At 67.0% G+C, this 55,546-nt stretch carries 59 protein-coding genes (1 of these 59 cut by a window edge); 24 read left to right on the top strand and 35 right to left on the bottom strand.

The genetic code is table 11. From position 1 onward, the window contains the following. The 3 genes from VH88_RS14675 to VH88_RS14665 all read right to left on the bottom strand — a co-directional run. Window positions 1-837, bottom strand: the 5' portion of a protein-coding gene (locus VH88_RS14675) for a hypothetical protein (RefSeq protein ID WP_045811903.1). It extends 54 nt beyond the left edge of the window; 837 of the gene's 891 nt are visible here — the first part of the coding sequence; it begins with the start codon at window positions 835-837; its stop codon lies off the left edge, out of view. An 84-nt stretch (window positions 838-921) separates the two neighbouring features. Then, entirely contained in the window at window positions 922-1,245 is a 324-nt protein-coding gene (locus VH88_RS14670) for an Mpo1-like protein (RefSeq protein ID WP_026108600.1), read from the bottom strand. Window positions 1,246-1,292: 47 nt separating this feature from the next. Then, window positions 1,293-3,191 (bottom strand): DEAD/DEAH box helicase, encoded by a 1,899-nt coding sequence (locus VH88_RS14665; RefSeq protein WP_045811902.1) that lies wholly within the window; start codon window positions 3,189-3,191, stop codon window positions 1,293-1,295. A 206-nt stretch (window positions 3,192-3,397) separates the two neighbouring features. On the opposite strand from VH88_RS14665, the gene VH88_RS14660 reads away from it, so the two are divergent. Continuing rightward, entirely contained in the window at window positions 3,398-3,607 is a 210-nt protein-coding gene (locus VH88_RS14660) for a flagellar basal body rod C-terminal domain-containing protein (protein WP_045811901.1), read from the top strand. A 4-nt stretch (window positions 3,608-3,611) separates the two neighbouring features. Here the strand turns inward: VH88_RS14660 and VH88_RS14655 are convergent, their stop codons facing one another. After that, window positions 3,612-4,295 carry a helix-turn-helix domain-containing protein gene (locus VH88_RS14655; protein WP_045811900.1) on the bottom strand — a complete coding sequence of 228 codons (684 nt, stop codon included), beginning with the start codon at window positions 4,293-4,295 and terminating at the stop codon, window positions 3,612-3,614. 58 nt (window positions 4,296-4,353) lie between these two features. Here VH88_RS14655 and VH88_RS14650 point away from each other — a divergent pair, with 58 nt between their 5' ends. The 5 genes from VH88_RS14650 to VH88_RS14630 all read left to right on the top strand — a co-directional run bounded on the left by VH88_RS14650 (window position 4,354) and on the right by VH88_RS14630 (window position 7,064). Continuing rightward, a complete protein-coding gene (locus VH88_RS14650; RefSeq protein WP_045811899.1) occupies window positions 4,354-4,797 on the top strand; it encodes a VOC family protein in 444 nt (147 codons plus the stop codon). Beyond that, complete coding sequence (locus VH88_RS14645) at window positions 4,797-5,258, top strand: SRPBCC family protein (RefSeq protein WP_082064532.1); 462 nt, start codon at window positions 4,797-4,799, stop codon at window positions 5,256-5,258. Before VH88_RS14650 ends, VH88_RS14645 begins: the two co-directional genes overlap by 1 nt. Beyond that, window positions 5,255-5,737: a VOC family protein gene (locus VH88_RS14640; RefSeq protein WP_045811897.1), complete on the top strand. Its 483-nt coding sequence runs from the start codon at window positions 5,255-5,257 to the stop codon at window positions 5,735-5,737. The genes VH88_RS14645 and VH88_RS14640 overlap by 4 nt, the downstream gene beginning before the upstream one ends. A gap of 22 nt (window positions 5,738-5,759) precedes the next feature. Then, on the top strand, window positions 5,760-6,113 hold the full coding sequence (locus tag VH88_RS14635; protein ID WP_045811896.1) for a DUF1428 domain-containing protein: 354 nt from the start codon (window positions 5,760-5,762) through the stop codon (window positions 6,111-6,113). Window positions 6,114-6,182: 69 nt separating this feature from the next. Further along, window positions 6,183-7,064, top strand: coding sequence for a Ku protein (locus VH88_RS14630; RefSeq protein ID WP_045811895.1), 882 nt, complete (start codon window positions 6,183-6,185; stop codon window positions 7,062-7,064). Here the strand turns inward: VH88_RS14630 and ligD are convergent. From ligD to VH88_RS14590, 9 genes are all read right to left on the bottom strand, one after another. Then, entirely contained in the window at window positions 7,061-9,622 is a 2,562-nt protein-coding gene (gene ligD, locus VH88_RS14625; RefSeq protein WP_045811894.1) for a DNA ligase D, read from the bottom strand. The genes VH88_RS14630 and ligD overlap by 4 nt on opposite strands. A 34-nt stretch (window positions 9,623-9,656) precedes the next feature. Continuing rightward, a complete protein-coding gene (locus VH88_RS14620) occupies window positions 9,657-10,400 on the bottom strand; it encodes an extensin family protein (protein WP_045811893.1) in 744 nt (247 codons plus the stop codon). Between the two features lie 56 nt (window positions 10,401-10,456). Further along, the gene (locus VH88_RS15840) at window positions 10,457-10,636 is read right to left on the bottom strand and encodes a DUF2256 domain-containing protein (protein ID WP_082064531.1); all 180 of its coding nucleotides are present in this window, start codon (window positions 10,634-10,636) and stop codon (window positions 10,457-10,459) included. Window positions 10,637-10,685: 49 nt separating this feature from the next. Beyond that, entirely contained in the window at window positions 10,686-12,632 is a 1,947-nt protein-coding gene (gene rpoD / locus VH88_RS14615; RefSeq protein WP_045811892.1) for an RNA polymerase sigma factor RpoD, read from the bottom strand. Window positions 12,633-12,706: 74 nt separating this feature from the next. Beyond that, complete coding sequence (locus VH88_RS14610; RefSeq protein ID WP_038293555.1) at window positions 12,707-13,033, bottom strand: hypothetical protein; 327 nt, start codon at window positions 13,031-13,033, stop codon at window positions 12,707-12,709. Then, window positions 13,030-13,278 (bottom strand): PIN domain-containing protein, encoded by a 249-nt coding sequence (locus VH88_RS16320; RefSeq protein WP_369796295.1) that lies wholly within the window; start codon window positions 13,276-13,278, stop codon window positions 13,030-13,032. Before VH88_RS16320 ends, VH88_RS14610 begins: the two co-directional genes overlap by 4 nt. A gap of 154 nt (window positions 13,279-13,432) precedes the next feature. Further along, entirely contained in the window at window positions 13,433-13,678 is a 246-nt protein-coding gene (locus VH88_RS14600) for a hypothetical protein (RefSeq protein ID WP_017504423.1), read from the bottom strand. A gap of 42 nt (window positions 13,679-13,720) precedes the next feature. Next, window positions 13,721-15,598, bottom strand: coding sequence for a DNA primase (gene dnaG, locus VH88_RS14595; protein ID WP_017504422.1), 1,878 nt, complete (start codon window positions 15,596-15,598; stop codon window positions 13,721-13,723). Window positions 15,599-15,863: 265 nt separating this feature from the next. Continuing rightward, window positions 15,864-16,700 (bottom strand): LD-carboxypeptidase, encoded by an 837-nt coding sequence (locus VH88_RS14590; protein WP_017504421.1) that lies wholly within the window; start codon window positions 16,698-16,700, stop codon window positions 15,864-15,866. Between the two features lie 69 nt (window positions 16,701-16,769). On the opposite strand from VH88_RS14590, the gene murC reads away from it, so the two are divergent. Beyond that, entirely contained in the window at window positions 16,770-18,179 is a 1,410-nt protein-coding gene (gene murC / locus VH88_RS14585; protein ID WP_045811891.1) for a UDP-N-acetylmuramate--L-alanine ligase, read from the top strand. 22 nt (window positions 18,180-18,201) lie between these two features. Here murC and VH88_RS14580 read toward each other — a convergent pair whose 3' ends face one another. The 12 genes from VH88_RS14580 to VH88_RS14525 all read right to left on the bottom strand — a co-directional run bounded on the left by VH88_RS14580 (window position 18,202) and on the right by VH88_RS14525 (window position 31,322). Beyond that, window positions 18,202-19,566: a sulfite reductase subunit alpha gene (locus tag VH88_RS14580; RefSeq protein WP_045811890.1), complete on the bottom strand. Its 1,365-nt coding sequence runs from the start codon at window positions 19,564-19,566 to the stop codon at window positions 18,202-18,204. Then, on the bottom strand, window positions 19,563-20,669 hold the full coding sequence (locus tag VH88_RS14575; protein WP_082064530.1) for an FAD:protein FMN transferase: 1,107 nt from the start codon (window positions 20,667-20,669) through the stop codon (window positions 19,563-19,565). Before VH88_RS14575 ends, VH88_RS14580 begins: the two co-directional genes overlap by 4 nt. A 10-nt stretch (window positions 20,670-20,679) precedes the next feature. Further along, window positions 20,680-21,480 carry a DUF4198 domain-containing protein gene (locus VH88_RS14570; protein ID WP_045811916.1) on the bottom strand — a complete coding sequence of 267 codons (801 nt, stop codon included), beginning with the start codon at window positions 21,478-21,480 and terminating at the stop codon, window positions 20,680-20,682. An 11-nt stretch (window positions 21,481-21,491) separates the two neighbouring features. Continuing rightward, window positions 21,492-22,001, bottom strand: a complete 510-nt coding sequence (locus VH88_RS14565; protein ID WP_045811889.1) for a DUF2271 domain-containing protein — start codon at window positions 21,999-22,001, stop codon at window positions 21,492-21,494. 11 nt (window positions 22,002-22,012) lie between these two features. Continuing rightward, window positions 22,013-22,690 carry a PepSY-associated TM helix domain-containing protein gene (locus VH88_RS14560; RefSeq protein ID WP_082064529.1) on the bottom strand — a complete coding sequence of 226 codons (678 nt, stop codon included), beginning with the start codon at window positions 22,688-22,690 and terminating at the stop codon, window positions 22,013-22,015. A 67-nt stretch (window positions 22,691-22,757) separates the two neighbouring features. Beyond that, a complete protein-coding gene (locus VH88_RS14555) occupies window positions 22,758-23,444 on the bottom strand; it encodes a Fe2+-dependent dioxygenase (protein ID WP_045811888.1) in 687 nt (228 codons plus the stop codon). 75 nt (window positions 23,445-23,519) lie between these two features. Then, window positions 23,520-25,886 (bottom strand): TonB-dependent siderophore receptor, encoded by a 2,367-nt coding sequence (locus tag VH88_RS14550; RefSeq protein WP_045811887.1) that lies wholly within the window; start codon window positions 25,884-25,886, stop codon window positions 23,520-23,522. Between the two features lie 95 nt (window positions 25,887-25,981). Further along, window positions 25,982-26,767: a peptidase gene (locus VH88_RS14545; RefSeq protein WP_045811886.1), complete on the bottom strand. Its 786-nt coding sequence runs from the start codon at window positions 26,765-26,767 to the stop codon at window positions 25,982-25,984. A 61-nt stretch (window positions 26,768-26,828) separates the two neighbouring features. Further along, window positions 26,829-27,671 (bottom strand): transglutaminase family protein, encoded by an 843-nt coding sequence (locus VH88_RS14540; RefSeq protein ID WP_045811885.1) that lies wholly within the window; start codon window positions 27,669-27,671, stop codon window positions 26,829-26,831. A 2-nt stretch (window positions 27,672-27,673) separates the two neighbouring features. Further along, complete coding sequence (locus VH88_RS14535; RefSeq protein WP_045811884.1) at window positions 27,674-28,612, bottom strand: alpha-E domain-containing protein; 939 nt, start codon at window positions 28,610-28,612, stop codon at window positions 27,674-27,676. Beyond that, the gene (locus VH88_RS14530) at window positions 28,612-30,033 is read right to left on the bottom strand and encodes a circularly permuted type 2 ATP-grasp protein (RefSeq protein ID WP_017504409.1); all 1,422 of its coding nucleotides are present in this window, start codon (window positions 30,031-30,033) and stop codon (window positions 28,612-28,614) included. Before VH88_RS14530 ends, VH88_RS14535 begins: the two co-directional genes overlap by 1 nt. Before the next feature lie 80 nt (window positions 30,034-30,113). After that, window positions 30,114-31,322, bottom strand: coding sequence for an NAD(P)/FAD-dependent oxidoreductase (locus VH88_RS14525; RefSeq protein ID WP_082064528.1), 1,209 nt, complete (start codon window positions 31,320-31,322; stop codon window positions 30,114-30,116). Window positions 31,323-31,471: 149 nt separating this feature from the next. On the opposite strand from VH88_RS14525, the gene VH88_RS14520 reads away from it, so the two are divergent. The 13 genes from VH88_RS14520 (at window position 31,472) to VH88_RS14460 (ending at window position 43,966) form a co-directional block, all read left to right on the top strand. Further along, complete coding sequence (locus tag VH88_RS14520; protein ID WP_045811882.1) at window positions 31,472-31,762, top strand: YerC/YecD family TrpR-related protein; 291 nt, start codon at window positions 31,472-31,474, stop codon at window positions 31,760-31,762. 10 nt (window positions 31,763-31,772) lie between these two features. After that, window positions 31,773-32,654, top strand: coding sequence for an ATP phosphoribosyltransferase (gene hisG, locus VH88_RS14515; protein ID WP_045811881.1), 882 nt, complete (start codon window positions 31,773-31,775; stop codon window positions 32,652-32,654). Next, window positions 32,654-33,961: a histidinol dehydrogenase gene (gene hisD / locus VH88_RS14510; RefSeq protein WP_045811880.1), complete on the top strand. Its 1,308-nt coding sequence runs from the start codon at window positions 32,654-32,656 to the stop codon at window positions 33,959-33,961. Before hisG ends, hisD begins: the two co-directional genes overlap by 1 nt. Before the next feature lie 136 nt (window positions 33,962-34,097). Further along, window positions 34,098-35,534 (top strand): imidazoleglycerol-phosphate dehydratase HisB, encoded by a 1,437-nt coding sequence (hisB, locus tag VH88_RS14505; protein ID WP_045811879.1) that lies wholly within the window; start codon window positions 34,098-34,100, stop codon window positions 35,532-35,534. Continuing rightward, a complete protein-coding gene (gene hisH / locus VH88_RS14500) occupies window positions 35,531-36,133 on the top strand; it encodes an imidazole glycerol phosphate synthase subunit HisH (protein ID WP_045811878.1) in 603 nt (200 codons plus the stop codon). Before hisB ends, hisH begins: the two co-directional genes overlap by 4 nt. After that, complete coding sequence (gene hisA, locus VH88_RS14495; protein ID WP_045811877.1) at window positions 36,127-36,864, top strand: 1-(5-phosphoribosyl)-5-[(5-phosphoribosylamino)methylideneamino]imidazole-4-carboxamide isomerase; 738 nt, start codon at window positions 36,127-36,129, stop codon at window positions 36,862-36,864. The genes hisH and hisA overlap by 7 nt, the downstream gene beginning before the upstream one ends. A gap of 31 nt (window positions 36,865-36,895) precedes the next feature. Beyond that, complete coding sequence (gene hisF / locus VH88_RS14490) at window positions 36,896-37,663, top strand: imidazole glycerol phosphate synthase subunit HisF (RefSeq protein WP_045811876.1); 768 nt, start codon at window positions 36,896-36,898, stop codon at window positions 37,661-37,663. A gap of 172 nt (window positions 37,664-37,835) precedes the next feature. Further along, a complete protein-coding gene (gene hisIE / locus VH88_RS14485; protein WP_045811875.1) occupies window positions 37,836-38,459 on the top strand; it encodes a bifunctional phosphoribosyl-AMP cyclohydrolase/phosphoribosyl-ATP diphosphatase HisIE in 624 nt (207 codons plus the stop codon). 48 nt (window positions 38,460-38,507) lie between these two features. Continuing rightward, a complete protein-coding gene (gene zwf / locus VH88_RS14480; RefSeq protein WP_045811874.1) occupies window positions 38,508-39,968 on the top strand; it encodes a glucose-6-phosphate dehydrogenase in 1,461 nt (486 codons plus the stop codon). Next, window positions 39,961-40,677: a 6-phosphogluconolactonase gene (gene pgl, locus VH88_RS14475; RefSeq protein ID WP_045811873.1), complete on the top strand. Its 717-nt coding sequence runs from the start codon at window positions 39,961-39,963 to the stop codon at window positions 40,675-40,677. Before zwf ends, pgl begins: the two co-directional genes overlap by 8 nt. Before the next feature lies 1 nt (window position 40,678). Then, window positions 40,679-42,568 carry a phosphogluconate dehydratase gene (gene edd / locus VH88_RS14470; RefSeq protein WP_045811872.1) on the top strand — a complete coding sequence of 630 codons (1,890 nt, stop codon included), beginning with the start codon at window positions 40,679-40,681 and terminating at the stop codon, window positions 42,566-42,568. A gap of 30 nt (window positions 42,569-42,598) precedes the next feature. After that, window positions 42,599-43,570 carry a glucokinase gene (gene glk, locus VH88_RS14465; protein ID WP_045811871.1) on the top strand — a complete coding sequence of 324 codons (972 nt, stop codon included), beginning with the start codon at window positions 42,599-42,601 and terminating at the stop codon, window positions 43,568-43,570. 90 nt (window positions 43,571-43,660) lie between these two features. Next, entirely contained in the window at window positions 43,661-43,966 is a 306-nt protein-coding gene (locus VH88_RS14460; protein WP_039244192.1) for a hypothetical protein, read from the top strand. A gap of 80 nt (window positions 43,967-44,046) precedes the next feature. On the opposite strand, the gene VH88_RS14455 is transcribed toward VH88_RS14460, so the two are convergent. Together VH88_RS14455 and hmgA are read right to left on the bottom strand one after the other, a co-directional pair. Next, the gene (locus VH88_RS14455) at window positions 44,047-44,409 is read right to left on the bottom strand and encodes a hypothetical protein (protein ID WP_045811870.1); all 363 of its coding nucleotides are present in this window, start codon (window positions 44,407-44,409) and stop codon (window positions 44,047-44,049) included. After that, window positions 44,406-45,701, bottom strand: a complete 1,296-nt coding sequence (hmgA, locus tag VH88_RS14450; RefSeq protein ID WP_197071103.1) for a homogentisate 1,2-dioxygenase — start codon at window positions 45,699-45,701, stop codon at window positions 44,406-44,408. Before hmgA ends, VH88_RS14455 begins: the two co-directional genes overlap by 4 nt. Before the next feature lie 114 nt (window positions 45,702-45,815). Here hmgA and VH88_RS14445 point away from each other — a divergent pair, with 114 nt between their 5' ends. Next, entirely contained in the window at window positions 45,816-46,319 is a 504-nt protein-coding gene (locus VH88_RS14445) for a hypothetical protein (protein ID WP_045811869.1), read from the top strand. Here VH88_RS14445 and VH88_RS14440 read toward each other — a convergent pair. Continuing rightward, complete coding sequence (locus VH88_RS14440) at window positions 46,316-46,573, bottom strand: Lrp/AsnC ligand binding domain-containing protein (RefSeq protein WP_045811868.1); 258 nt, start codon at window positions 46,571-46,573, stop codon at window positions 46,316-46,318. The genes VH88_RS14445 and VH88_RS14440 overlap by 4 nt on opposite strands. Between VH88_RS14440 and VH88_RS16550 the strand changes: the two genes are divergently transcribed. Next, window positions 46,572-46,799, top strand: a complete 228-nt coding sequence (locus VH88_RS16550; protein WP_231576706.1) for a hypothetical protein — start codon at window positions 46,572-46,574, stop codon at window positions 46,797-46,799. The two genes, VH88_RS14440 and VH88_RS16550, sit on opposite strands and share 2 nt — an antisense overlap. A 27-nt stretch (window positions 46,800-46,826) precedes the next feature. Beyond that, complete coding sequence (locus VH88_RS14435) at window positions 46,827-47,426, top strand: alpha/beta hydrolase (RefSeq protein ID WP_231576705.1); 600 nt, start codon at window positions 46,827-46,829, stop codon at window positions 47,424-47,426. 101 nt (window positions 47,427-47,527) lie between these two features. Here the strand turns inward: VH88_RS14435 and VH88_RS14430 are convergent, their stop codons facing one another. Beyond that, complete coding sequence (locus tag VH88_RS14430; protein WP_045811867.1) at window positions 47,528-47,884, bottom strand: hypothetical protein; 357 nt, start codon at window positions 47,882-47,884, stop codon at window positions 47,528-47,530. A 148-nt stretch (window positions 47,885-48,032) separates the two neighbouring features. On the opposite strand from VH88_RS14430, the gene VH88_RS14425 reads away from it, so the two are divergent. Then, window positions 48,033-48,713, top strand: a complete 681-nt coding sequence (locus VH88_RS14425) for a bifunctional 4-hydroxy-2-oxoglutarate aldolase/2-dehydro-3-deoxy-phosphogluconate aldolase (RefSeq protein ID WP_045811866.1) — start codon at window positions 48,033-48,035, stop codon at window positions 48,711-48,713. A gap of 14 nt (window positions 48,714-48,727) precedes the next feature. On the opposite strand, the gene VH88_RS14420 is transcribed toward VH88_RS14425, so the two are convergent. The 6 genes from VH88_RS14420 to VH88_RS14395 all read right to left on the bottom strand — a co-directional run bounded on the left by VH88_RS14420 (window position 48,728) and on the right by VH88_RS14395 (window position 55,452). After that, a complete protein-coding gene (locus tag VH88_RS14420) occupies window positions 48,728-49,240 on the bottom strand; it encodes a periplasmic heavy metal sensor (RefSeq protein WP_045811865.1) in 513 nt (170 codons plus the stop codon). After that, window positions 49,237-49,638, bottom strand: a complete 402-nt coding sequence (locus tag VH88_RS14415; RefSeq protein WP_045811864.1) for a hypothetical protein — start codon at window positions 49,636-49,638, stop codon at window positions 49,237-49,239. Before VH88_RS14415 ends, VH88_RS14420 begins: the two co-directional genes overlap by 4 nt. Continuing rightward, window positions 49,635-50,207, bottom strand: a complete 573-nt coding sequence (locus tag VH88_RS14410; RefSeq protein WP_045811863.1) for an RNA polymerase sigma factor — start codon at window positions 50,205-50,207, stop codon at window positions 49,635-49,637. Before VH88_RS14410 ends, VH88_RS14415 begins: the two co-directional genes overlap by 4 nt. A 65-nt stretch (window positions 50,208-50,272) precedes the next feature. Then, window positions 50,273-50,914, bottom strand: a complete 642-nt coding sequence (locus VH88_RS14405) for an EF-hand domain-containing protein (protein WP_197071102.1) — start codon at window positions 50,912-50,914, stop codon at window positions 50,273-50,275. A 47-nt stretch (window positions 50,915-50,961) separates the two neighbouring features. After that, on the bottom strand, window positions 50,962-53,892 hold the full coding sequence (locus VH88_RS14400) for a bifunctional [glutamine synthetase] adenylyltransferase/[glutamine synthetase]-adenylyl-L-tyrosine phosphorylase (protein WP_045811861.1): 2,931 nt from the start codon (window positions 53,890-53,892) through the stop codon (window positions 50,962-50,964). Between the two features lie 138 nt (window positions 53,893-54,030). Continuing rightward, complete coding sequence (locus VH88_RS14395; RefSeq protein WP_045811860.1) at window positions 54,031-55,452, bottom strand: ATP-binding protein; 1,422 nt, start codon at window positions 55,450-55,452, stop codon at window positions 54,031-54,033. Between the last annotated feature and the right edge of the window lie 94 nt (window positions 55,453-55,546).

Genomic DNA, 55,546 nt, shown 5'->3' with positions numbered 1-55,546 from the left:
GCCGACCCAGATGTCGTAGCGGCCGCTCTGCGGGTTGGTGATCGTCACCTTCGGATCGACGCCGCCCGCGCCGTCGTCGTCGCAGTAGAAGCGGCCGTTGGGCGTATTGATCAGCAGGGTCGTGTCTTCCGATGCGCGCACGCGGAACGTCAGGTCGGCGTCGCCTGGCTCGAAGAAGATCTGGATGTCCGGGGCCGAGCTGACCGAACCCTCGCAGCCCGCCTTGGCGGCCGAGGCGGGCGAGGAGCCGCCGGCCAGGATCGACTTGGTCCAGGGGTCGGGCGTGAAGCCGCCGCGCAGATTGGCCGTGCCGTAGTTGGGCTCAAGATCGATGTTGGGCGCCGCGCCCGCCGTCGTGTCCGTGCCGCCCAGTTCGCTGATCTGCAGCGTCGACTGGACCATGTTGTCGTTGTAGGTGCCCAGCCAGATGTCGTAGCGACCGCTCTCGGGGTTGGAGATGGTCACCATCGGATCCAGGTCGCCGCCGCTGTCGTCGTCGCAATACCAGCGGCCGCCAGGGCTGTTGACCAGCAGCGTGGTGTCCTCGCTGGCGACCGCCTTGATGGTCAGGTCCAGATCGCCGGCTTCGAAGTTCAGTTGCAGGTCGGGCGCGGCGCTGACCTTACCCTCGCAGCCCGACTGCGCGGCCGAGGCGGCGATCGAACCGCCCGCGAGGATGGACTTGGTCCAGGGATCGGGCGTGAAACCGGTCTCCAGCCGCACCGAACCGTAGTTGGGGTCCAGGGTGAAGTCGGGCTTGGCCCCGCTCTTCTGCGCCAGGCTGACGCCAGGGGCGAGCAGCACGGACGCAGCGGCGATGACGGCGATGGATTTCATGTTGCTCCCTCCAGCAGCAGCGGCGCCATGCCGCAGGCGGAGGTTAATCCGTTTCGCCGAACCGTGCAGCTTGAAATGCTGGCCTTAGAAGCGGCGCTTGCCCGTCACCGTCTCGAAGAACAGGCGGAAGTCGCCCATCAGGCTCCACAAAGGATATTTGAACGTCGCGGGCCGGTTCTTTTCGAAGAAGAAATGCCCGACCCAGGCAAAGCCGTAGCCCAGCAGCGGCATGGCCAGCAGCCACCAGGCGTTCCGCGTCGCCACGAAGGCGACGAAGGCCGAGATCACCAGAAAGGTGCCGACGACGTGGATGCGCCGACAGGTCCGGTTTGAATGCTCGTGGATGTAATAGGGATAGAAGGCCTCGAACGAGGCGTAACGGCCCTCAGGTGCGGACGGCGTGCTCATGGGCGGAGGGTGCGCCTCCGCCCGCGATCAGGCAAGTGCCCGCAAGATCAGCCCTTCGGCTTGCCCTTGAAGCCGTCCTTCTTAAAGCCCGGCTTGGCCTTGAAGGGTTTCTTAGCATAGGGCTTGTCGCCCGAGGCGTTCGAGCGCGGGTTGGCGCCCCCATCGTTCTTCGGCGCCCAGGGCTTCTTCTTAAACGGCGGGCGGGCGTCTTCCCCGCCGCCGTCGGCGCGCTTGTAGGGCGTCTTCTTGAAGGGACGGTCGCCATCCTCGCGCGGCTTGCCGGCGAAGCGGCTGGCCTTCATCGAGCCGGGCGTCGGGGCTTCCGACGGGGTGATCTTCACCTCGTCCTTGGAGGCGGCCACGGCTTCGCGGAAAGCCTTCTCGTGGGTCTTGGCCACCTCGAAGCGCGTCTCTTCGGGGAAGGTGCGGATGGCGCCGATCTGGGGCTTGGAAATGCCGCCGATGCGGCAGATCAGCGGGATCAGCCATTTCGGGTCGGCGTTCTTGTTGCGGCCCACGTCCAGACGGAACCAGACCACGTCGTCAGCGCCCAGGCGCTCGCCTGGCCAGGGTTGGGCCGCCGTGCCGTCATCGTTGCGGACCATGCGGTCGCGCTTGGCCGGACCGCGATCCGAACCCGGATCGGACAGTTCTTCCGGCGCAGGCTGTTCCTTGCGCAGCAGCCGCACCAGGGCGGCGGCGATCTCGTCGGGCGTGCGTTCGGCGATCATCCGCTTGGCGACGACCATGTCCTCGTCGGAGACGTCGGCCTCGAAGTGCGACGGAGACAGCAGACGGTCCTCGTCGGCCTTGCGGATCTCGTCGAAGGTCGGGGCGCCGGTCCAGACGGCGTCGATGCCGGCCTCGTCCATCAGCCGCTCGGCCTTGCGACGGCGCGAATGCGGAACCAGCATGACCGAGATGCCCTTCTTGCCCGCCCGGCCCGTGCGGCCCGAACGGTGCAGCAGGCCGGCGCGGTTCATCGGCAATTCGGCGTGAATGACCAGACCCAGGTCCGGCAGGTCCAGACCGCGCGCGGCGACGTCCGTGGCGACGCAGACGCGGGCGCGGCCGTCACGCAGCGACTGGAGCGCGTCGGTGCGCTCGCGCTGACCCATTTCGCCCGACAGACTGACGGAAGAGAAGCCGCGCTCCAGCAGCGACGACTGCAGGTGACGCACGCTGTCGCGGGTCGAGCAGAAGACCATGGCGCGCGGCGCCTCGAACCAGCGCAGGGTGTTGACCACCGCGTGCTCGATCTCGTTGGGCGCAATGCGGTAGGCGCGGTATTCGATGTCGGCGTGCTGGCGCGTCTTGTCGGTCGCGTCGATGCGGACCGCGTCCTTCTGATAGCGTTTGGCCAGGGTGGCGATGTCGCGCGCGATGGTCGCCGAGAACAGCAGGGTGCGGCGTTCGGCTGGCGCCTGGTCCAGGATATGCTCCAGGTCCTCGCGGAAGCCCATGTCCAGCATCTCGTCGGCCTCATCGAGGACGGCGACCTTCAGCTCGGACAGGTCCAGATTGCCCCGGTCGATGTGGTCCTTCAGGCGGCCGGGCGTGCCGACGACGATGTGGACGCCGAAGCCCAGCGCGCGGGCTTCGCGACGCGCATCCATGCCGCCGACGCAGGTGGCGATCTTGGCGCCGGCGTCGGCATACAGCCATTGCAGCTCGGCCGCGACCTGCATGGCCAGTTCCCGCGTGGGCGCGATGGCCAGACACAGGGGCGCGCCGCCCGGACCGAAGATCGGCTTGTCGCCGAGCAGGGTCGGCGCAGCGGCCAGACCAAAGGCGACGGTCTTGCCCGACCCCGTCTGGGCCGAAACCAGCAGGTCGCGATCCGCATGCTCCGCCTCCAGCACGGCGGCCTGAACCGGAGTGGGTTCGGCGTAGCCCTTGTTGATCAGGGCGCGATCGAGCGCGGGATGGACGGCGGGAAAGGGCATAGGAAACCTGGGACAACGGACAAGGGCGGTCGCCGAAACGACCGCGCCCGGCCGAGGTCAGACCTCAGGCCGGGCGAATGATGGCGCTCTATACATCAATAAGGGCGCAAGCGGGGCGGAAAACGCCGTTCACCCTGTTCCTTCAGGCGACGTTGACGGGAAAGACGCAGTCTGGCGATCGAACCCACCGCGTCCGGAGCTTCGCCATGCAAGCGCTATCTATCGCCGCCGCCGGAATGACGACCGCGCAGAACCGGTTCGACAACAGCGCGCGCCGCACCGCCAACGCGCCGCTGGACAATCTCGCCGAGGAAACCGTGGAGCGGATCCAGGCTAAGACCGCCTTCAGCGCCAACGCCGCCGTTCTGCGCACCGCCGACGACATGACCGGAACCCTGCTGGACATGCTGGCCTGAAACCTCAGACCGGCGCCTTCTCCGGCAGGTTGAAGAAGCCGACGAAGCGGTCGAACACGGCACGGTCGCCGGTCAGGGTCATCAGGCCGTCGGCCTCGAAGGCGGCGGGCGGGACCTTGCCGTAGACGCAGGCGGCGACCAGCGGCGGTTGGGTCGTCAGGACGACGTCGGCGGCGTCCGTGGGGCCGCGGCGGGTCGTGATCGTCCCCTTTTCGATCTGAACGACGAAAGGTTCTTCGCCGAAGACGAAACCGACGGTCATCGCGGCGTCTCCGGCCAGGGCCGGATCGAACATCGTCTCGAACGACTGCATGATCGACACCGCGCTGATCGGCAGGGTCGGGTCGTGGCTAGGCGAGCGCGCGGCCCAGCCGCCCAGCACCATGAAGACCGGCTTGATCTCGTATCCCCAGGGCGTCAGCTCATAAACCTGGACAGAGGCGGGCGGCGGCAGTTTGCGGCGGGTGACGATGCCCGAAGCCTCCAGCCCCTCCAGTCGCTGGGTCAGCACGTTCGCGGAAATGCCGTGCAGATCCTTTTTCAGATCACCGAACCGGCGCGGGCCCATCATCAGTTCGCGGATCACCAGCAGGGCCCAGCGCTCGCCAATCAGGTCCAGCCCGTGCGCGGCGCCGCAGGCGTCGTGATATCGACGACCAGCCCTATCGGTTATCTTTTCTAACTTCATAGTTGACTATCGTAATCATCGGAGTCAGGTTTCGCAAATAACAAGGAGAGGAAACGCCGTGGCTCAGCTGATTTTCATCAACCTGCCGGTCGCCGACCTGCCCCGATCGATCGCCTTCTATGAGGCCGTCGGCGCGACCAGGAACCCCATGTTCAGCGACGACACGGCCGCCTGCATGGTGGTGTCGGACGTGATCCACGTCATGCTGCTGACCCACGACAAATGGCGCACCTTTACCAATCGGGCGATCCCCGACGCCCACGCCTCGGCCCAGGTTCTGCTGTGCCTGTCACGCGACAGCCGCGAGGCGGTCGACGCCGTCGTGGCCCAGGCGGGCGCCGCCGGCGGCGAGATCGATCCCAATGCGACCCAGGACTACGGCTTCATGTACGGGCGCAGCTATGCCGATCCGGATGGCCATATCTGGGAAGTCATGTGGATGGACCCGGCCGCCGTCGCCGCCGGTCCCGAAGCCTTCGCCGCCGACGCCATGGTGTCGTGATGGCCGACATCCGCGAACTGAGCATCAGCCGGCTGATCAAGGCCTCGCCGGAAACGGTGTGGAAGATCTACACTGAGCGCACCGGCGAGTGGTTCTGCCCCCGCCCGTGGACCACGCCGGTCGTGGATTGGGACCTGCGCATCGGCGGGCGGGCCAATGTCGAAATGGCTTCGCCCGAGGGCGAGCGGCATCCCTATTCCGGCGTGTTTCTGGAGGTGGATCCGGGCCGCAAACTGGTCTCGACCGGCGCCTTCACCGAGGGCTGGGTTCCGCAGGCCGGCGACATGAACTTCGTGCGCATTGACACCTTCGAGCCCGAGGCCGGTGGAACCCGCTACACCGCCACCGCCCGGCATTGGGACGAAAAAGCCGCCGAGGCCCACAAGGCCATGGGCTTCGAACAGGGCTGGGGCGCGGTCGCCGATCAACTGGCGGCGTTGGCGGAAGGCGATGCGACATGACCGACAAGATCATTCCCTGCCTGTGGTTCGACGGCGACGCCGAGGCCGCGACCGCCTTCTACGTCAGCCTGCTGCCCGACAGCCGCATCACGGCCGTCAACCGTTCGCCGGTCGATACGCCCTCCGGCCCTGAAGGATCGGTGCTGACGGTGCAGTTCGTGCTGGCGGGTCATCAGTATCTGGCGCTGAACGGCGGCCCGAACTTTCGCTTCACCGAGGCCGTCTCCTTCATGGTGATGACCGAGGATCAGGCCGAGACGGACCGGCTGTGGGACGCCCTGCTCGCCGATGGCGGCAGCGAAAACGCCTGCGGCTGGCTGAAGGATCGCTGGGGCCTGTCGTGGCAGATCACGCCCCGTCGCCTGATGGAACTGACCACCGATCCGAACCCCGCGCGCGCCAAGGCCGCCATGCAGGCCATGATGGGCATGATCAAGATCGACATCGCGGCGCTGAACCGCGCCGTCGCCGACCTTTGAATCCAGAAAGATGAGACGACCGATGACCTATGTGACCGGCTTTTTGACCCCCGTAAAAACCGAGGACAAGGCGCGCTACGTGAAGTCCGCCGAGGCGTCCTGGCCCCTGTTTCAGAAATACGGCGCCCTGTCGCAGGTCGAGACCTGGGGCGAGGACGTGCCGGACGGCGAACTGACCAGCTTTCCCATGGCGGTGAAGCTGCAGGAAGGCGAGGTCGTCGTCTTCTCCTGGGTCACCTGGCCCGACCGCGCCACCGCCGACGCCTGTTTTGGCAAGATGCAGGACGACCCCGACTTTGCGAACATGGACATGCCCTTCGACGGCAAACGCATGATGTGGGGCGGGTTCAGCGTCGCCTTCGAAGGCAAGGCCTGATCCCCCGGCGGCGGCCCGGTTCGAACGCAAATCGCCCTGACGCATTGTCAGGGATCGAGGAGAACCGACATGGCCGCCCGCCCCACCTGGCAAGGACATCTGAAGCTGTCGCTGGTCACCTGTCCGGTGGCCATCTACACGGCGACGACCAGCACGAACGACGTGCGGTTTCACCTGATCAATCCCGACACCAACAATCGCATCCGCATGGTGCCGACCGATCCGGACGCCGGGCCGGTCGAGCGCAGCGATCTGGTGCGCGGCTATGAGGTGTCCAAGGACGAATACGTCCTGTTCGACGACGCTGACTTCGACAAAGTGAAGCTGGAAAGCACCAAGACCATCTCGATCGACAAGTTCGTCGACGAGGCCGACATCGACCGGCTGTATTGGGACGATCCCTTCTTCGTGGTCCCGGAAAAAGGCGCGGGCGTCGAAGCCTTCGCCGTCATTCGCGACGCCATGAAGAAACAGGGAAAGGTGGCCTTGGGCCAGTTGGTCCTACGCGGCAAGGAGCGTCAGCTGGCGCTGGAGGTGCGGGGCAAGGGGCTGATCGCCTACACCCTGCGCGCCCATGACGAGGTGCGCGATTCCGACGACTACTTCGACGACATTCCGACAGTGAAGGCCGATCCCGACATGGTCGAGATCGCCGCGCGCATCATCGGTCAGAAGGAGGCGGACTTCGATCCGACCGATTTCAAGGACGGCTACGACGACGCCCTGCGCGCGATGATCAAGGCCAAGTCCAAGGGTGGCAAGGGCGTGGTCGATGTCGCCGAACCCGACGACACCAATGTTATCGACCTGATGGCCGCATTGCGGAACAGCCTGAAAGGATCGGCGGCGGGGACGAAGACGCCGGCCGCCAAGAAGGCCCCTGCAAAGAGGGCCCCGGCAAAGAAGGCGGCGCCCAGGAAGTCCGCGGCAAAGAAGAAGACAGCGGCCTAGACGCCCATCTTTTTCAGAGCCGATTTCAAGCTGACCGCCGAGGCGCGGAAATCAGCCCACGGATCGGGCTTCTTGAGCAAGGTCGGATAGGTCCAGAGGTTGAATGCGGCGGGGTCCAGCCCGGCCTTCACCTGCCCCCACGACAGCGGGAAGGCGATCCCCGCCCCCGGCCGTGCGCGCGGCGACCAGGGCGCGACCGCCGTCGCCATCCGCCCGTTGCGCAGATAGTCGATGAAGATCTTTCCTCCCCGCGCCTTCTTGGCCAGGGTCGTGGTGAACCGGTCTGGCGCCTCGGCGCGGATGGCCTCGGCCATCGCCTTGGCGAAGGCCTTGTTCTGATCCCAGGTCACGCGCGAGCGGGCGTCAGTCTTGATCGGCACGACGACGTGCAAACCCTTCCCCCCGGTCGTCTTGACGAAGGCGGCCAGACCCAGCGCCTCGATCTTCGCCTTCACGACCTTGGACGCGGCAATGACGTCGGCGAAGTCCAGCCCCTCGTCCGGATCCAGGTCGAAGGTGATCTGCTCGGGGATTTCCGGCTGGCCGGGCGCACAGCCCCAGGGGTGCAATTCCAGCCCGCCCGACTGGGCGATGGCGACCAGGCCGCCGACATCGACGGCGGCGACATAAGGGGTGCGGGCCTTGACGTCGATCAGCTTCAGTCGCGGGTTTGACCCTGCCATGGCATGACGCTGGAAGAAGGTCTCGCCCCCGATGCCCTCGGGCGCCCGGATGATCGAGGTCGGCCGGTCCGTCACATGGGGCAGTATCCGCTCGGCCGCCGCCTCGTAGTAGCGCGCCAGATCGGCCTTGGTGATCGCCGGCCGATCGCCCACGGCGGGCCACAGCACCTTGTCGGGGCTGGAGATGGTCACGCCCGCCACGACCACCTTGCCGGGCTTTCCGGCCGGTCGCACCGTCATCGTGGTCTTCTTGGCTTCGCCCATGTCCGTGGGCGTTTGCGGCGCCTGGGTGACCTCGGCGGCTGTCTTGTCTTCGCGCAACCCCTTGAACGCCGCCTGCCGCAACGATCCGGATTCGGTATAGCCGCCGTGCTCAACCTCGGCGACCAGCACCGGTTTGACCCAATGGATGTCCTTGGCCGCCTTGGGCGCGCCCGCCCCGGCAAAGGGGGATTTATCCGCCGCCACGCCCTTAAGCGCCGGAACAAGGGTCTTCGTTACCGCCTCGCCATAGCCCGTGCCGACCCGGCCCAGATAGCGAAGGCTGCCCTTTTCCCTGACCCCGACCAGGAGAGAGCGGAACCGCGTCCCGCCCTCGGACGACCAGCCGCCGATCACCACTTCGTCGCGCCCCCGGCATTTGGACTTCAGCCAGGTCGACGACCGCCCGGCATGATAGGGGGCGTCCAGTTTCTTGGAGATCACCCCTTCCAGATCCATGCGGCAGGCGCTCTCCAGCACCGCCTGGCCGGTCGAGGCGAAATGCTCGACGTAGCGCAGTCGCCCGGCGGCCGCCTTTCCGATCCGGTTCACATAGGCCTGCAGCCGCGCCTTGCGATGCGACAGCGGCAGTTTGCGCAGATCCTCCGCCCCCTCGAACAACAGGTCGAAGGCGAAATAGACCAGGCCTTCCGTCTTCTCGTCCGAAATGGCGGCCTGCAACGCCCCGAAGTCCGGCATGTGATCGTCATCCAGCGCGCACAGCTCGCCGTCGATCACCGCGTCGGGCCAGGTCGCCGCATCCGCTGCGAGGTCGGGAAACTCGTCGCTCCAGTCCAGACCCTTGCGCGTCCGCAAGACCGCCCGACCGCCGCCGACCCCGATCTGGATGCGATAGCCGTCGAACTTGATCTCGTGCGCCCAGCCCGTTCCACCTGGCGGATGGTCGGTCACCTTGCACAGCTGGATCGGCACGAAGGCCGGCGGCTTCTTGGTCTTCGCCGCCGCTTTGGAGGGTTTGGGCTTGGCCGGACCTTTACGCCCGGTCGGCTTGGACGCCGTCCATTCCTTTGTCCCATCCGCGATCTCGGCCAGCGACCGGCCGGTCGTCACCGAGGCGTCGATTTCGGCGAGCGCATCGCCCTCTCCAGCCACGGCGAAGTCGTCCTTCTCCTTCAGCAGCAGCCAGTTGTTGCGTTTGGAGGGCTTGCCCCGATCGCGCTTCAACCGGATCAGAGCCCATTTGCCCTTCAGCCGCTCGCCGTGAAGGATCATCTTGATCTGACCCTTGGCCCAGGCCGCCTCCAGGTCCGGCTCCTGCGGCTCCCAGGTGCCGACGTCCCACATCTGCACCGTGCCGGCGCCGTAGTTGCCATCGGGAATCGTCCCCTCGAACGACCCGTAATCCAGCGGATGATCCTCGACCTCGACCGCCAGCCGCTTGACCGCCGTGTCGCGCGACGGCGCTTTGGTCACGGCCCAGGATTTCAGCACCCCGTCCGCCTCGATGCGGAAATCGTAGTGCAGACGCGTCGCCGCGTGGCGCTGGATCAGATAGCGAAAGCCGCCCTTGGCGCGCCTGGCCTTGGCGCCCTTCGGCTCGGGCGTCTCGCCGAACCGGCGCTTGGCCTGATAGGTCTTCAGTTCACCGCGCATAGGGGCGTAATCCGCCCCGCGCCAAAGCGTTGCCTCAGCGACAGAAGCGCGTGTCGGTCGCCTCGAGGTGCAGGTGGTCGTAGTGGACGGCGTTGTAGTCGGGGCTGAGCGTCGTGCCGAAGATGCGGCAGGCGTCGTCGCGGATACGCTTCAGAAAGCGCGCTTCGGGCGTGTCGCCGCTCCAGTCCTTGGTCACGGTGATGCGCCGCCCGTCCCTCAGCCGCACCCCGGCGAAGTCCAGCGCCGCCGCCTGGGAATGGGCGCTGATGCGGTTCGAGCCCACACCGTTGTTCACGTTGCGACAGGCGTAGGCCCCCATGTGATCGATCTGCACGACGTCCGAGCCCAGGATTTCTCGCGCCGCCGGCTCGAGCGACTGACGACGCCAGATGCTCAGCGCCAGCGCGGTCTGGCAGGTCATCTCCACATCGCCCGGCGCCATGCGCGCCACCGTCCCCAGGTCGGCGCCCAGCACCCCGCCCTTGCTCAGCCCGCAGGTCGCGGTGTTCTGGCGATCCGGGACGGGGCTGAACCGCACGCGCGCGGCGTTCAACTCGGCCAGGCACCGGCCCAGATCGCCGCCTTCGCGCACGACCAGCGCCTGGGTCCCGCCGTCGATCATCCGATCCACCAGCCCCCCGACCAGCGGCGCCTCGGTGCGTGACGGATAGGGCGATGTCGGCCGCAGCGGCTCAGGGGGACGCCGCACGCAGCCGCTGAGGATCAGCAGGACGCCAAGGCCGATGAGAATGTGAGAGACGCGCGACACGGAGTGCATGGTCGCGACGCTTAGCTGATTCCCGCCGCCGCCGTGGTCACGAGGCGGAGAGCCGTCTATCGGCGCTCTTCGGACGCGCCATTTGCCCGGCAACGATCCGAGCAGAACCGCACCTGATCCCAGTCCCGCGCCCACTTTTTTCGCCAAGCGAAAGACAGGCCGCAGGCGGCGCAGCGCTTTTGCGGCAGGTCGGACTTGGCCGGCGCCGTACCGAGATTGACGTGTTTTCGGGCCATGTCGCCTGCCAAGAAAAAGGGCGGCCCGTCAGGGCCGCCCTTGATCGTATCAGCTGTCCAGGAAGGATCGCAGTTTGCGCGACCGCGACGGGTGCTTCAGCTTGCGCAGCGCCTTGGCCTCGATCTGACGGATGCGTTCGCGGGTCACCGAGAACTGCTGGCCGACTTCTTCCAGCGTGTGGTCCGTGTTCATGCCGATGCCGAACCGCATCCGCAGGACCCGCTCCTCGCGCGGCGTCAGCGACGCCAGCACGCGGGTCGTGGTCTCGCGCAGGTTCGACTGGATGGCCGCGTCGATCGGCAGGACGGCGTTCTTGTCCTCGATGAAGTCACCCAGGTGGCTGTCTTCCTCGTCCCCGATCGGGGTTTCCAGCGAGATCGGCTCCTTGGCGATCTTCAGGACCTTGCGCACCTTCTCCAGCGGCATGGCCAGCTTTTCCGCCAGCTCTTCCGGGGTCGGCTCGCGGCCGATCTCGTGCAGCATCTGGCGGCTGGTGCGAACGATCTTGTTGATCGTCTCGATCATGTGCACCGGAATGCGGATGGTGCGCGCCTGGTCGGCGATCGAGCGGGTGATCGCCTGACGGATCCACCATGTGGCGTAGGTCGAGAACTTGTAGCCGCGACGATACTCGAACTTATCGACCGCCTTCATCAGGCCGATGTTGCCCTCCTGGATCAGATCTAGGAACTGCAGGCCGCGGTTGGTGTATTTCTTGGCGATGGAGATCACGAGGCGCAGGTTGGCCTCGACCATTTCCTTCTTGGCCTGACGCGCTTCGCGTTCGCCCTTCTGCACCGTCTGGACGATGCGGCGATAGTCGTCGATCGGCAGACCGGCTTCCAGCGCCACGGCGGCGACGTCGGAACGGATGGTCGCGATCTGGCTGGCTTCGTTCTCGCTGAACTTGGTCCAGCGCACGCCCTGATCCTTGATCCGGTCGGTCCAGGTGGGGTCGAGCTCGGAGCCGAAGTAGGCCTTGAGGAACTCGGGCCGCGAAATGCCGTAGCTGTCGGCCAGGCGCAGAAGACGGCCTTCCAGACCGATCAGGCGCTTGTTGATCGCATAGAGCTGCTCGACCAGCGCCTCGATACGGTTGTTGTTCAGCTTCATGGTCTTCAGACGATCCGAGATGGACGTCGTCAGCGCCTGATAGGCCTTTTCATCCTTGGCGCTCAGCACCTCGCCCTTCAGACGGGTCTGTACCAGCTTGTCCTGCAGCTGGCGGAAGGCGCCGAAATCGGCGGCGATGGCGTTCAGAACCTCCATCACCCCGTCGCGCAGCTCGGCTTCCAGCGCCGAGATCGACATGCCGCCGCCGTCGTCGAAGTCGTCGTCGTCTTCGTCGTCAGATTCAGGCTTGTCTTCGGCGGCCGGCTTGTCCTCGGCCTCGTCTTCCTCTTCGCCTTCAGGCTGGGCGGCGCCCGGCAGGGACGAAGGGTTCAGCACGCCATAGGTGGCGTCCAGGTCGATGACCTCGCGCAACAGGATGCGGTTGTTTTCCAGCTCGTCGCGCCAGACCATAATGGCCTCGAAGGTCAGGGCGCTTTCGCACAGACCCGAGATCATGGCGTCGCGGCCGGCCTCGATCCGCTTGGCGATGGCGATTTCGCCCTCGCGGCTCAGCAGTTCGACCGAACCCATCTCGCGCAGATACATGCGCACGGGGTCGTCGGTGCGGTCATAGGCCGACTTGGCGGGCGTTTCGGCCACGGCGGTGCCGGCGGCGGCGGCGACGTCGGTGGACTGCTGCTCCTGCGCGTCCTCCTCGGCCTCCACGACGTTGACGCCCATTTCGGACAGCATCGCCAGGGTGTCTTCAATGGCGTCGGGCGTGACTTCTTCGGACGGCAGGACCTTGTTCAGCTCCTCCATCGTCACATAGCCGCGCGCCTTGGCCTGCTTGATGAACTTCTTGACGCCGGCGTCCGTCAGATCGAGCAGGGGCCCATCGGTCGAAACCTCGGTGTCCTGCGTCTCGGTCTGTGCGTTCATAGTCAGTCTGTCTCCAGCCGAGAGGGTGATCAGTCCGCCCCGGCGAAAAATACAATGCTTGGCGTGCCGTAAGGTTACGTGCCCGCGCTGTCTTCCCAAATCGTCCCGGCTTTGATCGCACGGCGAAGCGCATCCCGCTCGGCCTTCAGCCGGCGGAACGCCTCATCCTGCCCAGGCACATCACGTGCATGAGCCAAGGCGTCCTCCAACGCCGCTACGCGGGTTGAAGCGTCGAACGCCTGCGACCATCGGACCCTTGCCTCGGCGAGGGGCGCATTTGCGGCCAGGAATGGCGCGCCGGACTTTGCCGCCGCCTTCTCGACCTCGCGCACTAAGGCATCATGACCCGATTGCGCCAGATGGCGTCGCAGGGCGGCGGAGTCAAGCGGCGCGAGGTTCAATCGCTCCGCAACCAGTTTTCAACCCGCAGGCCGGGCACGCGCGAGAACTCGCGCTCATTGTCGGTGACGAGGATGCAGTCGAGTGCCAAGGCATGCGCGGCGATCAGCAGATCATTGCCGCCGATAGGCTGGCCACGCTTGTGTAAATCGGTGCGGATATCGCCGTAAACATGATCGGCAGGCGCATCCCATGCCTTGACGGCCAAGCCGGACAGCACCCTGTCCAACTGAGCGGCCAAGCGCACCGAGCCAGACTTGGCGACACCAAACCTCAACTAGCGACCGCAATCAGGCTGACGCAGATTTCGCCTGAGCCGACCATAGCCATACGCTGCCCGACTGGACCTAGCGGATCATACATCAGGTCCGACACCGCGTTGGTGTCCAGCATATATCCGCTCAAAGATCGACCGGCTCAGGTAGCGGATCATCGATCGGGTCGAGACGCTCGTCGATCGGCTCCATCGTCGCCAGCACTGCCAGCAGTCGTTCAACCGATCCCAAGCCAGTCCCGGCTTGTTCGATGATCAACCGCCCGCCTTCCTGACGAACCACCGCGTCGGTTGGGACTGACACGCCGCTGGGCAGATGGACGACCTGATGGTCGCCGTCTCGCGTGATCCTGACAGGTTGAGAACCATCCATAGTTTGATCCTAACCTATACCACGTCAACACCCAACGACTTGTCAGTGCAGGGTGGCCGTATCTGTCCAGATTTCGCCGCTGGATATGAAGCGGTCCAAGGCGTCACGTTGTCCCTTCAAACCAATGAACGCCTGGCTATCAAAGCTTTCCTCGGACTTCATTTCATTCATCGCTCGACTGAGCGCCATGGACTGAAGCAGAACATCCACTGCGCGGCTCAGTCCCGCTGCCGCAACTTCAAGCGATGCGGCGCTGTCCAAAAACGGGGCATGGGCTATTCCGGCAGTGCGGTCTATCCGCCTGAGGGTTTCCTCGTGTCCCATTGCCAACAATCGTGACCTCAGCAGGCCATTGCTCATCGCCTGCGCTTCATAGGTCAGCCTCACGAGATCACTGACCAAACGATCAAGGCCGACGTCGCCGAAGCTTTGAGTCGCTAATGTTTCGCCACGTTCATTGACCGTGTCAGGATGAGCGATCAGACCTTCCACAATGGCAGCCAAGACCGGACGAGGCGCACGCGCCAAGGTGATGGCGGCAGCGCGCGCCTCCGGCGTCACATCCATAATTGGAGCCATCGAACGTGCTTTTCGGTCCCTGTAAATGACCTTGTTCGCGGCTCTTTTTTCTTCAGGTGAGGGGCGAACCCGCTGATAAAAAGCGCCTACGAGAAAGTCTTTGTAGGTCCTAGCCAAGTCGGGATCGGCGATAGTCGCGGCTGCTTTACGTAGCCGAACCAGAAGCCCCGCCTCTTTCTCGGGTGTATCGAGAGCCCCAACCTCGGCCATCTCCCGATCGAGCAGCATTCGCGAAAACGGAGTGGTTACACTCATCGCTTCACGCAGCGCCGGCGCACCTTTCTCCCTCAGCATATCATCTGGATCTTGCCCGCCGGTCAGCGTCACAAACCGAAAGCTGCGTTCTGGTTTCAAGAGCGGCAAGGCGCGTTCGACGGCACGGAAAGCGGCTCTCTGGCCTGCCGGGTCGCCGTCAAAGCAGAGGATAGGTTCCGAACTGACCCGCCATAGCAAAGCCATCTGCTCCTCGGTCAGGGCCGTGCCCATCGGCGCCACGGCCGGCAGGCCCGCGCGCTGGCAGGCGATGACGTCCATATAGCCTTCGACCACGATGATGGCCTGGTCGTTCTTGGATTCCGCCCCCAAGATGCGCCGCGCCTCGGGCAGGCCGTAGAGGGTCGCGCCCTTGTGAAAGAGCGGGCTTTCCGGGCCGTTCAAATATTTGGCCCGGTCGTCGGGGTTCATGGCCCGACCGCCGAAGCTGACGATCCGGCCGCGCGCATCCAGGATCGGGAACATCAGCCGGTCGCGGAAGCGATCATAGGGCTGGCCGCCGCTTTCGGGCGAGATCAGCAGCCCGGCCTCGACCAGTTCGGCGGGCTTGGCGCCGCGCTGCACCAAGGCCTGCTTCAGCCCCTCGCGGTCGTTGGGCGCATAGCCCAGGCCGAACCGCTCCCACTGATCCTCGGGCAGACCGCGCTTGTCCAGGTATTCGCGCGCTGCCTTGCCCGGCGTGCGGCGCAGATTGGCGGCGAACCATTTCTGGGCCAGGTCCATCCAGTCCGACAGACCTGCGCGCTTCTGCTCGCGCTCGGCCTCCTTGGGGTCTTCGGCGGGAAGCTGCATCCCCGCCTCGCCGGCCAGGCGCTGCACCGCCTCGACGAAGCTGAGCCGCTCTGTTTCCTGCAGGAAGGAAATAATGTCGCCATGCTTGCCGGACGAGAAGTCGTGGAAGAAGCCCTTGTCGTCATTGACGAAGAAGGACGGCGACTTCTCCTTCGAGAAGGGCGACAGACCGACATATTCGCGACCCTGACGTTTCAGCTTCACCGTCCGCCCGATCACGTCGGACGGCCGAAGGCGGGCCTTCAGTTCATCAATGAATCTCTCGTCGAAACGCACCCGCGATCCTTAAGCCCTGCGGCCCTCAACGTCGATGGATGGGAAGACGATCAGGCGGCTCGTCCGGGCATCCCCCGATATCCGAACGAACCGCCGCATCGCAGTAGGCGCAAACCGCAGCGTCCCCCAACGCCTTGGCTAACGAAGTCCTAACGCCTCGCGGACCGGCATCTGAGGTCAGGACCGGCGTTCTGTCGAGAGGCGGGCGGCCTCGCCTTAGCGAATAGAGGCGAGACTGTGTCCTTTTCGTCGCGCGTCGTTCGCCTTACGGGCGACCGAAGGGGACGACCTTGTTGGCGGCGTCATGCCCGATATCGGCGCTGCCCAGAAACGGTATGCCCGAACGCAGGCACCAGTATCGAACGATTTCCTCCGGAGTCTGACCAAAGTCGGGATCGTTTGGCGTGATGTCAGAGACCCGTCCCAGGCGAATCCCGGCCACGCGACGGATGCTGGCCTGGTTGGTCAAGTGAAACATCATTCGGTCGATCCGGTAGGCGGCCTCGGACACCTCCTCCAACATCAGGACGTGGTCGGATAGATCGGGCTCAAGCGGCGTGCCGGTCAGTTCGTTCAGAATGGTCAGGTTAAAGGCGACGGCCGGGCGCGGATCGGTCGCCAGCGACGGCTCGATCCAGTCGGTGCGTCCCGTGGTCAGCCAGGACAGGGCGCCGCGCGCAGTCGCGTCGTCGCGCACCGAATCCGAAGACATCGGTCCGTGCGCCAGATGCTGGAATCCGGCCTTGTACATTCCGGCCAACAGGCTGCCGGCGTCGGAATATCCCATGTAGCGCTTCTTGCGGGCGACCGCGTCCAAGCGCGGGATCACCGCATCGGCGATGCGGCACGAGCCGTATCCGCCGCGGGCAAACCAGATGGCGTCGATGCGGGGATCGTTGGCGAACTCCACGAAGGCGTCCGCGCGCGCCCGGTCGTCGCCGGCGAAATGACCGTGCTTCAGGAAACAGGCGGGATGGAAGACGACGGCGACATCGCGGTCGGGATGGTTGTGCGCCATCCAGGCCTCGATCGTCTCGGCGCGCTCTTTCGAAAAGCGCGAACTGGCGCAAACGACGCCGATCTTGAAGCTGTTGGTTTCCACGTCCGTCTTCTTCGTCGTTTTTGCGATCCCCTACTGGCGGACCGGCCCGATCCCCTGTTCTAAGGGGGCATGAACCAAGACGCCTCCTATTTCTTCTGCGGCATCGGCGGGTCGGGCATGCTGCCCCTGGCCATGATCGTCCAGGCGCGCGGCGCCGTGATCGAAGGATCGGACCGCGCGCTGGACCAGGGCCGCACGCCCGAGAAGTTCGATTGGCTGCGCGCCCACGGCGTCACCCTGCACCCTCAGGACGGATCGGGCGTGACCCGCGCGGATCAGACCGTCATCGCCACCGGCGCCATCGAGGAGACGGTGCCCGACATCGGCGCGGCCAGGCGCGCCGGCGCAACCATCAAGACCCGGCCCGAGCTGCTCAGTGAACTCTTCAACGACGCCCCGACCTCGGTCGGGGTCGCGGGCACAAGCGGCAAGTCCACCATCACCGGCATGATCGCCTGGATCCTGCATCAGACGGGCCGCGAGCCGACCGTCATGAACGGGGCGGTGATGAAGAACTTCGCCGACGCCGACCATCCGTTCGCCAGCGCCCTGATCGGCGGGCCCGACGTGTTCGTGTCGGAGGTGGATGAAAGCGACGGCTCGATCGCCCGCTACGATCCGACGGTGGCGGTGGTGTCCAACATCTCGCTGGACCACAAGTCGATGGAGGAGTTGCGCGACCTGTTCGGCGGCTTCACCGCGCGGGCGACGACGGCCGTGTTGAACCTGAACAATCCCGAGACGGCGGCGCTGGCCCAGGAATTGGCCCAGACGCTGCCGGCTGGCAAGGCGATCACCTTCGGCCTGGGCGAAGAGAAGGCCGACCTGTCCGCCCATGATCTTCAGCCCCTGCCGACGGGCATGCGGTTCCGCCTGATCGAGCGCTGGAGCGAACACGACGTGATCCTGAACGTGCCCGGCGCGCACAATGTCGCCAACGCCCTGGCCGCGCTGGGTGCGACCCGGGCGCTGGGCGTGCCGACGGCCGAGGCGGTGAAGGCGCTGGAAACCTTCGCCGGCATCCGGCGACGGATGGAGGTCGTCGGGACGGCGGGCGACATCACCGTCATCGACGACTTCGCGCATAACCCGGACAAGATCGCCGCCACGCTGAAGACCCTACACGCCTTCGACGGCCGGCTGCTGATCCTGTTTCAGCCGCATGGGTTCGGCCCGCTGAAGCTGATGAAGTCGGAGTTCATCGACGGTTTCGCCGGCCTGATGCGCGAGGACGACGTGCTGCTGATGCCCGAGCCGGTCTATTACGGCGGCACCACCGACCGCAGCGTGGGATCGGAAGACATCGCCTCCGGCGTCCGCGCCGCCGGCCGTCAGGCTGATGCGCTGGCGACGCGCGCCGACTGCGGCGACCGGATCGTCGAGATCGCCAAGCCGGGCGACCGGATCATCGTCATGGGCGCGCGCGACGACACCCTGTCGACCTTCGCGGCGGAACTTTTGGGGCGTCTAGGCCTGTAGCACTGATCAGCAAAGACGGGGTTCAGTACACGTCGCGGCGGTAGCGGCCGTCTTCCAGCATGGTCAGCACCACGTCCGCCCCCAGCGCGCTTTCCAGCGCGGCATGCACGCCTTGCGACATGCCTTCCAGACTGCCGCAGACGTAGATCGCCGCGCCGCGCGCGACCCAATCGCGCAAGTCATCCGTCGCCGCCGCGACCAGGTCCTGCACATATCGTCCGTCGCCCGCATCGCGCGAGAAGCTCCGGTCCAGCCGCCGCAGCACGCCCGACGCCAGCCAGGCCTGCAACTCCGCATCGAAGAAGGCGTCATGCGCCTGGGTGCGTTCTCCGAACAGCAGCCAGGCCCCGCCCGCGTCGGTGCGCGCCTTCAAATGTGCGCGCAGACCCGCGATGCCCGTGCCGTTGCCAATCAGGATCATCGGCGTCTCGACCGCCGGGCCGTGGAAGCTGCGGTTGGTGCGCAGGCGCATTCCGACCTGATCGCCCCGCGCCAGATCCTGCGTCAGCCAGCCCGACGCCAGGCCCGGGGCGCCGTCGGGATGGCGCATCAGGCGGATCAGAAACTCGACCCGGCCATCCGACGGCAGGGAGGCGATGGAATATTCACGTGAACCCGGCGTGACGCCGTCACGCTCAGGCAGGCCGACCTCGGCGATGTCGCCGGCCGACCAGTCGGGCGCCGCGCCCACGGCCTCGAACGCCAGATGCCAGGCCTCGCCGCCGGGACTGCCCGGATTGACCAGGGTGCGTTCGACCAGCCGCCACGGGTCGTAGGCGGGCGGGGTCCAGTCGGGGGCCGTCACGCTGCCCGTGATCTGGTTCAACTGGTGCTGCCAGTGGCGAAGGGCGCCGGCCTCGCCGTTGTCGACCTCGACCATATCGAACAGGGGCTTGGCGCCGGCGCGTCGCAGCCAGCCGTCCACAGCGTGACCGAAGCCGCAGAACTGATCATAGCTGCGGTCGCCCAGCGCCAGAAGACCGAAACGGAGTTCCGACAGGTCGGTCGTCTCGCCCATGACCTTGCGCACGAACCGGGCCGCGCTGTCGGGCGGATCGCCCTCGCCCGTCGTCGAGACGATCAGCAATGCACGGTCCGTCGACTTGAGCGTCTGCACATCCAGATCGGCGAAGGACAGCACTCGCGCGCCCACGCCGCCATCGCCCAGAGACCGCGCCGTCATCCACGCCAGTTCCTCGGCGAAGCCCGTCTGGCTGGCGAAGGCGATTAGCAGCGGCCGGCCCTCGCCTGCGCCCGCCAGAGCATCAGACCGCGCACGGGCCGCCGCCTTGGCCCTGCGTTCACGCCAGAAGATGACGGCGATCAGGGTCAGCCAAAGCGCCAAGGCCCCGACCGCCCACAGCCAGCGCTGCGGATCGGCTGTCACCCCGGACGATCTCCGTCGTCGTCCATCAGGGCGGCGAAGGCCGGCGACATCCGCTCGACCGGCCCGCGCTCGGTACGCTCGACGAAATGGGCCATCAGGCCGACGGCCTCGGCATAGTCCGGTCCGTCGAACGGCCCCATGACGGTCAGGGCCGTGGCGTAGGCGTCGGCCATCATGGCGGAGGGGTGCAGGACGGTGACCGAACTCAGATTGTTGCTGACCGGACGACCGGTCGATCCGTCGATGGTGTGGGGATAAAGGCGCCCCTCATGGTGGAATGCGCGGCGATAGTCGCCGCTGGTCGCTACGGCCAGATCGAACAACGCCGCCACGGTGTGGGGCGCAGGCGAACCCTCGACCCGCTCGATCTCGACCCACCAGGGCTGGGCGTCCGGCTTGACGCCGCGTCCTTTCAACTCGCCGCCGATCTCGATCAGGTGCGAGGTCGCGCCCATGGCCATCAGGCGGTCGGACACGCGATCCACCGCATGACCCTTGGCGATGCCGGAGAAGTCCAGCTTCATCCCGCCCATCTGCATGACCGCCCGCGCATCGCCGTTCAGCCGCAGCTTCTGCCAACCCGACACGGCCGCAGCCGCCGCAATCTCGTCTTCGGACGGGACGGGCAGCAAGGCCGAACGCGGTCCTGGCGGGCCGAAGCCCCACATATCGACCAGGGCGCCCAGGGTCGGATCGACCGCGCCGTTGGTTTCGTCGCCCAGGGTCATCGCCGAATCCAGCAGATCCCAGAACGGCTGGGACACCGCCCAGACGCCGGCGGGCGCGGTGTTGAAGCGGCTGATCTCGCTGGACGGCTCCCACGGGCTGAACAGACCGACGACGGTCGCCAGTTCCTCTTCGATCGCGGACCGGATCTCGACCTCGCCCACGCCGGGCGGGGCGATGACGCGCGCGCTCCAGGTCGTGCCCATGGTCTGGCCGCCCAGCGCGCGGATCAGGTCGCTGGGCGGACGGGGCGGCGCGCCTTCGATCGTCGGCACGAGGACGCGGTTGTCGGCGCGGTCGCCCAGAGGGGCGGCGTCGCCGATGTTGACCGTGGGCGGGGCGGCGCGTGAACCGCGCGAGGGGGGAATGTCGGACATGGCCCTTCGCTTAGGGCAGGACTTCCATCGCCGCCACATAGCTGGCGTTGGAACCCAGCGTTTCGCCTTGGCCTTCGGTGCGGACCGAGGCGTTCAGCCAGTACATGCCCGCTTCCGGCCAGGTGATGGTGAAGGCGCCCTCGGCGTTCGTTTTGAGCGTCGATTCTTCGGGGTTGTCGCGGTAGCGCAGACCGCCGCGCGCCACGGTGACGTCGACGTTCGCCGCCGGCTGGCCGTTGTTCAGAAGTTTGAAGGTGGCGGGTTCGCCCACGACTAGGTCGTTCGGGTGGGTGACGGGAACCAGCTCAAGCCCCTCTCCGGTCGTCTTGAAGACGGTGTCGGTGGGGTTGTTCAGGGTGACGAAGGTCTCGATGCGGCTGGCGGTGCGGGTCGCCTGAACATTGGTCGCGCCCTCGGGCAGGCCCGCCGGATAGTCCGAGGCCGCGCCGCGCCAGCGCTTCTGTTCGCCGTTCAGGGTGTAGCTGGCCATCACGCCGTTCATGACGTTGGCGATCTTGTAGGTGCCGTTCTGGGTCAGATGGGCGTCGAAGGTCGAACGATAGCGGCCCTGCATGGCGTTCTCGGGCTGGACCGCCGAGCCGTCCGGCGCGGTGATGGTCAGGCCGGTCAGGCGCATGGCGGCGTGGTCGGGGTTGAACACCTGGTTCGACATGCCGGCGTCGAACCCGACCCAGGCGTCCGTGCCCGACAGGGTCGTGGCGGTGGGCGCCAGCCAGGCGCGGTGGGCCTGGGCGGCCATGGGGGCGGCCAGCGCTGCGGCCAGCGTCAGCAGGGCGATCGTCTTCTTCATGGTCATGATCCTCAGCGAGAGACGGCGACGCGCACGGCGCCCAGTTCGGTGGAGCCGGTTCCGGCGCCGGTGTTGGCCGCGCCCCAGCGGAAGGGCACGCGCACGACTTCGCGTCCGCCCAGTTCGCGGGCCGCCTCGACGACGATGTTGTACTGGCCGGGCTGAAGGTTGCGCAGGTGGGCGGCGGGTACGGTGACGGTCTGGCGACCCGGCGCGCGTGTGGCGCCGGATACGCCGTCGGCCGGCAGGCTCATGGCCCGGCCGCCCTTGCGCCACCAGGTGCGCAGATCCTTCAGCCAGTCCTTGCCGTCGCCTTCGTTATTGCGGGTCTGCTGATACCAGACAGCCAGGGTGCGTTCGGCCGATTGATCCGGCTTTTCGATCCACACCGCGACATAGGGGCGATGATAGGAGGCGGTGTTCAGGCGCGGAATCTCGACCGACACCGTCAGGTCGGCGGCCATGGCGGGCGCAGCGGCGGCGAGGCCGACGGTGGTGATGACGACGGGAAGCAGGCGCATCGGAAAACTCGTCAGTGAATGAAAATCAGGGCGATAACGACGGGGATCAGCAGGCCCAGCGCCGCCAGCGGCCAGGTCGAGGGCCGACCCTTGGCGTGCAGGACCATCAGACCCAGCCCCGTGACGGCGAAGATGACGCAGGCCGCCGCGAAGACGTCGATGTACCAGAACCAGACCACGCCGGCGTTGCGGCCCTTGTGCAGGTCGTTGAGGTAGGCGATCCAGCCGCGCGTCGTCTTCTCGTGCAGGGTCTCGCCGGTCGAACGGTCGATGGTGACCCAGCCGTCGCCGCCGGGCATGGCTAGGGCGACATAGACCTCTTGCGCCGTCGTCTCGGTCGGCTTGTCGGCGATCTCGACCTTTAGAGCCTCGGACGCCCAGCGGGCGACCGCGTCGGGAACGGGATCGGTCGTCTCCTGCGGGAATCTGGCCAGACGCTGCAACAGGGGCGCCGGCAAGGTCGCAGTCTGTTCGACCGTGACCGGATCGCCGGGGATCGAGGCCGCGTGGTTCAGTGTGATGCCGGTGACCGCGAACAGGATCATGCCGACCAGGCTGACAGCCGCAGAAATCCAGTGCCAGCTATGCAGCTGCTTCAGCCAGAACGAACGCGCGCCGTTCAGCGCCGCCTTGGGTTTGGGGCCCTTGGCTGCGGTTTCAGCCTGACGCTGTGTGGCGAGTTCGGTCACGGGGTCGCTGTGCCATTGTTGCGAACGGGTTGCAATAGCATTTAGCGACGTCGCGGAGCCTTGTCCGTCAGACTTCGGTCCAGCGCCGCAGGAGATTGTGATAGACGCCGGTCAGTTCGATCACCGCCTGATCCTTGGGCCCCTTTTCGGACGCTACGCGCTGGGTGGCGATATCCAAGCGGAACAGGGTCTCGCGATCGGCGTCGTCGCGCACGAGGCTCTGCATCCACATGAAGGACGACACCCGCGCCCCGCGCGTCACGGGCGTGACCCGGTGCAGGCTCTTGGACGGATAGAGGACCAGATCGCCAGCCGGCAGCTTGATCGCCTGCGCCCCGTACATCTCCTCGATGATCAGTTCGCCGCCATCGTAGTCCTCGGGTTCGGACAGAAACAGGGTCGCCGACAGATCGCTGCGAATGCGGATCGCCCCGCTAGTGCGGGACTGGCGGATGGCGTTGTCGACGTGCAGGCCGAACTGGTCCCCGCCTTCGTAACGGTTGAACAGAGGCGGAAAGATCGTGTGCGGCAGGGCCGCGGCCACAAACATCGGATTGGCGTTCAGCGCCTGGACGACCAGAGCCGAGACCTCCTTCGCCACATCCGACTCTTCGGGCAGTTGCAGGTTCTTTTTCGCCGTCGCCGATTGATGGCCCGAGGTGGCGTTGCCGTCCGCCCACGGCCCGGCGTCCAGCCGCGCCCGCAGAGCCGCGACCTCGGCCTTGGAGAAGACTTCCGGAATCTGCAACAGCACGGGCGTTCTCGCTGAAAGACGAAACGGCCCCGCGGGGGATCGCGGGGCCGTCAGACTAGGCCGGGGAAACGGCCTTTAGAAGCGCAGGTTCAGGGCCAGGATTGCCTGGCGACCTGCGGCCACGTCGGCGTGGTGGATACCGTTGGTGCGCATGATGTACTCCTCGTCCGTCGCATTCTTGACGTTCAGCTGAAGCGTCGCGCGATCCGTCAGATCATAGGCGGCGAAAGCGTCCACGCGGGTCCATTCGGGCGCATAGATGCGGTTACTCCCGCCGCCCGCGCCGCCCTGGTTCCCGCCCAGAGATTTGGACGTGTAGTAGACGCCGCCGCCGACCGTCAGCCGGGGCAGGACGCGATAGGTGGTGAACAGACTGGCGCTGTGCTTGGGCGTGTTGGCCAGCGGGTCACCTTCAAAGGCGCTGGGCCTGCACACCGGCGGCGTTACCGTGGCATCGACCGTGCAGGCGCCCTTCACCAGTTCGGAGTCCATGTAGATGTAGCCGCCGAATACGGTCCACTTCGGCGTGATACTGCCTGACACGCCCAACTCGAAGCCGTTGACCTCGACCTCGCCCTCCTGACGGAAGATGTTGGGCTGAACCAGGATCAGGGCGTTCTTGCGTGTGAGATGGAAGGCGGCCGCCGACAGGGCGAGACGGTCGTTCAAGACATTGGCCTTGGCGCCGATCTCGAAGCTTTCGGTGTCTTCCGGATCCAGAACCGTGTTGGCGACGCCATCAACCGTGCCCGTGCCGCCCGAGGCGTTCTGGTCGCCCGCCGAAATGGTCGGCGGCGTCGAAGACGTGGACCAGGACGCATAGACGCTGCTGTTCTGCGTCGGCTTGAACACCAGGCCGACCTGATAGTTGGTGAACTCCCAGGTCTGTTCCGGAACGGCCGTATAGCCCGTCGTGGTCCAGACGCCGGCCGACTGGGTCGCGGTCGCATTCACGCCCTTGACCGAATACTGGTCCCAGCGAACGCCCAGGTTCAGGATCAGTCGCTCGGTCAGGGTAATGCTGTCGTTCGCATAAACTCCGATGGCCTCGGTCGTGTTCGAACTGGTCGGGCCGCGGTTGATCACGCCGGTCCAGGCGTCGTCGGGGTTGGGATTATAGACCGGGGTGCAGTCGCCGGCGCCCAGGGTACTGGACGCAGTCGGATACGTTCCCGACACCGTGGTCAGACCCGTCGGACAGGCCGAGCCCGAAGTGGTGTAGGTCGAATAGGAGGCGTTCTTGTTGTGCTCGCGCGACAGCTCCACGCCGACGTCATAGCTGTGTTTGATCGAACCGGTGGCGAACTGGCCGAAGACATCCGTCACATTGGCCAGGGTGGTGACCGGGTTCCAGCGGGTCTTGGTGCCCCGCTTCATCCAGTAGGTCCCGTCCGCCGCGCGTCCGACATATCCGCCGTCGCCGGGATTGGTGACGATGTAGTCGTTCAGCGTCTGCGAATAGCGGCTGACGTTGCGGATCGTGGCGTAGTCGTTGAGGCGATGCTCGGCCTTGAAGGTGAAGGCGTCCACCTCATTGGTCAGGTAGTCGCGCGCCTTCAGCCCATAGAAGCTGTCATAGGGCACATCCAGAACGCCGCTGTCGGTCGTGCGTGACTGAATCTTGGTGAACAACGGAATGCCGTAATCCGGCATCTGATCGCTGGTCAGGTGATAGTAGCTGAAGACCATCGAGGACGGCGTGCCCAGACCGGCGCCCAGGCTGATGGCCGCACCCCATCTGTTGTAATCGACGGCGTCGCGGCCGCGCACGTCGCCCTGGGCGCCCATCAGATTGATGCGCAGGGCGGCGGTCTCGCCCAGCGGCAGGTTCGCATCGACCGTGCCGCGCAAATAGCCGTCGGTGCCCGCGCCCGCGCTGACATTGGTGAAGGCGTTCAGCTTGGGCGATTTGGAGGCCAGGTTGATGCTGCCGCCGCCCGAACCGCGTCCCGAATAAACGGCGTCCGGCCCCTTGATGACCTCGACCTGTTCCAGGTTGAAGACCTCGCGCTGCTGGCCGCCCGTGTCGCGAATGCCGTCCACGAAGATGTTGTTGCCCGACGACTGGCCCCGGATGAAGGGACGATCGGCCAGGGGCTGACCGCCCTCGCCTGCTCCGAAGGTGATGCCGGGGGAGTTGGACAGCAGGTCCTGCAAGGACGAGGCCGAGGTCTGTTCGATGATGGCCTGGGGGATGACCGTCACGGCGCGCGGGATATCCACCAGGGGCGCGACGAACTCGGGATTGACGGGCGCCGGCTTCTTGAACTGACCGTTGACGTCGATCGTGCCCAGATTGGCGGGCTGGGACTGGTCGGCCGTGACGACCACGCCGTCCTCGGCGATCACATCAGCGGCTATGGCGGGGGCGGCGACCAGCATGCCGGCGGCGCTGGAGGCGAACAGAAGCGAGCGGAGCGCGGCGGCGCGGGATTCGGACATACTCTTGCGACCTTTTGGTCTGATTTTGCGATGCGCTCGCAATAACCAGCTCCACAGGAAGGCACAAGACAATTGCGAACAAATCGCAATCTTAATTAGCCGACGGCGCTGATGCTCCTCTGAGGCGCCGACGTGTCGATATCCAACCAGGTCGGATCGGGCATGGCGCGGTGGGCGGCGGCCAAGGCTTCGGACCAGCGCCGACCCAGATCGCGGAAATAGGGATCGTCCGCCTCGATGCGCCGCGCCGTGCCCGTCAGCTGGTCGCGCGGCATGACGATCAGGTCCAGCGGCGGGCCGACGGCGATGTTCGAGCGGATGGTCGAATCGAACGAGATCAGCCCAAGCTTCACCGCCTCGGACAGGGAGGTGGAGCTGTGCAGGGCGCGATCCAGAATGGGCTTGCCGTATTTCAGCTCGCCGATCTGCAGATAGGGCGTATCGGGCCCGCACTCGATAAAGTTGCCCTGGCCGTAGATCAGATACAGCCCCATCTTGCCGCCGGCGATCTGACCGCCCAGCAGCATGGAGGCGGTGACGTTCAGCCCATCGGCGGTCGGCGTCGGCGGCGTATTGATGCTGGCGCGCACGCTGGCCATCGCATGACCCAGAAGCTGGGCGGCGCGGAAAAGGGTCGGGGCGGTCTGGAGGGTTTCAAGCTCGGTGGAGTCCGGCAGTTTGACCCCGGCTGCGACCATGGCCAGCGCCGTCTGGGTGACCGACAGATTGCCCGCCGTCGCGACCGCCAGGATCCGCTCGCCCGGCGACTGGTAGATGTGGAGTTTGCGATAGGACGAGATGTTGTCCACGCCCGCATTGGTGCGCGTGTCGGCGATCATCGCCAACCCGTCGTCCACCAGCATGCCTACGCAATAGGTCACTTCGCTCTATTCGCTCCCCGCGTTGCGAATCCCTGAACGCTAACAGATTCGCGCGTCATGCCTATCGGGGCCATCCACTGGATTGCAGTTGTTGCTGGCTCTGTTGCACCGGCCGCACATTCAGGGCGACGGTCAGTTGCTCCTGGCCGCCGCCATAGCTGGTGCCCCGGATCGGGGTGGCGCCGCGCGCGTCCAGGCCGACCGCGACCCGGACATAGTGTTCGGTCGGACAGATGCCGTTGGCGGGATCGAACCCGACCCAGCCCAGATCTTCGACCCAGGCCTCGGCCCAGGCATGGGCGGCGTCCTGATCGTGGCGTCCGTCCTGACGGCTGAGATGACCCGAGACATAGCGGGCCGGCACGCCCAGCAGGCGCGCGGCCGAGATGAAGATCTGCGAATGGTCCTGACAGACGCCGCGTTTCTGGGCGAAGGCGTCGGCGGCGGTGTGGGAGGCGGAGGTCGAGCCGACCTCGAACGCCACCGTATCCTTCAGCGCGCCCATCAACTGATGCATCCGATTGAGCGTCGGGCCCTCGGGGATGGAGCGGGCGAAATCCACGATCCCGGCGTCGGCCTTGGTCATCGGGGTTTCGCGCAGATAGACCAAGGGGGACAGCCGCTCGGCCTGGCCCTTCACGACGCCGCCCGTCTCGACGGTCGAGACCTCGCCGGTGACGCGGATGGTCAGGGCGTCGGTCGGCCGCTCGGTGTAGAGGCTGTGAACGATGTTGCCGAAGGCGTCCTCGCTGCGCCGCAGCCGGGCGTCCACATCGGTTTCGATCCGCCAGTCGCGGACCTGCTGGCTTTCGCACGACTTGGGCGTCAGGCGCAGCATCTGGACGATGAACCGCGCGGGCCTGGCGTAGGCGTAGCGGGTGGAGTGATCGATCCGGATCCGCATGGTCAGACCAGATACTGTTCGTGGATGGCCGCGGCCAGGGCGTTGTTCTCGTTCAGGAAGCTCTGGATGTATTCGTGCAGGCCGGACTGGAAGATGTCCTCGATCTTGGCCTCGTTGAACTGGCTGAGGCGATTGGAGGCCAGCCGTTGCGCCGGTCCGCGCCGGCCGTAATCGGTCGCCAGCTTCTCCAGATAGCTGACAATCATGCCTTGGCATGAGGCCAGCGAGCGCGGCATCTGGCGGTTCAGCACCAGCAAGTCCGCCACCAGCCAGGGCCGCACGCTTTCACGATAGACCCAGCGATAGGCGGTCAGGGCCGAAACCTCGCGCAGCAGGGTCGTCCACTGGAAATAGTCCAACTGCCCCCCGACCCGTTCGCCGGGCGGCAGAAGCAGGTGATATTTCACGTCCAGCAGACGCGCCGTATTGTCGGCCCTCTCGATCGCCATGCCCAGTCGCAGGAACCAGTAGGCGTCATTGCGCAGCATGGTCCGCGACGAGGCGCCTTCCACCGCCAGGGACGTCGATTTCACGAAGTCGAGGAAGTTGGTGAAGTCGTCGCGCTTAGTCGGCTCGCCCAGTTCGTTCAGGCCGTTCCAGGCGCCGTTGATCGCCTCCCACAGTTCGATGGTCAGGGCGGTGCGCACCGAGCGCGCATTGGTCCGCGCCTTGGTGATGCAGGCCTTGATCGAGGTCGGATTGTCGAAGCCGAAGGCCAGATATTCCCGCACGGACTTTTCCGACACGGTCCGACCGGTCGCGTCGAAGCCGGCCTTGACCCCCGACGAGGCGATGGCCCCGGCCCAGGCGGTGACGGCGGCCTGATCTTTCGCCGGCAGGGCAGCCAGACGGATCGCCGCCTCCAGAATGCGGGCGAGAAAGTCCGCCCGCTCCATGTAGCGGCCGGTCCAGTAGAGGCTGTCTGCGGTGCGTGAAAGCATCAGTTGTCCAGCACCCAGGTGTCCTTGGTTCCGCCGCCCTGGCTGGAGTTCACCACCAGCGACCCTTCCTTCAGCGCCACTCGCGTCAGGCCGCCGGGCGCGACGCGCACGCCGGCCGGGCTGGACAGGACGAACGGCCTGAGATCGACGTGGCGGGGCGACAGGGCGCCGCCGTTCAGCGTGGGGGCCGTCGACAGGCTCAGCGTCGGCTGGGCGATGAAGTCGTCGGGATCGGCGATCAGCTTGGCGCGGAAATCCTCGATCTCGGCCTTGGTCGAGGTCGGCCCGACCAGCATGCCGTAGCCGCCCGATCCGCCGACTTCCTTGACCACCAGTTCCGGCAGCTTATCCAGCACTTCCTTCAGGGCGTCCGGCTCGCGACAGCGCCAGGTCGGCACGTTCTGCAGGATGGCGTCCTCGCCCGTGAAGAAGCGGATGATCTCGGGCATGTAGGTATAGACGGCCTTGTCGTCGGCCACGCCCGTGCCGACCGCATTAGCCAGGGTCACGCGCCCGGCGAAATAGGCCGACATCAGCCCCGGCACCCCGATTGTGGAGTTTGGCATGAAGGTCAGGGGATCGAGGAAGTCGTCATCGATGCGGCGATAGATGACGTCGACGCGCTTGGGCCCTTCTGTCGTGCGCATGAAGACCGTGTCGTCATTGACGAACAGGTCCGTGCCCTGAACCAGCTCGACGCCCAGCTTATCGGCCAGGAAGCTATGCTCGTAGTAGGCCGAGTTGAAGGGGCCGGGCGTCAGCACGACGATCGTCGGATCCGCCCCTGCACCCGCCGGCGCCGAAGCCTGCAGCGAGCGCAGCAGCATGTCGGTGTAGATCTCGACGGGACGCACGGCGTGTTCCGCGAACAGGTCGGGGAACAGCCGCATCATCATCTCGCGGTTCTCCAGCATATAGGAGACGCCCGACGGCGTGCGGCAGTTGTCTTCGAGAACATAGAAGCCGTCCTCGCCCGTGCGCACCAGATCAACGCCCGAGATATGGCACCAGACGTCGCCCGGTGGACGACGCCCCTGCATCTCCGGCCGATAATGCGGATTGGTCAGGATCAGATCGGCCGGGACGATGCCCGCCTTGATGCAGTCCTGCGGTCCATAGATGTCTTTCAGGAAGGCGTTGATGGCGGTGACCCGCTGCTTCAGCCCCTTTTCCAGACCACCCCATTCGTCCGCGCCGATGATGCGCGGCACGACATCGAAAGGGATCAGCCGTTCATTGGATTCCTCGTCGCCGTAGACGGCGAAGGTCACGCCCATGCGGCGGAAGAACAGCTCCGCCTGGCGCGAGCGCGCTTGCAGCAAATCGGCCGGCGCGTTTTCCAGCCACGCCGCCAGCGTCTTGTAGCTGTCGCGGATCGCACCCGATCCGCCGCCATTCATTTCGTCGAAAGCTCTCGTCATCCGCCCCCGCCGCGTTGAAGTCGCAGCTTGAACGGTCACGAACGTAAAGCGCAACAGTTTTGTTGCACTGCGGCGACGCCTTATCCGACGGCCACCGCCTTCATCGACACCGCCGGATCGGCCAGCTTGTCCATGTCCACAGGCGTCGCCTTGGCGATCAACTGCTTGCCGGCCATGAACTCGGGCGGCGCGTTGACGGCCTCGACGCAGACGATGCGGTCGCCGTTCAGATGGAAGACCGCAAAGCCCGACGCCGTCGGGTCGCCGCGCACCACCTGTCGGTCGGCGTCAAACGGCAGGCCGGCGATCTGAAGTTTGACGTCATACTGGTCAGACCAGAACCACGGCACTTCGGGCGTGGGTCCGGCCCGTCCGACGATGGCCGCGGCCGCCTGTTTGGCCTGCTCCAGGGCGTTGGGCACGCTTTCCAGCCGATGATGCACGCCGCCGTGGACCGGAATGGGTCGTCGGGTCATGTCGCCGATGGCGAAGATCGCCGGGTCGCTGGTGCGCGCCTCAGCGTCCACCACCAAGCCGTCGTCGCAGGTCAGGCCGGCCGATCGCGCCAGGGCGTCGCAAGCCAGGGCGCCGACCCCCACCAACACCGCATCCGCCGACACCACCGATCCGTCGGCCAGGCTCACGCCGTCGCGGGCCACAGCGACTACCTCAGCGTCGGTCAGGATTTCGACGCCGTGCGCCCGGTGCTGCGCCGTGAAGAAGGTCGATAAGGTCTCGGACGCCACCCGGGCCAAAACGCGCGGCGCGCGCTCGATCACCACCGCCTCGGCGCCCAGGGCCCGCGCCGACGCCGCCGCCTCCAGCCCCACATAGCCGCCGCCGACGACCGCCAGACGCTTGCCGGGCCCGAGGACAGCCTTCAGTCGCTCGGCGTCCTTCATCGTGCGGAGTTCCAGCAGATCGGGATGGTCCCCGCCCGGAACCGGCAGCTTGCGCGCCGTCGATCCGGTCGCCAGCACGAGAATGTCGTAGGTTTCCGACGACCCGTCGTGGAAGGCTACCGTCTTCGCTGCCGGATCCACCGACACGGCGACCGTCGAGGGTCGGAAGTCGATGTTCTGCTCGGCGTAGAAACTCAGAGGCCGCAGCAGCAGCGCCTCCAGATCCGCCTCTCCTTTGAGCCAAGCCTTGGACAGCGGCGGCCGCTGATACGGCGGCGCATCCTCCTCGCCCGCCAGCACGATGGGGCCTTCATGCCCATACTGCCGCAGGAAGGCCGCGACGGAGCCGCCGGCGTGTCCGGCGCCGATGATGAGAACCTTGGTCATGGGACGCATTTAGAGTGGCGAGTGGCGAGTGACGAGTGGCGAGCAAGCGACGGATGCCCAGATTTTATCGCCACTCATCACGCGCCACTCGCCACTCGCCACTAGACATCCCCTTGACCGTTCCACCGTTACAGCATAGTGGAACGCGCATGACGACCCCGCCCGCCCGTGACGACCTGCATGACGCCCTGCTGTCGATGCAGACGCGCGCCGAGATCGACGCCTTTCTGGCCGATCTTTGCACGCCTGCGGAACTGCGCGCCTTCTCCGAGCGCTGGCAGGTGGCGCGCCTGCTCGACGCCGGCGGCAAATCCTATCGCGAGATCGCCGCAGAGGCCCATGCCAGCCCCACCACCGTCGTTCGCGTCGCCCGCTATCTGAAAGACATGCCGCATCAGGGCTATCGCCTCGCCCTGGACCGCCTGAAGACCAAGAACTGAGTATCCGAACATGAGCACCGTGCAGGGCCGGCTTCGCATCGCCGTCCAGAAATCCGGCCGTCTGGCCGACCGCAGCCTCGACCTGATCCGCGACGCGGGCCTGAAATGGGTCAAGGGTCACAACGACTTGCTGTACCGGGTCGAGAACTATCCGATCGACCTGCTGCGCGTCCGCGACGACGACATCCCCACCTTCGTGGCGGACGGCGTGTGCGATCTGGGCATCGTCGGCGAGAATGTGCTGGAGGAAGGCCGCAACGGCGGACCGAACGCCTCGGTCGTCATGCCGCTGGGCTTTGGTCGCTGCACGCTCAAGATCGCCACGCCTCCGACGCTGGCCTATGACGGTCCGGCCTCGCTCGACGGTCTGCGTATCGCCACCTCTTACCCGAAGATCCTGCGCCGCTTCCTCGACGAACGCGGGGTCAAGGCCGACATTGTGGTCATGCGCGGGGCCGTCGAGGTCGCGCCCCGGCTTAAGCTGGCCGCCGCCATCTGCGACCTGGTCTCGACCGGCGCGACGCTGGAGGCCAACGGCCTGGGGGCCAAGGATACGGTTCTGGAAAGCCAGGCCGTGCTGATCCAGTCGCCCGTCGCGCCCGAGCCCGCGCTGCAGCAGTTGTTGGACAGCGTCATCGAGCGGATGGCGGGCGTGGTGTCCTCGCAAGGCGCAAAATACGTCATGCTGAACGCCCCGCGCTCGGCGCTGGACGAGATCACCGCCATCCTGCCCGGCGCAGGCTCGCCCACCGTCATGCCCTTGATGGGTCGCGACGATGCGGTCGCCGTCCACGCCGTCTGTCAGGAGGCGGTCTTCTGGGAAACGCTTGAAAAGCTGAAGGCCGCCGGCGCCTCGGCCATCCTGGTCCTGCCGATCGAGAAGATGATGTGATGAAACGCATCGACTGGTCTTCCCTCGATGCGGCCGGCAAGACGGCCGCCCTGGCCCGCCCGGCCCAACGCACCGCCGGCGACGTGACCGAGGTGGTGCGCGCCATCCTGGACGACGTGCGCCAGCGCGGCGGCGAGGCCGTAACCGACTGGTGCCTGAAGCTGGACAAGGCGCCGCCCCGTCGCATCGCCATCACGCCCGAGACTGTGGCCGAGGCGCGCAACGCCCTGCCGCCCGGCGACGTGCGCGCCCTGCGCATGGCGGCCGACAATGTGCGGGTCTTCCACCAGGCGACCCGGCCCGAGGACACCCCCTTTGTCGAGACGACGCCCGGCGTGCGGTCCAAACTGGCCTGGCGTCCCATCGCCTCGGCCGGCCTCTACATTCCCGGCGGCACCGCGCCGCTGTTTTCTTCGCTGCTGATGCTGGCCATTCCGGCCGGCGTCGCGGGCGTGGGCCAGCGCGTCGCCGTCACGCCGCCGAACAAGGAGGGCGGCATCCACCCCGCCATGATCCTGGCCGCCGCAGAGGCGGAGCTGGACGCCATCTGGCTGATGGGCGGGGCCCAGGCCATCGCCGCCCTGACCTTCGGCGTCGAACTGGAGGACGGGATTATCCCGGCCTGCGACAAGCTGTTCGGCCCCGGCAACGCCTATGTGGCCGAGGCCAAGAAACAGGCGAGCGCCCTGCCGGGCGGTCCCGCCGTCGACATGCCGGCCGGGCCGTCGGAGTTGATGGTCATCGTCGATCGCGACGCCGCGCCCGAGATCGCCGCCGCCGACCTGCTCAGCCAGGCCGAACACGATGCGGATGCGCAGGTTCTGCTGGTCTCCACCAGCCGCGCCACCATCGACTACATCCTCAGCGAGGTTGAGGTTCAGGTCGCAACCCTGCCTCGCGAAGCCATCGCCCGCGCTTCTCTGAACGAGGCCCGCGCCATCCTGGTCCGCGACCTCGACGCCGCCGCAGAAGTCGCCAACCTCTATGGTCCCGAACACCTGGCGATCCAGATCGACGATCCCGAGCCGCTGGTCGATTCGATCAAGGCCGCCGGGGCCGTCTTCGTCGGCCGGTTCGCCGCCGAGACGCTGGGTGACTATGCCGCCGGTCCCAGCCACGTCCTGCCGACCGACGGCGGCGCCCGCACGCTCGGCGGCGTCACCACCGCCAGCTTCATGACGACCATGTCGGTCCAGCTGGTGACCGAGGCCGGCGCCCGTCAGCTGGCCCCCATCGCCGCCCGTCTGGCCCGGATGGAGGGCCTGGAAGCCCACGCCCGCGCCGCCGACCTGAGGGCCGAAGGATGAGCGTCGTCAGAGAGGGTTCAGTGAAAAGTGCTAGTGAGCAGAGAGGTGAGCGGTATCGCGCCACCTTCGTTGTTCTGAAGCTCACCCCTTGCTCACCAGCACTTTTCATTCCGGCCCTCTCCTACGGAGCTGCCCGATGACCCTGCCCGCTCCCTATCCGCCGCTGGTTTCCGGTGGCGAAGGTCTGGATCGCTATCCCGGCGACGCCTCAGCCCTCGCCGGTCGCATGGCCGCCGTCTATGGCGTGCCTGCCGAACAGGTGCTGCCGGTGCGCGGGCTGACCCACGGGCTGGAGTTGGCCTATCGCCTCGCCGCGCGCGACGGGGGCTCGGTCGAGGCCCCGAAAGCCGAGCCCTATGAGAGCCTGACCGCCATCTATCCGGCCAAGCGCGAACCCGCCCCAGAAGCAAGTATCGTCGTCATCCGCGCCCTGGGCTCGCCCGAAGCCGTCGCCGAAATGGCCGCCCGCGTCGCCCCCGCCCTGCTGGTGGTGGACGAGGGGCTGATCGAGTTCTCCGACAGCGTCTCGGCCGTGACCGTCGTCGCCGATCAGCCGAACCTGGTCGTGCTGCGCAGCCTGTCTCTGGCCTATGGCCTGGCCGGCGCCCGCGTCGGCGCGGCGATCGCCCAAGCCGAGACCCTGGCGCGTCTGGTGTCGGTGCTGGAACCCTATGCCCTGCCAGAACCGCTGGTGCGGCTGGCGATGCAGGCGCTCGATCCGTCGCGGATGATCGAGACCGCCGAGCGGATCGCCTCGGTCAGGCGCGAGCGCGAACGGGTCGTGCGCGAACTGGGTCGCCAGATGCCGGTCGAACCGGGCGTCGGTCCCATCATCATGGCTCGCCCAGAGGAGCCTGCCGCGGCCTTGGCCGGTCTGAAGGCCTACGGCGTCGAGGCCGATCTGTCCGGCGAGCGTCTGCGTCTGCCGATCTCGATCAAGTCCGAGGTCAACGACCGGCTGCTCGCCGCCTTCGGCCTGACGCCCGCCAAACGCCGCCCCGCCCGCGTTGGTCAGGCGGTGCGCGACACCAAGGAAACCCGCATCGTCTGCGCGGTCGATCTTGATGCGCCCGGTCCGGTGAAGATCGAAACCGGCGTCGGCTTCTTCGATCACATGCTGGAGCAGATCGCGGCCCACGGCGGCTTCTCCCTGCGTCTGCAATGCGAAGGCGACCTGCACACCGATCCGCACCACACGATCGAAGACAGCGCCATCGCCCTCGGCCAGGCGTTGAAACAGGCGTTGGGCGAGCGCAAGGGCATCGCCCGCTACGGCTTCGTCCTGCCGATGGACGAGGCGAATGCGACCGTCTCGATCGATCTTTCCGGCCGCCCGTATCCGCTGTTCGAGGGCACGTTCGAGACGCCCTTCATCGGCGACTACCGCACCGACCTGACCGCCCACGTCTTCCGGTCGCTGGCCGAGGCCATGGGCGCGGCCGTCCACATCAAGGTCACGGGCCAGGACGACCATCACAAGACCGAAGCCGTCTATAAGGCGTTCGGCCGCGCCTTGCGCCAGGCCATCCGCGTCGAGGGCGACGCCGTGCCGTCCACCAAGGGGGTTCTGTGACCGAGGTCGCCGTCATCGCCTACGGCGCCGGAAATGTCGCCTCGGTACAGTTCGCGCTGGAGCGGCTGGGCGCGACCGTGCGCCTGACCGACGATCCGACCGTGATCGCCGAGGCTGAACGGGTCATCCTGCCTGGCGTAGGCGCGGCCGGATACGCCATGAAGCGCCTGTCGGACCTGGGTCTGATCGCGCCGATCCGCGCCTTCTCGCGCCCTCTGCTGGGTGTGTGTCTGGGTCAGCAACTGCTGTTCGGATCGAGCGACGAGGGCGACGGCGTCGATCTGCTGGGCCTCATTCCCGGCGCGGTGACGCGGCTGAAGCCTGCGGGCGATCTGCCGGTGCCGCACATGGGCTGGAGCCGGTTGACGTGCGACCGCGACGACCCCTTGCTGGAGGGCGTCGCCGACGGCGCCTATGCCTATTTCGTCCACGGCTTCGTCTGTGCCGACGGACCGGCGACCCTGGCGCGCGCCGACTATGGCGGCGTCGTTCCGGCTGTGGTTCGATCCGCCAACCGCTGGGGCTGTCAGTTCCACCCCGAACGCTCGGCCGAGGCCGGGGCGACCATCCTCAAGAACTTCCTGGGCCTGTCATGCTGATCTATCCTGCCATCGACCTGAAGGACGGCGTCTGTGTGCGCCTGATGCATGGCGACTTCGCCCAGGTGACGCATTACGACCAGCAGCCGGCCGCCCGCCTGACGACCTTTGCGGCCGAAGGTGCCGAGTGGATTCACATCGTCGATCTGGACGGCGCCGAGGCGGGCGAGGCGCGCCAGCACGCCCTGATCGGTGAACTGACCCAGGCCATAGACGTCAAGGTTCAGTCGGGCGGCGGCGTGCGCAGCGCCGACGATGTAAAAAAGCTGCTGGACGCCGGCGTGTCGCGCGTCGTGGTCGGATCGCTGGCCGTGACCCAGCCTGAGGCGGTGGCGACTTGGCTGGAAATCTTCGGCGTCGAGCACATCACCCTGGCTCTGGACGTCAAGATCGAGGACGGCGTGCCGGTCCCCGCGCTCAAGGGCTGGACCCAGTCCTCCGGCATGACGCTTTGGGAGGCGTTGGATCGCTATCCCAAGGGGACGGCCAAACACCTGCTGGTGACCGACGTCGGTCGCGACGGCGCCCTGACCGGGCCGAACCTGGATCTACTGGCCGAAATCCGCAGCCGTCGGCCGGATCTGGTGCTGCAGGCCTCGGGCGGCGTTTCCTCGCTGGACGACATCGCGGCGGTCAAGGCGCTGGGCTGTCACGGGGCCATTGTCGGACGCGCGCTCTGCGAGAATTGCTTCACCCTGCCCGAAGCCATCGCGGCAGCCAAACGCTCATGACCGTCCATCCTGCATCAAGCGGGGCGGTCAGATGACCGCTCGGCGGATCATCCCCTGCCTGGACGTAAAGGACGGCCGGGTGGTCAAGGGCGTGAAGTTCGTCGGTCACACCGACATGGGCGACGCGGCCGAGCTGGCCGCCCGCTATCGCGATGCGGGTGCCGACGAACTGGTCTTCTACGACATCACCGCCAGTCCCGAAGGGCGGACGCTGGACTACGGCTGGATCAAGGACATCGCCCGACTGCTGGACATTCCTTTCTGCGTCGCCGGCGGCATTCGCACCGTGGAGCAGGCGGCGCGCTGCCTGGACCACGGGGCGGACAAGGTCTCGATCAACTCTCCCGCCTTGGAACGGCCCGAACTGATCGCCGACATGGCTGCGCGGCTGGGCAGCCAATGCGTCGTCGTCGGCGTCGACAGCCGGTTCGAAGACGGCGACTGGGTGGTCCACCAATACACCGGCGACGCGTCCGCGCGCCGCCTCGCCGGCAAACGCACCCTGGACTGGCTGGACGAGGCGCAGAGCCTGGGCGCCGGAGAGATCGTGCTGAACTGCATCGATCAGGACGGGGTTCGGCGCGGCTATGACATCGAGCAACTGTCCGCCGCGCGAGCACGCCTGACCATTCCCCTGATCGCCTCGGGCGGCGCCGGCGCGCCCGAGCATTTCAAGGCTGTGTTCGAACAGGCCGACGTCTCCGGCGCCCTGGCCGCCAGCGTGTTCCACACCGGCGCCATCGCCATTCCCGACCTGAAGATCTATCTGGCGCAGCAAGGGTTGGAGATGCGCACATGATCCTCCCCCGAGAAGCGCAGCGGAACGGGGGAGGGGGACCGCGAAGCGGTGGAGGGGGCGACCTCAGACACTGTCTCGCGACATTCAGCACCTTGCCCGATTTCGCCCCCTCCACCGCGCTGCGCGCGGTCCCCCTCCCCCGCTTCGCGGTGGAGGATCAGGAACAACGACCATGATCGACCCGAACACCATCGACTTCGCCAAGGGCGACGGCCTGGTCCCTGTCGTGGTTCAGGACTCCGCGACGCTGCAGGTCCTGACCCTGGCCTATATGGATCGCGCGGCGCTGGACGAGACGATCGCCTCCGGCGAAGCTACCTTCTTCTCACGCTCGCGCGGGGGGCGTTGGAGAAAAGGCGAGACCTCGGGCGACCGGCTTTACGTCGTCTCCATCACGGCCGACTGCGACGCCGACGCCATCGTGTTGGGCGTCAGGCCGGTCGGAAACGCCTGCCACCTGAACCGAACGAGCTGTTTCGGAGAGGCCGACGCGCCGGGCTTGGGTCGGATCGCCCGGCTGGAGCGAACCATCGCCAAACGGGCCGCTGCCGATCCGTCCGAAAGCTGGACCGCCCGACTGGTCGCGCAGGGGCCCAAACGCATCGCCCAGAAGGTCGGCGAAGAGGGCGTGGAGACCGCTCTGGCCGGCGTCGCCGGCCCGGACGAGGAACTCGCCAGCGAGGCTGCGGATTTGATCTATCACCTGCTCGTTCTTCTCCATGCCCGTAACATGGTGTTTCAGGACGTGCTGGACGTGTTGGCCTCGCGAGCGGAAGCGGCCAAAGACAGCGGCTAGACCGTAAAGGCGTGCGTCCCGACAAATGGGATCATCGAGGGACAAGACATGGCGGCTCTCATTCTGTTTGGCGGTGGCGGCGATCTGGCGATGCGCATGCTCCTGCCGTCGCTCTACTTCCTCGAACACGACGGCCTTCTGCCTGAAGGACTGAAGATCATCGGCGCCGCGCGTTCGGAAGAGAGCGCCTACGACTATATCGCCAAGGTGCACGAGGCGGTGAAGGCGCGCGCCGAGGCGGACAAGGTTTGGGACGAAGCCAGCTGGTCGCGGATGAAGGCCCGCCTGGACTATCTGGCGGTGGACGCCACCTCGCCCGAAAGCCTGAAGCCGCTGAAGGACAAGGTCGGCGACGGCGAGGTCACCTCCTTCCTGGCCGTATCCCCTTCGCTCTATGCCCGCATCGTCACGGCGATGAAGGCGGCGGGCCTTGCCGAAAAGAACTGCCGCATCGTGCTGGAAAAGCCGGTCGGGCGCGACCTGAAGTCCTTCCTCGAAATCGACGACGCCGTGGCCCACGCCTTCAGCGAGAACCAGGTGTTCCGCATCGACCACTATCTGGGCAAGGAGACGGTCCAGAACCTGATCGCGCTGCGGTTCGGCAACACGATCTTCGAGCCGCTGTGGAACAACCTGTCCATCGACCACGTGCAGATCACGATCGGTGAGACGGTGGGGGTCGGCGACCGCTGGCCCTACTATGACGAATACGGCGCCCTGCGCGACATGCTGCAGAACCACATGCTGCAGCTGCTGTGCCTGGTGGCGATGGAGCCGCCCAGCGACCTGGACCCGGACTCGGTGCGCAACGAGAAGGTCAAGGTGCTGCGCTCCCTGCGCCCGATCACGCCTGACGAAGCCGAGCGCGTGACCGTGCGGGGTCAGTATGTGGCGGGCGTCTCGGAGGGCAAGCCGGCCAAGGGCTATGACGAGGAATGCGGCCAGCCGTCCGACACCGAAACCTTCGTCGCCGTTCGCGCCGACATCGACAACTGGCGCTGGGCAGGCGTGCCCTTCTTTATGCGGACCGGCAAGCGCCTGCCCGAGAAGCGCACCGAGATCGTCATCCAGTTCAAGCCGGTGCCCCACTCGATCTTCGACCGCGACGATCGCGGCGAGGTTCAGGCCAACCGGATGATCATCGAGCTGCAGCCCGAGGAAGACATCTCTCTGACGGTGATGAACAAGCGTCCGGGCCTGGATCAGCGCATGCAATTGCAGCCGATCAAGATGAGCCTGTCGTGGGGGGTGGACGGCAAGTCCGCCGCCCCGCCGCGTCGCCGCATCGCCTATGAGCGCCTGCTGCTGGACGCGATGGCGGGGGACTCGACCCTGTTCGTGCGGCGCGACGAGGCCGAGCAGGCCTGGAAATGGGTGGACGAGGTGTCTGAGGCCTGGGCCGAATCCGGTCTGAAGCCCGACGACTACGTCGCCGGAACCTGGGGCCCCGACAGCGCCGACATGCTGATGGCCCGCACCGGCCGCGACTGGAATACCACCGATGTCTGAGACCCCCGCCATCGAAGCCTTCGCCTCCGTCGAGGCTTGGGCCGAAGCCATCGCCGCGCGTCTGGCCGAAACGCTTGGCGCGTCCGTCCGTGATCACGGCCAGGCCCTGTTCGCCGGTCCCGGCGGTTCGACGCCCGCACCCGTTTATCGCCGCCTGGCGGCGACCGATCTGAAATGGTTTAAAATCGCCGTGACCCTGGTGGACGAGCGGTATGTGCCCGAGACCTCGCCGGACTCGAACGCCCGTCTGATCCGCGACGTGCTTCTTCAGGACAAGGCGGCGACGGCCCGCTTCATCCCGCTCTATACGCCCGAGGTCACCGTGGACCGCGCGGCCATCGTGGCGGCCAAGGCCCTGGCCGATGCCGGCGGGCGGTTCGATGCGGTGCTGCTGGGCATGGGCGAGGACGGCCATATTTGCTCCATGTTCCCCGAAAGCCCGACGCTGAAGACCCTGCTGACGCCGACGTTGAAGCCCACGGTGCTGGGCGTGCCGCATGGGCGCGACGGCATGGCGCCGACACTCGAACGGCTGTCGATTAACCTGCCCTATCTGATGTCTGCGGGCCGGGTGATCCTGGGCCTGAAGGGCGCCGCCAAGCGTCGTGTCTTCGAAGAACAGGCCCAGGGCGATCCCAATATCCAGCCCATCGCCGCCCTGATCGCCGCAGGCGTTCCCCTTGAAGTTCTGTGGACGGAGGAAGGCTGAAATGGCGCTTCATCCTACGGTCGCCGCGGTCACCGCCCGCATCGTCGAGAAAAGCCGCGAGACCCGCGCCGACTACATCCGTCGCATGGACGCCGCCCGCGACAGCGGCGCCGGACGCGCCAAACTGTCCTGCGCCAACTGGGCCCACGCCTTCGCCGGCCAGACCATCGCCGACAAGCTGACCGCGATGGACGGGTCCAAGCCCAATCTGGGCATTGTCACCGCCTATAACGACATGCTCTCGGCCCACCAGCCGTTCGAGCGCTTCCCCGACGTGGTGCGCAAGGCCGTGCGCGAGGTCGGCGCCACGGCCCAGGTCGCCGGCGGCACCCCCGCCATGTGCGATGGCGTCACCCAGGGTCGTCCGGGCATGGAGCTGTCGCTGTTCAGCCGCGACCTGATCGCCATGTCGGCGGGCATCGCCCTGACCCACGACGCTTTCGACGCCGGCCTGATGCTGGGCGTGTGCGACAAGATCGTACCGGGCCTGTTCATGGGCGCCCTGGCCTTCGGCCATCTGCCGGTCGTCTTCGCACCCGCAGGCCCGATGCCGTCGGGCATTCCGAACGCGGAAAAGGCCCGCGTCCGGGCGGAATATGCGCAGAACAAGGTGGATCGTCAGACCCTGCTGGAAAGCGAGATCGGCAGCTATCACTCGCCCGGCACCTGCACCTTCTACGGCACCGCCAACTCCAACCAGATGATGATGGAGCTGGGCGGCCTGCATATGCCCTCCACCGCCTTCGTCCATCCGGACACCGGCCTGCGCGACGCCCTGACCGCCGCGGCCGCGAAACGGGCGGTCGAACTGGCGCGCAGCGGCGAGTGCCGCATGGCCGACGTCATCGACGAGAAGTCCATCGTCAACATGATCGTGGCCCTGCTGGCCACCGGCGGCTCGACCAATCACGCCATCCACCTGGTCGCCATGGCGCGGGCGGCAGGCGTGCTGATCGACTGGACCGACATGGACGAGCTGTCGTCGGTCACGCCGTTGCTGGCGCGGGTCTATCCGAACGGCTCGGCGGATGTGAATGCCTTCCAGGCCGCCGGCGGCGTCGCCTTCATCGCCCGCGAGCTGGCGATGGCGGGCAATATCCATACCGACGTCACCACCATCATGGGTCAGGGCATCCAGGCCTATTTCCAGGAACCGTCGATGGTGGACGGCGAACTGGTGTGGCGCGACGGGGTTCAGGAAAGTCTCGATCTCGACATCCTGCGCCCAACGTCCAATCCCTTCGACAAGGAGGGGGGCTTGCGTCTGGTTCAGGGCGACCTGGGTCGCGCGGTCATCAAGATCTCCGCCGTCAAACCCGAGAACCGCATCGTCGAGGCGCCCGCCGCCGTGTTCGAAACGCAGGAAGACGCGCTGCAAGCCTTCCGGGATGGCAAGCTGTTCCGCGACGTGGTCGTGGTCCTGCGCTTCCAGGGCCCCAAGGCGAACGGCATGCCCGAACTGCACAGCCTGTCGCCGGCCCTGTCGGTCATTCAGGACAAGGGGTTCAAGGTCGCCTTCGTCACCGACGGCCGCATGTCGGGCGCCAGCGGCAAGACGCCCGCCGCCATCCACGTCTCGCCCGAGGCCCTGGCCGGCGGTCCGCTGGCCCATGTTCAGGACGGCGACATCATCCGCCTGGACGCCGAGGCCGGGGTTCTGACCACCGTCGGCGTTTCCGACCTGACCGCTAGGCCGCCCGCCGCCCGCTCCCCGGTCAACGCCGAGGGTTCGTCCTGGGGCTATGGCCGTGAGCTGTTCGGCGCCTTCCGCCATGTGGTCACCACGGCCGAACAGGGAGCGACGGTCTGTTTCGCCCTGCCGACCGGCTCGCGCGGCAACGACGACACCCTGCCCAATCCCAACTTCGTCGATCGGACCGTGGACGCCTGATCCACCGAACCGAGCGCAGGAAACGCCCCAATGAATGACAAGACCCTTCTCGTCGGCGATGTCGGCGGCACGAACGCCCGCTTCGCCGTGGCCCGCATGGTGGACGGCAAGCCCGTGCTGGACCACCACGAGAGCTTCCCGGCCGAGACCTATCCGACCTTCCTGGAAGGCGTCGCCGCCTTCATCGACGGCTGCGAAGTCAAGCCGACGGGCGGCGTGATCGCCGTCGCCGGCCCGGTCACGGACGGCGCCATCGACCTGACCAACTCGCCCTGGCAGGTGTCGGAGGCGGAGCTTCAGACCCTGGGCCTGAAGCCGGTCAAACTGATCAACGACTTCGAGGCCCTGGCCTGGGGCGCGCCCATCGTGCCGGAAGACCAGCTGGAGAGCCTGGGCGGGCCGGTCGACGGCGATCCGCACTGCACCGTCGCGGTGCTCGGCCCCGGCACAGGCTTCGGCGTCTCGGCCCTGGTGCGCGATGCGGCCGGCAAGGAAATGGCCATGCCGTCCGAGGGCGGACACGCCTGCTTCCCCCCCGGCGATCCGGTCGAGGACGAAATCCTGCGCATTCTGCGTCGCCGCTATGACCGGGTGTCTATAGAGCGTCTGATCTGCGGGCCGGGCCTGCTGAACATGCACCGGGCCCTGGCCGAGATCGACGGACGCGAGACCCATATCGACGATCCGGCCCAGATCACCGCAACGGCCCTGGCCGATCCGAACAGCCCGTGCGGCGCGACCCTGGCCCGCTTCTGCGCCATCCTGGGCGCGGTCGCCGGCGACATCGCCCTGACCACCGGGGCGCGCGGCGGCGTCTATATCGCCGGCGGCATCGTTCCGCGCATCCTGCCCTTCATCAAGACTAGCCCTTTCCGTCAGCGCTTCGAACGCAAGGGCCGGTTCAAGGAGTATATGCAGGACATTCCGACCGAGGTGATCATGCACAAACACGCCGCCCTGCTGGGCGCTGCGCGGGTCGCCTTCGCCCAGTCGGAGGCCTGACGCGACGGGCGATCACGAAAATCTCACGGCGGCGTGAACCGAACCGTCACCGTAGCGTTTGTGTGTTTCCATCTAGGAGAGGAAACTCAAATGAAGAAGTTCGCCATCGCCGCCGCTTCGGTCTTCATGCTGGCCGGCGTCGCCGCCTGCGGTGAAAGCGCCGCCGACAAGGCCGCTGAAAAGCAAGCCGACGCCATCGAAGCGACGGGTGAAGCCCGCGCCGACCAACTGGAATCGCAAGCCGCGACCGCTCCGACCGCCGCTCAGGCCGACGCCCTGAACGCCCAGGCCGATCAGGTCGAGAAGAACGCCGACCGCAAGGCCGACATGGTCGAGCAACAAGCCGGCAACGCTGACGGCGGCATGACCACCGCCAATACGCCTTCGACCCATTAAGGTCTGGCCACCGGCTAAATCCGTTTACGGATGGATCAGCCCCCGTCGTTCGCGACGGGGGCTTTTTCGTGCCTGCGACCTCAGTCGATGCACAGGGTCGGGCCGGCCTTGCCGTCCTCGACCGTCGTGTTGCAGCCGAAACGGTCGCTGGTCGCCTGGCAGACGCCGGTCGCCGTCGTCCCCGGCGCCACACCGCTGTTGCCCTCGATGCGGCAGTCGCCCTGGCACTGATCGCCGTCGGTGCAGCGCTTGCCGGCGTCGGCGTAGGAGATGACGCACTGCCAGGACTGCATCCGCCCGACCTGTTTCATCGTGCCGCCGCGCGTGGCGCAGGACGCGGCGTCGGCGCTCTGCATCGGCGCATTCGACGCCGTTCCCGTGGTCTGGGGCGAGCAGGCGGCGGCCAGAAGCGCGACGGCGGCGATGAGGGATGTGCGGATCATGAGATCTGTCCTTTGGTGAAGCCTGACCAGACGTCGTCGTAGTCGAGCTGCATCTGCGGTGATTCCGACGCCCATTTCGTGACGCGGATCGGCATGCGGGTCTCGAACATGAAGGCCAGGGTGTTTTCGATCTTGTGCGGCTTCAGCTCGGCCTTGATCGCGCCGTCATAGCTGGCCTGATCGGGGCCGTGGCCGCTCATGCGGTTGTGCAGCGATGCGCCGCCCGGCGCGAATCCGCCGGCCTTGGCGTCGTAGGCGCCAGTCACCAGACCCATGAACTCGCTCATGACGTTGCGGTGGAACCACGGCGGGCGGAAGGTGTCCTCGGCCACCATCCAGCGCGGCGGGAAGATGACGAAGTCGATATTGGCCGTGCCGGGCGTCTCGGACGGGCTGGTCAGGACGGTGAAGATCGACGGATCGGGGTGGTCGTAGCTGACGGTGTTGATCGTATTGAACCGCGCCGTGTCATAGCGGCAGGGCGCCAGATTGCCGTGCCAGGCGACGACGTCCAGCGGGCTATGATCGAAGGTCGTGGCCCACAGACGCCCGCCGTATTTCTGGACGCACTCGGTCGGGCGATCCACGTCCTCATAGGCCGCGATCGGGGTCTCGAAGTCACGCGGATTGGCCAGGCCGTTCGAGCCGATTGGGCCGAGATCCGGCAGGCGGAACGGGCTGCCGTAGTTCTCGCAGACATAGCCGCGCACCGGCCCCTCGACCTCGACGCGGAAGCGCACGCCGCGCGGGATCAGGACAATGTGACCCGGCTGGGCCTCGATGACGCCGAACTCGGTGACGAAGCGGTGCTCCCCTTCCTGAGGCACGATCAGCAGTTCGCCGTCGGCGTCATAGAAGACCCGGTCGGTCATCGATCGGTTGGCGACATACAGGTGAATGCCCGCTCCGGCCCCGCCGTCCGGTTCGCCGTTGCCGCCGTAGGTCGTCAGCCCCTCGATCCAGTCGGTCGCACCCTGCGGCATCGGCAGCGGGTCCCAGCGCATCCGGTTGGGATTGGGCGGCGTCTCGTCGAACGGACCGGAGCGGACCCGCCCCTGATCGAAGGGGGTGTAAGGCCCATGCTGGGCCGACGGACGCAGGCGATAGAGCCAGCTGCGCCGGTTCTCGGCGCGCGGGGCGGTGAAGGCCGTGCCGGACAGCTGTTCGGCATACAGGCCCATCGGCGTCTTCTGCGGCGAGTTGCGGCCCACCGGCAGGGCGCCGGGCGCGGCCTCGGTCGCGAAATGATTGCCGAAACCGGTCATGTAGGCGGGCGCGTTGGATCGCGTCATGTCGTGTCTCCCTATGCCCCTGGTTTAGCCGTCCCCGGCGCCAGCGTCACCCTTTGCCCGTCAGGCAACAGCTTGGCGGTTGGCGCGTTGCTGTGGCCTCGCGGAGGGATTTCCATGACCTATCTGACCCGGGCGGTGTTCGCCTTCGCCAGCCTGCTGCTGTTGCTGGCGGCCATGGCCCTGATCGGGTTCGGGGTGAAGGATGCGCTGCACGGCATCGGCTCGCCCGACAAGTCCGGCGCCGACGCGGTTCTGGACGTGCTGGGCTATGTCATCGTCGCCATCGCGGTCTTCGACGTGGCCAAATACATCTTCGAGGACGAGGTGCGGCGCGGCAACGAAAAGCGCAGCGCCGCCGAGGCCCGGCGCAGCCTGACCAAATTCCTGTCGACCATCGTCATCGCCCTGTTCCTCGAAGCGCTGGTCGTGGTGTTCAAGACAGCGCGCGAGGACGTGGCGCAGCTGCTCTATCCCACCGCCCTGCTGATCGCCTCGGTGCTGGTGCTGGTGGGCCTGGGCGTCTTCCAGCGCCTGTCGGCCACGGTCGAGGAGAAGGTCGGCGACGACGACGAGGCCGAGGACCGCAAAGACAAGGTCAGGCGAAAGGCCGCGCCCTAAACCTTCGAAGGCAGGAAGGGCGAGAAGGTGATGACGGTGAAGGTGTCGCGCACGTGCGGCCGCGTCTGGACCTGTTTCGTCACGAAGGTGCCGATGTCGGCGTCGCGGGGCAGGTTGAACTTGGCCAGCAGGTCGTGCTGACCCGAGGTGGAATAGACCTCCGAGACGTTCTCGACATTATCCACGATGTCGGCCGCGACGTCGTTGGCGTAGCCCAGCTCGCATTTGATGAAGACGAAGATGGCGGTCATCATGGCGGATCAGTCCTCTGGTTCGAGGGCGCTTCTAGCGGACGAAGACGTGACGGGTAAGCCGCAAGACACAGACGCCGTTTTGGAGGCGCAATACAACAACCGCGCCCTGGTCCCCGACCACCCCGCCGTGATGGCGCGCTGGAAGGCGGGATCGGAGACCGCCCGCGCCGCTCATCCGCCCCAGGTCCTGAAATACGGCCCGGGCGAGCGGGAGCGGATCGACTAGTTCGACGCCGGGGACGGCGCGCCGGTCGTGGTCTTCCTGCACGGCGGATACTGGCAGGCGCTGGATGCGAGCTGGTTCAGCTTCGTGGCGCCGCCCCTGCTGGCCCACGGCGTCAGCGTCGCCATTCCGACCTATGATCTGGCGCCGAACGTGCGGCTGAGCCGGATCGTCGATCAGGCGCGGGCGGCGATCGATCTGATCCGCGACCGCACCGGCACGGCGCCCGTCGTCAGCGGCCATTCGGCGGGCGGGCATATGGCCGCCTGCCTGCTGGCGGACGGGCGGGCCTCAGCGGCGGTCGCCATCTCGGGCGTGTTCGATCTGGAACCGCTGATTCCCACCTCAATCAACGTCGCCCTGGACCTGAGTACGGCCGAGGCTGAGGCCCTGTCGCCGATCCGCTGGCCGGCGCCCGCCGGCGCGGTTCTGGACTGCGTCGTCGGCGGTGCGGAAAGCGAGGCCTTCGTGGATCAGAGCCGCGCCATGGCCGCACGCTGGGGCGACGCCGGGGCGAAGACACGCTTCGAGGCCCTGCCCGGCCTGAACCATTTCACGGTTCTGGATCCGCTGTTCGATGCCGAGAGCGCCCTAGTCAAACGGCTGGCGGACCTGGCCCATCGACGCTGAGCGTCAATCAGACCCAGCAGCGAAAAATAGAGTCTAATTCGTCTAATTCGTATGAAATCCCCCACTCCCCTCCCTGACAGATGGGCTTAAGCAGCGAGGCTTCAAGAGGGTCGGTCGGCGCGCCAGATGAAGACGAAGTTGCGGTGTTCAGCCCAGGTCTGACCCTCGACATGGTCGCCCGCAAGGCAGGCGGCGGTGTGATAGGGGCCTGCGCCGTCGGTGGTGCGGAACGAGACGCAGAGCCGGCCATGCTGGCGCTTCCATCGGCCCGCCTCGATGCGGCTGTTGTAGAAGTCGCCCGTCACGACGCCGTCGGCCTGGAGCGTCAGGTTCATGGGCTGGCGATAGGGCTGGGCCGGATCGGTCGCCAGATCGACGGACCAGGCCCCGTCCATGTCGGCGGCGGGCGGCGGATCCTGAACGGTCAGAAGGGCGACGACGGCGAGGGCGGCGAACATCCTGCTTCTCCAACAGGCGATTGAGCGAACAACGGTCCGCCTTTCGTCACATGCCGTCAAGAGAACGTCCACGCTAACGCGGTTTGACTTGACCTTGCGTCCGCGACAGCGGAGGTCGGACGCGAACCTATCGCAGAGGAACCCGTCCATGGCCCATGATCGCGTCAGCGTGCTTCAGGCGCTTCAGACTCAGGGCGTGTGCCCGGTCTTCTATCATCCCGACGCCGAGGTCAGTCTGAACGTCATTCGCGCCTGCGCGCGCGGCGGGGCGCCGGTCGTCGAGTTCACCAATCGCGGCGACTTCGCCTGCGACCTGTTCGGCGAGATCAATCGTGAACTGATCAAGACCGACCCGAACTTGGTCCTGGGCATCGGTTCGGTCGTCGATGCGGGCACGGCCTCGCTGTATCTGAATCGCGGCGCGCGGTTCGTGGTCAGCCCCTGCCTGATCCCCGACGTGGCCAAGGTCTGCAACCGTCGCATGGTCGCCTATTTCCCCGGCTGCGGGTCGGTGACCGACATCGGCGAGGCGCACGAACTGGGCTGCGACATCGTCAAACTGTTCCCCGGCTCGTCGGTCGGCGGACCGGACTTCGTCAAGGCGGTCAAGGGACCGATGCCCTGGGTCAAGATCATGCCCACCGGCGGCGTCGATCCGGACGAGGCGTCGATCGCCAAATGGTTCGGCGCGGGCATCGTCGCGGCGGGCATGGGCTCCAAACTGGTGACCGATGACGCCGTCAAGTCGGGCGACTGGGCCGCCATCGAGGCGTCGGTGCGCTCGGCGGTCAGCGCCGTCGCCGCCTTCCGCGCGTCCGAGAAGGGCTGAGCGCCCGAGCGCCGTCAGCGGGGCGCGCGGTCGTCCGGCTGACGGTGATCCGGCCCACGGGCTACGGCGCGACGAGCATTGCCCTTACGCTGAAGGATCGGGGCCAAGGCCTTGCGCTCCTCGGGCGTCAGCGTCGCCAGCACGGCGACCGCGCCGCTTTCCAGGCGGGTGCGGCCGCGCATCTCGGCGGCTCTGGACTGTTCCAGCAGGCTTTCGACCCGGGTCGCGTCCAGGGTCGGCTGACCGGCGACGTCGATGGCCTCTCGTCGGGCGGCGCGGGCCGCCTCGAAATCAGGACGCGCCGCCAGGGCCGATTCTCGCAGCGCGGTGCGCACGCGCTGGCGCACGGCCGGATCCAGATCGGCCAGCACCTCGGCCAGCGGTCCCTCGCGGCCCGGACGACGTTGATCCTCGATCCGGCGTTCGATCCGGTCGCGATTGACGACATAGGTGATCCCGCCCGCCACGGCGAACAGGTTCAGGGCCACCGAGACGGCCAGGGCGATCTTCAGGCTTTTGGACGTCATCCCAGCAGTTCCGTGTCATCCACGCCCGTCAGCGAGGATTGATAAAGCACCGCATCGGCGCGCGCGTCGGCGGTCAGATGGGTGGTCAGGCCGACGCCGGCGACCACGCCCGCACAGGCCGCGGCGGCCCAACCGGCGCCCAGATACCAGATCGCCTTGCCCAGACGGCTTTTCGCCTGTGGCGCAGCCGCAAGAATGCGCGCGGTCAGGGCGGCGGACGGGACAGGTCTGGGCGCGGCGTCGAGCAGCGCGTCCAGCGCGGCCGCCTGATCCAGCACCGCCTTCAGCGACGGATCGGCGGCGATCAGGCTTTCGGCGAAGGCGCGCTCGGACGCGGGCCACCGACGCAGGTCGGCGCCATAGGCGTCCGCCAGTTCGTGCAACCGTTCCGCCTTCATCGTCCGTCTCCTTTAATCGACCCCGGACCGATGTCCGAAAGGGCCAGACGCAATGCGCGACGACCGCGCGACAACAAACTCTCCAGCGCCTCGACGCTGATCTCCATCAGGGCCGCCGCATCGATATTCGACAGCTCCTGATAATGGCACAGGACGATGGCCTCGCGCTGTCGGTCCGGCAGCCGTTTCAGGGCCGCCGTGACCCGTACGCCCGTCTCGGCCGCCAGCAGACCGCGATCCGGCGCGGGGCCTTCGTCGGGACGATCCGGCGGCGTGTCGGTCGGGATTTCGCGCCGACGCCTCAGCCGATCGTAACAGAGGTTCAGCGCGACCCGGTGCAGCCAGGTGTCGAACCGGGCCTTGCCGGGCGTCCATTTGGGCGCCTGACGCCAGGCCTTGAGCATGGTCTCCTGGGCCACGTCCTCGGCCTCGACGGCGTCGCCCAGCATCCGCTGGGCCAGCGACAGGATGCGCGGCAGCTTGCGCGAGACGAGCGTCTGCGCCGCCGCCGGGTCGCCCTGCCCCACGCGCCGCACCAGATCCTCGTCGGGGTCGACGATCGCGACCAAACCTGCCTCTTCCGCTGCTGACGAAAGGGACCGGTGCGTTCACGACGGCCGACCCCGACACCGTCTTACTCCGAAGCCGGGGCGGGGGAAGCGGGTTGTTGCATCGGACGCTGCGCCTGGCGGGCCGCGCGGCGTTCCTGCCGTTGCTCACGTTGAGCGGACATGGCCGCCCGGCGTTCGTCGGCGGAGATCACGCCGTCGCGGTCAGCGTCCATCTTGTCGAACCGCTCGCCCAGCTTGGCGGAGGCTTCGGCGATCACCACCGGCCCGCGTTCGCGGCCTTGTCCGCGCATGGCGTGATGCGCGCCGCCGCGACGACCCTCACGATGACCGGCGCGCTCCGCGCGCGGACCGCGATCCGGGCGTGCGGCATGGCCGGCGTCGAACTCGGCCCGGCTGATGGAGCCGTCGCCGTTCGCATCCAGCTTGGCGAAGCGGTCGCCCGCGCGTTCCGCGCGACGGGCCTGCATGGCGGCGGCGCGTTCTTCGGGGCTGACCGAGCCGTCGCGGTTCGTATCGAGCGCGGTCAGACGCGCGATACGCGCATCGACGAACTCGGCGCGGGTGATCTGGCGGTTCGCATCCGCGCGCGCATGATGCGGCGCGGGAGCGCCCTCGGCGGGTGCCGGCGGAACCTGTGCGGTCGCGGCGCCGGCGGCGGCGGCCAGAGCGATGACGCCCAGGCCGGTCAGAAAGGTGTTTCTCATCTCGATCATCTCCACGGGCGCGTTTGGCGCCCTTTGACATTGCCCTGTCAGGAGATTGAACGCGGCGTTGCGGATTCTCCGTCGCGGCCTGCTGGAACCGCACGCTCGAAGGCCTTTCGCGCCCGCGCGCGCAGGTCGGTCAGCTCGGTCTTCAGCGTGTCGAAGTCGGGCGCGCCGGCCGCCTCCGCCAGGCGCAACTGGAAGACGCCGGGCTCGCCCTCCGGATCGACCCGCCCCTCGAAGGCGGCGGCCAGAAGGTGGGCCAGCCGCTGCTGCACGCGCCAGGCCTCGGCCAGGACCGGGTCGTCGTGCAGGGCCTCAAGCGTCGACAGGGTCAAGGGCTCGCCGATGGCGGCGGCCTGAAGCTGGCGGAACTGGGCGGCGAACTCGGCGTCCACCTGCCCGCCGGGCGACAGCTTCAGATCCCAGAAGCCGTGCGGGCGACGCTCGCGATCCATCAGGCTACGCATCTTTCGGACATCGGCGGCGATATCGACGCCGGGACGCGGGCGACGCAGGGCGGCCTCGATGGCGGCCGAAACCTGGGCGCCGAACTTGGGATCGCTGGCCCAGACCACGCGGGCGCGGGTCAGGACCATGAACTCCCACGTCTCGGCCTCCTTGGCGTAATAGGCGTCGAACGCCTTCAGCCGCACCGACACCGGCCCCTTGGAGCCGGTGGGGCGCAGGCGCATGTCCACCTCATAGAGGCCGCCTTCCGCCGTATGCGCCGACAGGGCCGCGATCAGCCGCTGGGTGAAGCGGGCGTAGAAGACGTCGGCGGTCCAGCCCTTGATCTCTGACGTCGCCTCGGGCGGCGCCTCGTACAGGGTCATCAGATCCAGGTCCGATCCGGCCGTCATCTCGCGCGAGCCGGCCTTGCCCAAGGCGACCACCGCCACCGCACCGGGGAAGGCGCCGCCCAGCCGTTCGGTCTCGGCCAGGGCGGCAGGCGACAGGGTGCGCATGGCGGCGTCGGCCAGGGCGGCGTAGGCGCGGCCCGCCGTCTCGGCCCCCGCCCGGCCGGTCAGGGCGTGGATGCCGATGCGGAACATCTGCTCACGGTGCAGGCGGCGCACGGCGTTCATGGCCCCCTCGAAGTCCTCGGTCTCGCCGGCCTCGCGCAGCATCTGTTCGGTCAGGCCGGTCTCTTCGGACAGATCGACCAGGAAGCGGGCGTCCAGCACCCCGTCCAGCGCCGCCGGTTGCCGGCCAAGCGTCCGGGCCAGGCGCGGCGCGAAGGCCATGACGCCCAGCACCATCTCGAACAGTTTGGGCTGGTTCAGGAACAGGGCCTGGACCTGCACGCCCGCCGCCAGGCCGGAGAAGAAGACCGCGAAACGCCGGAACGCCTCGTCCGGCGCACCGGACCGGGCCAGGGCCTCCAGCAGGCGCGGCGCCAGGCGGGTGAACAGTTCGCGCCCCCGCGCCGTGCGTGTCGCGGGGATGCGTCCGTGGTGCCAGCTGCGGATCGTGTCGGCGACCGACGGCGCCTCGGAAAAGCCCATGCGGCGCAGGGATTCCAGCGTCTCGGGATCATTCTCGACCCCGGTGAAGACCAGGCTGCCGTAGCTGGAATCCAGATCTTCGCCGCCCTCGAACAGTTCGCCATACCGGGCGTTGACCCGCGCCAGGAGGGCCTCGACCTTGGCGTCGAAGGCGGCCAGATCGTTCGAACCGGCCAGGGCGGCGACGGCGACGCGGCGCTCGGCGTCCTCGGGCAGGCGGTGGGTCTGCTCGTCGTCGAGCATCTGCACGCGGTGCTCCAGCCCGCGCAGCTCGACATAGGCGGCCGACAGTTCCTCGCAGACCGCCTGGGGCACGTGGCGCGCGTCGGCCAGGGCCTTCAACGCCTCCAGCGTGCGGGGCTTGCGCAAAGCCGGATCGCGGCCGCCCAGGATCAGTTGCTGGGTCTGGGCGTAGAATTCGATCTCGCGGATGCCGCCGCGTCCCAGCTTCAGATTGGCCCCGGCGGCCTGCAGTCCCGCGCCCGTCTTGTGGACGTGGATCTGTTTCTTGATCGACTGGATGTCGAGTACGGCCGCGTAGTCCAGGCTGCGCCGCCAGATGAAGGGGATCATGGCCTTCAGGAACCGGCCCGCCGCGCGCATGTCGCCGAGCACCGGACGCGCCTTGATGAAGGCCGCCCGCTCCCAGTTCTGGCCGACGCTCTCATAGTAGGCCAGAGCCATCGGCCCGGCGACGACCGGCGGGGTCGAGGACGGATCGGGCCGCAGCCGTAGATCGACGCGGAAGACATAGCCGTCGCCCGTCCGCTCGGTCAGCAGGGTGGCGATCCCCTTGCCGACGCGATTGGCGAAGTCCTGCATCTCCTCCCCCTCGCGCAGGGCCAGGCCCATCAGGCGCGGCTCGAAGAAGAGGGAGATGTCGATGTCGGACGAATAGTTCAGTTCGTTGGCGCCGTGCTTGCCCATCGCCAGGCCGAACAGGCCGGGGATGGGGCCGCGCGGATCGCCGGGCGGCGAGATCAGTCGGCCGCGCGCCCTCTGTTCGGCGGCGACGGCGCGCAGGGCGGCGCGGCAAGAGGCGTCGGCGAACCGGGACAGGGCTTCGGTGACCTGGTCCAGATCCCAAACCCCGCCCAGATCGGCCAGGGCGGTCAGCAGGTGCAGGTCGGCCTTCAGCACCCGCAGCGGGGCGCGCACCGCGTCCGGCTCGGCGTCCAGCGTGTCCGTGTCGCGAATGATCCGCTCCAGCGCCTCGACCGGATCGGCTTCCAGCAGGCTTCGCAGATGGGCGGGGCGACGCCGCATCAGACCGGCGAGATAGGGCGAGGCGCCGGCGACGGGGGCCAGGGCGGGCCAGGCGGCGTCTAGCGTCTCGCGCCAGCCGTCGGCGTCGGCGGCTTGGATCAGGGTTTCGTGCAGGCGGTCGGCGGCGGCCGTGTTGGCAACAGGTCCTGCGGGCTTGATCTTCTGGCCCAACCGGATCGGTGCGGAGGTTGCAGTATCGACCATTAAATCATCCGCTCATCCCCGCGAAGGCGTGGACCCAGTGCTTTCGCTTGGCAAAGCGTTGGACCACGATCCTGACACACGCCACAAGCCTGACTGCCTAAAGAACTGGGTCCCCGCCTTCGCGGGGATGAGCGGAATCTATTGCAAAACTGACGCCGGCGGCAGCACCAACGCCACCCGCAACCCCGGTCCAAAGTCGCCGTAGGCGCCGGGGCCTTCGTCCAGCACGACCCGTCCGCCATGGGCCTCCGCCACCGCCGTCACCAGTGAAAGCCCCAGGCCCGAGCCGGGTTCGGTGCGGCTGTTGTCCAGGCGCACGAACCGCTGGACCACCCGCTCGCGGTCCTCTTCCGGGACGCCCGGTCCGGTGTCGGTGACGGAATATTCGATCTCGCCCGACGAGCGGCGGCGCGCGCGCAGCTTCACCGCCCCGCCGGCGGGGGTGTATTTGATGGCGTTGTCGATCAGGTTGGCCAGGGCCTGGGCCAGGAAGGGCTGGTTGCCCTCGATCATCAGCCCCTTTTCGACCTCGGACGAGAAGTCGATGTCCTTGTCCTCGGCTGCGGGTTCGTAAAGCTCGGCCATGTCGGCGGCCAGATCGGCGGCGTCCATGACCTTGGGATCGGGCGCCCCGCCAGCCTGCAGCCGCGCGATGGCCAGGACGGTGTTGAACGTCTTCAGCAGATGGTCGGCCTCGTCCAGGGCGATGCCCAGGGCGTCCACCCCGTCGATCTTGCCGGCTTCTGCATCGATCAGGGCCACCTCCAGCTTGGCCCGCATCCGCGTCAGGGGCGAGCGCAGGTCGTGGGCGATCGCGTCGCCGGCGTGGCGGATGGAGGACATGGACGCCTCCAGCCGATCCAGCATGGTGTTCAGCCCCTGGCCCAGTTCGTCCAGTTCGTCGCCGGTGTGGCGCACGGGCGCACGGACCTTGAGGTCGCCGTCTTGCACCGACTGCACGACGCGGTTCAGCCCGGCCATGGCGTTTTCGACCCGCCGGCTGATGTAGAGACCGCCCGCCAGGCCCAGCAGCATGACCAGGGCCATGGCGCCCCACAGGGCCTGGGTCAGGCGCGCCAGATAGGCCTCGATGTCGCCGATGTCCTGACCGACGAACAGATGTTCGCCGCCGGCCAGGGTGGTGATCACCCCGATGGAGCGACGCCGCTGGACCTTGCCTTGGGCGTCCGTGTCGGTCAGGCGGAAGGTCTCCCAGTCGCTGGCGCCGGCCGGCAGGCTGAGGTCGATGTCGATCGGGGATTCGGTGATGTTGCCGGTGATCGTCTTTCCGGCCTTGTCGGTCAGCAGGTACAGATAGGGCCCGCCCCGAATGGAGCGTTCGACCAAGGCCTGGTTCAGGGCGTCGATGCCGCGCGTGCGGTGAATCGCCGTCAGGGCGCCCAACTCGATCTCCACATCCGCCCTGGCCCGACCTTGAGCCTCCGACGCCGAGGCGAAATAGACATAGGCCAGGATCGCCCCCGCCGCCGCCACGAACAGCGCCAGGAAGAGCAGCGTCAGCCGGAACGGCGTGCGGCGAAGGAGGGAGGGAAGGCGCACCCTAACATCCTCCCCCGTTCACGGGGGAGGGGGACCACGAAGTGGTGGAGGGGGCGGACGCAAGGCCGGTGTCTGGGGTCGCCCCCTCCACCAC

The sequence above is a fragment of the Brevundimonas sp. KM4 genome (genome assembly GCF_000964075.1).
Lineage (GTDB): Bacteria > Pseudomonadota > Alphaproteobacteria > Caulobacterales > Caulobacteraceae > Brevundimonas > Brevundimonas huaxiensis.
Note: the sequence above shows the minus strand (reverse complement) of the source record. Positions and strands in the feature narration are given on the sequence as shown.

Coding starts and splice junctions, on each gene's coding strand:
- VH88_RS14635 (WP_045811896.1), top strand. CDS start 5,760: ATGACCTATGTGACCGGCTTTTTGACCCCCGTAAAAACCGAGGACAAG.
- VH88_RS14570 (WP_045811916.1), bottom strand. CDS start 21,480: ATGAAGAAGACGATCGCCCTGCTGACGCTGGCCGCAGCGCTGGCCGCC.
- VH88_RS14550 (WP_045811887.1), bottom strand. CDS start 25,886: ATGTCCGAATCCCGCGCCGCCGCGCTCCGCTCGCTTCTGTTCGCCTCC.
- VH88_RS14420 (WP_045811865.1), bottom strand. CDS start 49,240: ATGACGTCCAAAAGCCTGAAGATCGCCCTGGCCGTCTCGGTGGCCCTG.
- VH88_RS14405 (WP_197071102.1), bottom strand. CDS start 50,914: ATGAGAAACACCTTTCTGACCGGCCTGGGCGTCATCGCTCTGGCCGCC.
- glk (WP_045811871.1), top strand. CDS start 42,599: ATGAATGACAAGACCCTTCTCGTCGGCGATGTCGGCGGCACGAACGCC.
- ligD (WP_045811894.1), bottom strand. CDS start 9,622: ATGCGCGGTGAACTGAAGACCTATCAGGCCAAGCGCCGGTTCGGCGAG.
- VH88_RS14575 (WP_082064530.1), bottom strand. CDS start 20,669: ATGTCCGACATTCCCCCCTCGCGCGGTTCACGCGCCGCCCCGCCCACG.
- rpoD (WP_045811892.1), bottom strand. CDS start 12,632: ATGAACGCACAGACCGAGACGCAGGACACCGAGGTTTCGACCGATGGG.
- VH88_RS14665 (WP_045811902.1), bottom strand. CDS start 3,191: ATGCCCTTTCCCGCCGTCCATCCCGCGCTCGATCGCGCCCTGATCAAC.
- hisD (WP_045811880.1), top strand. CDS start 32,654: ATGAAACGCATCGACTGGTCTTCCCTCGATGCGGCCGGCAAGACGGCC.
- VH88_RS14655 (WP_045811900.1), bottom strand. CDS start 4,295: ATGAAGTTAGAAAAGATAACCGATAGGGCTGGTCGTCGATATCACGAC.
- VH88_RS14620 (WP_045811893.1), bottom strand. CDS start 10,400: ATGCACTCCGTGTCGCGCGTCTCTCACATTCTCATCGGCCTTGGCGTC.
- VH88_RS14535 (WP_045811884.1), bottom strand. CDS start 28,612: ATGCTTTCACGCACCGCAGACAGCCTCTACTGGACCGGCCGCTACATG.
- VH88_RS14460 (WP_039244192.1), top strand. CDS start 43,661: ATGAAGAAGTTCGCCATCGCCGCCGCTTCGGTCTTCATGCTGGCCGGC.
- VH88_RS14530 (WP_017504409.1), bottom strand. CDS start 30,033: ATGACGAGAGCTTTCGACGAAATGAATGGCGGCGGATCGGGTGCGATC.
- VH88_RS14600 (WP_017504423.1), bottom strand. CDS start 13,678: ATGGATGGTTCTCAACCTGTCAGGATCACGCGAGACGGCGACCATCAG.
- hisIE (WP_045811875.1), top strand. CDS start 37,836: ATGATCGACCCGAACACCATCGACTTCGCCAAGGGCGACGGCCTGGTC.
- murC (WP_045811891.1), top strand. CDS start 16,770: ATGAACCAAGACGCCTCCTATTTCTTCTGCGGCATCGGCGGGTCGGGC.
- VH88_RS14425 (WP_045811866.1), top strand. CDS start 48,033: ATGGCCCATGATCGCGTCAGCGTGCTTCAGGCGCTTCAGACTCAGGGC.
- hisF (WP_045811876.1), top strand. CDS start 36,896: ATGACCGCTCGGCGGATCATCCCCTGCCTGGACGTAAAGGACGGCCGG.
- VH88_RS14645 (WP_082064532.1), top strand. CDS start 4,797: ATGGCCGACATCCGCGAACTGAGCATCAGCCGGCTGATCAAGGCCTCG.
- VH88_RS14670 (WP_026108600.1), bottom strand. CDS start 1,245: ATGAGCACGCCGTCCGCACCTGAGGGCCGTTACGCCTCGTTCGAGGCC.
- pgl (WP_045811873.1), top strand. CDS start 39,961: ATGTCTGAGACCCCCGCCATCGAAGCCTTCGCCTCCGTCGAGGCTTGG.
- VH88_RS14565 (WP_045811889.1), bottom strand. CDS start 22,001: ATGCGCCTGCTTCCCGTCGTCATCACCACCGTCGGCCTCGCCGCCGCT.
- VH88_RS14640 (WP_045811897.1), top strand. CDS start 5,255: ATGACCGACAAGATCATTCCCTGCCTGTGGTTCGACGGCGACGCCGAG.
- VH88_RS14430 (WP_045811867.1), bottom strand. CDS start 47,884: ATGTTCGCCGCCCTCGCCGTCGTCGCCCTTCTGACCGTTCAGGATCCG.
- VH88_RS14455 (WP_045811870.1), bottom strand. CDS start 44,409: ATGATCCGCACATCCCTCATCGCCGCCGTCGCGCTTCTGGCCGCCGCC.
- VH88_RS14525 (WP_082064528.1), bottom strand. CDS start 31,322: ATGACCAAGGTTCTCATCATCGGCGCCGGACACGCCGGCGGCTCCGTC.
- VH88_RS14630 (WP_045811895.1), top strand. CDS start 6,183: ATGGCCGCCCGCCCCACCTGGCAAGGACATCTGAAGCTGTCGCTGGTC.
- VH88_RS14440 (WP_045811868.1), bottom strand. CDS start 46,573: ATGATGACCGCCATCTTCGTCTTCATCAAATGCGAGCTGGGCTACGCC.
- VH88_RS14400 (WP_045811861.1), bottom strand. CDS start 53,892: ATGGTCGATACTGCAACCTCCGCACCGATCCGGTTGGGCCAGAAGATC.
- VH88_RS16550 (WP_231576706.1), top strand. CDS start 46,572: ATGGCGGATCAGTCCTCTGGTTCGAGGGCGCTTCTAGCGGACGAAGAC.
- VH88_RS14520 (WP_045811882.1), top strand. CDS start 31,472: ATGACGACCCCGCCCGCCCGTGACGACCTGCATGACGCCCTGCTGTCG.
- hisB (WP_045811879.1), top strand. CDS start 34,098: ATGACCCTGCCCGCTCCCTATCCGCCGCTGGTTTCCGGTGGCGAAGGT.
- hisA (WP_045811877.1), top strand. CDS start 36,127: ATGCTGATCTATCCTGCCATCGACCTGAAGGACGGCGTCTGTGTGCGC.
- zwf (WP_045811874.1), top strand. CDS start 38,508: ATGGCGGCTCTCATTCTGTTTGGCGGTGGCGGCGATCTGGCGATGCGC.
- VH88_RS14415 (WP_045811864.1), bottom strand. CDS start 49,638: ATGAAGGCGGAACGGTTGCACGAACTGGCGGACGCCTATGGCGCCGAC.
- edd (WP_045811872.1), top strand. CDS start 40,679: ATGGCGCTTCATCCTACGGTCGCCGCGGTCACCGCCCGCATCGTCGAG.
- VH88_RS15840 (WP_082064531.1), bottom strand. CDS start 10,636: ATGGCCCGAAAACACGTCAATCTCGGTACGGCGCCGGCCAAGTCCGAC.
- hisG (WP_045811881.1), top strand. CDS start 31,773: ATGAGCACCGTGCAGGGCCGGCTTCGCATCGCCGTCCAGAAATCCGGC.
- hmgA (WP_197071103.1), bottom strand. CDS start 45,701: ATGACGCGATCCAACGCGCCCGCCTACATGACCGGTTTCGGCAATCAT.
- VH88_RS14445 (WP_045811869.1), top strand. CDS start 45,816: ATGACCTATCTGACCCGGGCGGTGTTCGCCTTCGCCAGCCTGCTGCTG.
- VH88_RS14540 (WP_045811885.1), bottom strand. CDS start 27,671: ATGCGGATCCGGATCGATCACTCCACCCGCTACGCCTACGCCAGGCCC.
- VH88_RS14660 (WP_045811901.1), top strand. CDS start 3,398: ATGCAAGCGCTATCTATCGCCGCCGCCGGAATGACGACCGCGCAGAAC.